52 protein-coding genes (1 of these 52 running past the window's edge) are annotated in these 56627 nt (G+C 60.3%); 29 read left to right on the top strand and 23 right to left on the bottom strand.

Annotation, left to right across the window (positions count from 1 at the left end; genetic code table 11):
- Nucleotides 1–301: the 5' end (the start) of a LysR substrate-binding domain-containing protein gene (locus tag ACI77I_RS16435; protein WP_406997977.1), read on the bottom strand. 596 nt of this gene lie to the left of the window's left edge; the window shows 301 of its 897 coding nt (coding positions 1–301); it begins with the start codon at nucleotides 299–301; the stop codon falls past the left edge of the window.
- Between the two features lie 98 nt (nucleotides 302–399).
- Here ACI77I_RS16435 and ACI77I_RS16430 point away from each other — a divergent pair, with 98 nt between their 5' ends.
- From ACI77I_RS16430 to ACI77I_RS16395, 8 genes are all read left to right on the top strand, one after another.
- Nucleotides 400–786, top strand: coding sequence for a CidA/LrgA family protein (locus tag ACI77I_RS16430; protein ID WP_242152475.1), 387 nt, complete (start codon nucleotides 400–402; stop codon nucleotides 784–786).
- Nucleotides 776–1462, top strand: a complete 687-nt coding sequence (locus tag ACI77I_RS16425; protein ID WP_094949369.1) for an LrgB family protein — start codon at nucleotides 776–778, stop codon at nucleotides 1460–1462. The genes ACI77I_RS16430 and ACI77I_RS16425 overlap by 11 nt, the downstream gene beginning before the upstream one ends.
- A 140-nt stretch (nucleotides 1463–1602) precedes the next feature.
- Nucleotides 1603–2385: a class II aldolase/adducin family protein gene (locus ACI77I_RS16420; protein WP_094949370.1), complete on the top strand. Its 783-nt coding sequence runs from the start codon at nucleotides 1603–1605 to the stop codon at nucleotides 2383–2385.
- Entirely contained in the window at nucleotides 2385–3287 is a 903-nt protein-coding gene (locus tag ACI77I_RS16415; protein ID WP_094949371.1) for an alpha/beta fold hydrolase, read from the top strand. The genes ACI77I_RS16420 and ACI77I_RS16415 overlap by 1 nt, the downstream gene beginning before the upstream one ends.
- Nucleotides 3288–3603: 316 nt before the next feature.
- Nucleotides 3604–4515 (top strand): SDR family oxidoreductase, encoded by a 912-nt coding sequence (locus ACI77I_RS16410; RefSeq protein ID WP_242152472.1) that lies wholly within the window; start codon nucleotides 3604–3606, stop codon nucleotides 4513–4515.
- Nucleotides 4516–5020: 505 nt separating this feature from the next.
- Complete coding sequence (locus ACI77I_RS16405) at nucleotides 5021–6811, top strand: DUF1302 domain-containing protein (RefSeq protein WP_094949373.1); 1791 nt, start codon at nucleotides 5021–5023, stop codon at nucleotides 6809–6811.
- Nucleotides 6812–6837: 26 nt separating this feature from the next.
- A complete protein-coding gene (locus ACI77I_RS16400) occupies nucleotides 6838–8196 on the top strand; it encodes a DUF1329 domain-containing protein (RefSeq protein WP_406997976.1) in 1359 nt (452 codons plus the stop codon).
- 258 nt (nucleotides 8197–8454) lie between these two features.
- On the top strand, nucleotides 8455–10950 hold the full coding sequence (locus ACI77I_RS16395) for a LuxR C-terminal-related transcriptional regulator (RefSeq protein WP_406997975.1): 2496 nt from the start codon (nucleotides 8455–8457) through the stop codon (nucleotides 10948–10950).
- A gap of 32 nt (nucleotides 10951–10982) precedes the next feature.
- On the opposite strand, the gene ACI77I_RS16390 is transcribed toward ACI77I_RS16395, so the two are convergent.
- The gene (locus ACI77I_RS16390) at nucleotides 10983–11873 is read right to left on the bottom strand and encodes a helix-turn-helix domain-containing protein (protein ID WP_094949376.1); all 891 of its coding nucleotides are present in this window, start codon (nucleotides 11871–11873) and stop codon (nucleotides 10983–10985) included.
- Nucleotides 11874–12010: 137 nt separating this feature from the next.
- On the opposite strand from ACI77I_RS16390, the gene ACI77I_RS16385 reads away from it, so the two are divergent.
- Nucleotides 12011–12913, top strand: a complete 903-nt coding sequence (locus ACI77I_RS16385; protein ID WP_263273977.1) for a DMT family transporter — start codon at nucleotides 12011–12013, stop codon at nucleotides 12911–12913.
- 122 nt (nucleotides 12914–13035) lie between these two features.
- On the opposite strand, the gene norR is transcribed toward ACI77I_RS16385, so the two are convergent.
- Nucleotides 13036–14583, bottom strand: coding sequence for a nitric oxide reductase transcriptional regulator NorR (gene norR / locus ACI77I_RS16380; protein ID WP_406997974.1), 1548 nt, complete (start codon nucleotides 14581–14583; stop codon nucleotides 13036–13038).
- A gap of 147 nt (nucleotides 14584–14730) precedes the next feature.
- Between norR and hmpA the strand changes: the two genes are divergently transcribed.
- The 8 genes from hmpA to queC all read left to right on the top strand — a co-directional run bounded on the left by hmpA (nucleotide 14731) and on the right by queC (nucleotide 23069).
- Complete coding sequence (hmpA, locus tag ACI77I_RS16375) at nucleotides 14731–15912, top strand: NO-inducible flavohemoprotein (RefSeq protein ID WP_094949379.1); 1182 nt, start codon at nucleotides 14731–14733, stop codon at nucleotides 15910–15912.
- Nucleotides 15913–16133: 221 nt separating this feature from the next.
- Nucleotides 16134–16640 carry a disulfide bond formation protein B gene (locus ACI77I_RS16370; RefSeq protein ID WP_094949380.1) on the top strand — a complete coding sequence of 169 codons (507 nt, stop codon included), beginning with the start codon at nucleotides 16134–16136 and terminating at the stop codon, nucleotides 16638–16640.
- Nucleotides 16641–17433: 793 nt separating this feature from the next.
- Nucleotides 17434–18375 (top strand): ubiquinol oxidase subunit II, encoded by a 942-nt coding sequence (gene cyoA / locus ACI77I_RS16365; protein ID WP_094949381.1) that lies wholly within the window; start codon nucleotides 17434–17436, stop codon nucleotides 18373–18375.
- 3 nt (nucleotides 18376–18378) lie between these two features.
- The gene (gene cyoB, locus ACI77I_RS16360) at nucleotides 18379–20397 is read left to right on the top strand and encodes a cytochrome o ubiquinol oxidase subunit I (protein ID WP_094949382.1); all 2019 of its coding nucleotides are present in this window, start codon (nucleotides 18379–18381) and stop codon (nucleotides 20395–20397) included.
- Between the two features lie 3 nt (nucleotides 20398–20400).
- On the top strand, nucleotides 20401–21027 hold the full coding sequence (locus ACI77I_RS16355) for a cytochrome o ubiquinol oxidase subunit III (protein ID WP_094949383.1): 627 nt from the start codon (nucleotides 20401–20403) through the stop codon (nucleotides 21025–21027).
- Nucleotides 21027–21368 (top strand): cytochrome o ubiquinol oxidase subunit IV, encoded by a 342-nt coding sequence (cyoD, locus tag ACI77I_RS16350; RefSeq protein WP_094949384.1) that lies wholly within the window; start codon nucleotides 21027–21029, stop codon nucleotides 21366–21368. The genes ACI77I_RS16355 and cyoD overlap by 1 nt, the downstream gene beginning before the upstream one ends.
- A gap of 11 nt (nucleotides 21369–21379) precedes the next feature.
- A complete protein-coding gene (gene cyoE, locus ACI77I_RS16345) occupies nucleotides 21380–22267 on the top strand; it encodes a heme o synthase (RefSeq protein WP_094949385.1) in 888 nt (295 codons plus the stop codon).
- Between the two features lie 103 nt (nucleotides 22268–22370).
- Nucleotides 22371–23069, top strand: a complete 699-nt coding sequence (queC, locus tag ACI77I_RS16340; protein ID WP_406997973.1) for a 7-cyano-7-deazaguanine synthase QueC — start codon at nucleotides 22371–22373, stop codon at nucleotides 23067–23069.
- 242 nt (nucleotides 23070–23311) lie between these two features.
- Here the strand turns inward: queC and ACI77I_RS16335 are convergent, their stop codons facing one another.
- Nucleotides 23312–24190 (bottom strand): queuosine precursor transporter, encoded by an 879-nt coding sequence (locus ACI77I_RS16335; RefSeq protein WP_406997972.1) that lies wholly within the window; start codon nucleotides 24188–24190, stop codon nucleotides 23312–23314.
- Nucleotides 24177–24782 carry a helix-turn-helix transcriptional regulator gene (locus tag ACI77I_RS16330; protein WP_094949388.1) on the bottom strand — a complete coding sequence of 202 codons (606 nt, stop codon included), beginning with the start codon at nucleotides 24780–24782 and terminating at the stop codon, nucleotides 24177–24179. The genes ACI77I_RS16335 and ACI77I_RS16330 overlap by 14 nt, the downstream gene beginning before the upstream one ends.
- A 256-nt stretch (nucleotides 24783–25038) precedes the next feature.
- Between ACI77I_RS16330 and glyA the strand changes: the two genes are divergently transcribed.
- On the top strand, nucleotides 25039–26394 hold the full coding sequence (gene glyA, locus ACI77I_RS16325) for a serine hydroxymethyltransferase (protein ID WP_406997971.1): 1356 nt from the start codon (nucleotides 25039–25041) through the stop codon (nucleotides 26392–26394).
- Between the two features lie 96 nt (nucleotides 26395–26490).
- Entirely contained in the window at nucleotides 26491–27573 is a 1083-nt protein-coding gene (locus ACI77I_RS16320; protein ID WP_406997970.1) for a pyridoxal phosphate-dependent aminotransferase, read from the top strand.
- A gap of 118 nt (nucleotides 27574–27691) precedes the next feature.
- Here ACI77I_RS16320 and ACI77I_RS16315 read toward each other — a convergent pair whose 3' ends face one another.
- Together ACI77I_RS16315 and ACI77I_RS16310 are read right to left on the bottom strand one after the other, a co-directional pair.
- Nucleotides 27692–28411, bottom strand: a complete 720-nt coding sequence (locus tag ACI77I_RS16315) for a hypothetical protein (protein WP_094949391.1) — start codon at nucleotides 28409–28411, stop codon at nucleotides 27692–27694.
- 69 nt (nucleotides 28412–28480) lie between these two features.
- The gene (locus ACI77I_RS16310) at nucleotides 28481–28984 is read right to left on the bottom strand and encodes a DUF6622 family protein (RefSeq protein WP_406997969.1); all 504 of its coding nucleotides are present in this window, start codon (nucleotides 28982–28984) and stop codon (nucleotides 28481–28483) included.
- Between the two features lie 201 nt (nucleotides 28985–29185).
- Here ACI77I_RS16310 and ACI77I_RS16305 point away from each other — a divergent pair, with 201 nt between their 5' ends.
- Complete coding sequence (locus ACI77I_RS16305) at nucleotides 29186–31201, top strand: c-type cytochrome (protein WP_406997968.1); 2016 nt, start codon at nucleotides 29186–29188, stop codon at nucleotides 31199–31201.
- Here ACI77I_RS16305 and ACI77I_RS16300 read toward each other — a convergent pair.
- Complete coding sequence (locus ACI77I_RS16300; protein ID WP_406997967.1) at nucleotides 31198–32445, bottom strand: aspartate aminotransferase family protein; 1248 nt, start codon at nucleotides 32443–32445, stop codon at nucleotides 31198–31200. The genes ACI77I_RS16305 and ACI77I_RS16300 overlap by 4 nt on opposite strands.
- A gap of 89 nt (nucleotides 32446–32534) precedes the next feature.
- A complete protein-coding gene (locus ACI77I_RS16295) occupies nucleotides 32535–33428 on the bottom strand; it encodes a LysR substrate-binding domain-containing protein (protein WP_094949394.1) in 894 nt (297 codons plus the stop codon).
- Nucleotides 33429–33572: 144 nt separating this feature from the next.
- On the opposite strand from ACI77I_RS16295, the gene ACI77I_RS16290 reads away from it, so the two are divergent.
- Nucleotides 33573–34589, top strand: coding sequence for an amino acid ABC transporter substrate-binding protein (locus tag ACI77I_RS16290; RefSeq protein ID WP_406997966.1), 1017 nt, complete (start codon nucleotides 33573–33575; stop codon nucleotides 34587–34589).
- Between the two features lie 108 nt (nucleotides 34590–34697).
- On the opposite strand, the gene ACI77I_RS16285 is transcribed toward ACI77I_RS16290, so the two are convergent.
- The 4 genes from ACI77I_RS16285 to ACI77I_RS16270 form a co-directional block, all read right to left on the bottom strand.
- Nucleotides 34698–35711, bottom strand: a complete 1014-nt coding sequence (locus ACI77I_RS16285) for a diguanylate cyclase domain-containing protein (protein WP_406997965.1) — start codon at nucleotides 35709–35711, stop codon at nucleotides 34698–34700.
- A gap of 282 nt (nucleotides 35712–35993) precedes the next feature.
- Nucleotides 35994–37889: an alkaline phosphatase D family protein gene (locus ACI77I_RS16280; protein ID WP_094949397.1), complete on the bottom strand. Its 1896-nt coding sequence runs from the start codon at nucleotides 37887–37889 to the stop codon at nucleotides 35994–35996.
- 110 nt (nucleotides 37890–37999) lie between these two features.
- The gene (locus ACI77I_RS16275) at nucleotides 38000–38185 is read right to left on the bottom strand and encodes a hypothetical protein (RefSeq protein WP_094949398.1); all 186 of its coding nucleotides are present in this window, start codon (nucleotides 38183–38185) and stop codon (nucleotides 38000–38002) included.
- 158 nt (nucleotides 38186–38343) lie between these two features.
- Nucleotides 38344–39132, bottom strand: coding sequence for a VacJ family lipoprotein (locus ACI77I_RS16270; protein WP_406997964.1), 789 nt, complete (start codon nucleotides 39130–39132; stop codon nucleotides 38344–38346).
- Between the two features lie 164 nt (nucleotides 39133–39296).
- On the opposite strand from ACI77I_RS16270, the gene ACI77I_RS16265 reads away from it, so the two are divergent.
- Both ACI77I_RS16265 and ACI77I_RS16260 read left to right on the top strand, forming a co-directional pair.
- Nucleotides 39297–40007: a response regulator gene (locus ACI77I_RS16265; RefSeq protein ID WP_094949400.1), complete on the top strand. Its 711-nt coding sequence runs from the start codon at nucleotides 39297–39299 to the stop codon at nucleotides 40005–40007.
- Nucleotides 40004–41323, top strand: coding sequence for a sensor histidine kinase (locus ACI77I_RS16260; protein WP_406997963.1), 1320 nt, complete (start codon nucleotides 40004–40006; stop codon nucleotides 41321–41323). The genes ACI77I_RS16265 and ACI77I_RS16260 overlap by 4 nt, the downstream gene beginning before the upstream one ends.
- 72 nt (nucleotides 41324–41395) lie before the next feature.
- Here the strand turns inward: ACI77I_RS16260 and ACI77I_RS16255 are convergent, their stop codons facing one another.
- The 3 genes from ACI77I_RS16255 to ACI77I_RS16245 all read right to left on the bottom strand — a co-directional run bounded on the left by ACI77I_RS16255 (nucleotide 41396) and on the right by ACI77I_RS16245 (nucleotide 44827).
- Entirely contained in the window at nucleotides 41396–43639 is a 2244-nt protein-coding gene (locus tag ACI77I_RS16255) for an ATP-binding protein (RefSeq protein WP_406997962.1), read from the bottom strand.
- Nucleotides 43636–44250, bottom strand: coding sequence for a biliverdin-producing heme oxygenase (locus ACI77I_RS16250; RefSeq protein WP_094949403.1), 615 nt, complete (start codon nucleotides 44248–44250; stop codon nucleotides 43636–43638). The genes ACI77I_RS16255 and ACI77I_RS16250 overlap by 4 nt, the downstream gene beginning before the upstream one ends.
- A gap of 196 nt (nucleotides 44251–44446) precedes the next feature.
- Nucleotides 44447–44827: a response regulator gene (locus ACI77I_RS16245; protein WP_094949404.1), complete on the bottom strand. Its 381-nt coding sequence runs from the start codon at nucleotides 44825–44827 to the stop codon at nucleotides 44447–44449.
- Between the two features lie 196 nt (nucleotides 44828–45023).
- Between ACI77I_RS16245 and ACI77I_RS16240 the strand changes: the two genes are divergently transcribed.
- Nucleotides 45024–45566 (top strand): demethoxyubiquinone hydroxylase family protein, encoded by a 543-nt coding sequence (locus tag ACI77I_RS16240; RefSeq protein WP_256589225.1) that lies wholly within the window; start codon nucleotides 45024–45026, stop codon nucleotides 45564–45566.
- 42 nt (nucleotides 45567–45608) lie between these two features.
- Nucleotides 45609–45983 carry a c-type cytochrome gene (locus ACI77I_RS16235; protein ID WP_406997961.1) on the top strand — a complete coding sequence of 125 codons (375 nt, stop codon included), beginning with the start codon at nucleotides 45609–45611 and terminating at the stop codon, nucleotides 45981–45983.
- On the opposite strand, the gene ACI77I_RS16230 is transcribed toward ACI77I_RS16235, so the two are convergent.
- The 3 genes from ACI77I_RS16230 to ACI77I_RS16220 all read right to left on the bottom strand — a co-directional run bounded on the left by ACI77I_RS16230 (nucleotide 45984) and on the right by ACI77I_RS16220 (nucleotide 50015).
- Nucleotides 45984–48005 carry an LTA synthase family protein gene (locus tag ACI77I_RS16230; RefSeq protein ID WP_406997960.1) on the bottom strand — a complete coding sequence of 674 codons (2022 nt, stop codon included), beginning with the start codon at nucleotides 48003–48005 and terminating at the stop codon, nucleotides 45984–45986. It abuts the gene before it with no gap.
- Nucleotides 48006–48144: 139 nt separating this feature from the next.
- Nucleotides 48145–48747, bottom strand: coding sequence for a hypothetical protein (locus tag ACI77I_RS16225; RefSeq protein WP_094949407.1), 603 nt, complete (start codon nucleotides 48745–48747; stop codon nucleotides 48145–48147).
- On the bottom strand, nucleotides 48747–50015 hold the full coding sequence (locus ACI77I_RS16220; protein WP_406997959.1) for an exo-alpha-sialidase: 1269 nt from the start codon (nucleotides 50013–50015) through the stop codon (nucleotides 48747–48749). The genes ACI77I_RS16225 and ACI77I_RS16220 overlap by 1 nt, the downstream gene beginning before the upstream one ends.
- A 257-nt stretch (nucleotides 50016–50272) precedes the next feature.
- Between ACI77I_RS16220 and ACI77I_RS16215 the strand changes: the two genes are divergently transcribed.
- The 3 genes from ACI77I_RS16215 (at nucleotide 50273) to ACI77I_RS16205 (ending at nucleotide 53080) form a co-directional block, all read left to right on the top strand.
- Complete coding sequence (locus ACI77I_RS16215) at nucleotides 50273–50935, top strand: response regulator (protein WP_406997958.1); 663 nt, start codon at nucleotides 50273–50275, stop codon at nucleotides 50933–50935.
- On the top strand, nucleotides 50932–52284 hold the full coding sequence (locus ACI77I_RS16210) for an ATP-binding protein (RefSeq protein ID WP_094949410.1): 1353 nt from the start codon (nucleotides 50932–50934) through the stop codon (nucleotides 52282–52284). The genes ACI77I_RS16215 and ACI77I_RS16210 overlap by 4 nt, the downstream gene beginning before the upstream one ends.
- 229 nt (nucleotides 52285–52513) lie before the next feature.
- Nucleotides 52514–53080 (top strand): hypothetical protein, encoded by a 567-nt coding sequence (locus ACI77I_RS16205; protein ID WP_406997957.1) that lies wholly within the window; start codon nucleotides 52514–52516, stop codon nucleotides 53078–53080.
- Here ACI77I_RS16205 and ACI77I_RS16200 read toward each other — a convergent pair.
- The 4 genes from ACI77I_RS16200 to ACI77I_RS16185 all read right to left on the bottom strand — a co-directional run bounded on the left by ACI77I_RS16200 (nucleotide 53077) and on the right by ACI77I_RS16185 (nucleotide 55543).
- A complete protein-coding gene (locus ACI77I_RS16200; RefSeq protein ID WP_406997956.1) occupies nucleotides 53077–53700 on the bottom strand; it encodes a DUF3916 domain-containing protein in 624 nt (207 codons plus the stop codon). The genes ACI77I_RS16205 and ACI77I_RS16200 overlap by 4 nt on opposite strands.
- 23 nt (nucleotides 53701–53723) lie before the next feature.
- On the bottom strand, nucleotides 53724–53948 hold the full coding sequence (locus ACI77I_RS16195) for a pyocin S6 family toxin immunity protein (RefSeq protein ID WP_083356847.1): 225 nt from the start codon (nucleotides 53946–53948) through the stop codon (nucleotides 53724–53726).
- Nucleotides 53945–55078 carry a colicin E3/pyocin S6 family cytotoxin gene (locus tag ACI77I_RS16190; protein WP_406997955.1) on the bottom strand — a complete coding sequence of 378 codons (1134 nt, stop codon included), beginning with the start codon at nucleotides 55076–55078 and terminating at the stop codon, nucleotides 53945–53947. Before ACI77I_RS16190 ends, ACI77I_RS16195 begins: the two co-directional genes overlap by 4 nt.
- Before the next feature lie 180 nt (nucleotides 55079–55258).
- Complete coding sequence (locus ACI77I_RS16185; protein ID WP_406997954.1) at nucleotides 55259–55543, bottom strand: barstar family protein; 285 nt, start codon at nucleotides 55541–55543, stop codon at nucleotides 55259–55261.
- A 493-nt stretch (nucleotides 55544–56036) separates the two neighbouring features.
- Between ACI77I_RS16185 and ACI77I_RS16180 the strand changes: the two genes are divergently transcribed.
- Nucleotides 56037–56345 (top strand): DUF3077 domain-containing protein, encoded by a 309-nt coding sequence (locus ACI77I_RS16180; RefSeq protein WP_406997953.1) that lies wholly within the window; start codon nucleotides 56037–56039, stop codon nucleotides 56343–56345.
- Nucleotides 56346–56627 lie beyond the last annotated feature (282 nt).

Genomic DNA, 56627 nt, shown 5'->3' with positions numbered 1-56627 from the left:
CCAATAGCGGCAAGCCCAGGCGCAATTCGCCGCGCGCCAGTTGCTGCATATCATCGAGCTCGCTGAGCAATTCCGCCTGCAACCGCAACATCGCCTCGGCGCGCTGTAATACCACCTCACCTGCGGCCGTCAGGCGAATGTGCGAGCCCGTGCGTTCCAGCAGCGGTGTGCCCAGGCTTTGCTCCAGCTGGGCCACCTGTTTGCTCACCGCCGATTGGCTGATGTGCAAGGTTTTACCCGCTTGGGTAAAGCCGCCCCGGCGGATCACTTCGACAAAACTGCGCAGCTGTTTGAATTCCATCGGTCTGATTCCAGTTTGGAATAGCGGTCAGTCTAACAATTCGCTGTGGGGATGGGTGGGGCGTCTTTAAACTGAGCGCCTGTGAGGACCTAAAGCTTATGAAACGTTTCAGCTTCAAACATCTCGGGCGCCTGTTGATTGAGTTGGTGGTGCTGCTGGCGATCTATTTTCTGGGCACCCAGCTCGCCGTGTGGTTGGCGTGGCCGATACCGGGTGGCGTGGTGGGGTTGGGCCTGTTGCTGGCGACCTTCGCCACTGGCCTGGTCAAACCGGCCGCCCTGCAATTGGGCGCCGGGGTGCTGATGGCGGAGATGCTGCTGTTCTTTATCCCGGCACTGATGAGCCTGCTCGACTACGGTGGTTTGGTGCGCAATGACGGCTGGCGCATCCTGCTGGTGATCGGCTTCAGCACGCTGTCGGTGATGCTGGTCACGGCCTTCACCGTGGAAATGGTTTGCCGCTGGAGCATGCGCCGTGAAGCTTGAACTGATGCCGGTGTTCTGGCTCGCCCTGACCCTGGCCGCTTACCTCTTCAGCCGCTGGATCTACGCCCGCACCGGGCGCTACCTGCTGTCGCCATTGATCCTGGTGCCGGCGCTGCTGTTGGCGGTGGCCGTGCCGATGAAGACCGCCTATGCCGAATACGCCACTGACACGCACTGGCTGATGCTGGTGCTGGGCCCGGTCACTGTGGCGTTTGCCGTGCCGATCTGGCAACAACGCCGCTTGCTGGCGCGGCACTGGTCGGCGTTGCTGCTGGGCATGGTCGCGGGCAGCGCGGCCTCCATCGGCACCTCGTTCGGGCTGGCCAAGGCGCTGGCTTTGAACACCTCGGTGACCATGTCTCTCCTACCGCGCTCAATCACCACGCCGTTTGCGATGCCGGTGTCCTCCGACCTCGGCGGCGTACCGGAACTCACCGCCGTGTTCGTGATGTTCACCGGCGTGTTCGGCGCCATGCTCGGCGGCGTGCTGCTCAAATGGTTGCCGCTGCGTACACCGTTGGCGCGCGGTGCACTGTTTGGCGTGGGCGCCCACGGTGCGGGTGTCAGTCGGGCGCATGAAGTGGGCGGCGAAGAAGGCTCGGTCGCAGGCTTGGTGATGGTGTTGACGGGGCTGCTCAACCTGTTCGCCGTGCCTTTATTGGCGGCGCTTCTCTGACGCCACGTGGACTATTCTCTTGGATGACTCGCTCGGTCATCAAGCTGGCTGCGAAGGCAACTCCTTGCGCCACGTGGTCTGACTAGACTGGCCCCTCACCCAAAAAAACAATAAGAAAGTGCACCAAGGAGGTCATTGCCGTGAGCCCAGCCCCCGTTCTATCGCTGCAGAATGTCAAAGAGCAGGTCAGCGCTGCCGAATGGCAAGCGCGCGTCGACCTGGCGGCCTGCTATCGCCTGGTGGCACTGCATGGCTGGGATGACCTGATCTTCACGCATATTTCCGCCAAGGTGCCGGGCACCGATGATTTCCTGATCAACCCTTACGGGCTGATGTTCCACGAGATCACGGCGTCGAGCTTGGTCAAGGTCGACCAGGCCGGCAACAAATTGATGGACAGCCCCTACGAGATCAACCCCGCCGGCTTTACCATCCACAGCGCCATCCACGACGTGCGCCATGACGTGGTCTGTGTGCTGCACACCCACACCGCGGCCGGTGTTGCGGTGTCTGCGCAAAAGCAGGGCGTGCTGCCCATCAGCCAGCAATCCACCTTTGTTTTGTCCAGCCTGGCGTATCACGCCTACGAAGGCGTGGCGCTGAACCCTGAAGAGAAGGCGCGCTTGCAGGCAGACCTGGGCGACAACAACTTCCTGATGCTGCACAACCATGGCCTGCTGACCTGCGCTGGCAGCATCGCCGACACCTTCCTGATGATGTTCACCTTTGAGCGTGCCTGCGAAATCCAGGTGCTGGCGCAAAACGGCGGCGCCGAACTGATTGCCATCGAGCCGCAGATTCTGGCGGGGGCTAAGGCGATGGTGGCAGTTGTCACAAAGAGCGCCCAAGGTATGGGAGGCGCGCTGGCCTGGCCGGCGCTGCTGCGTAAATTGGACCTGCAAGATCCTGGGTATAAAAGCTGATGCCACTCGCAGAAATCCCGCTCAGTGCCTGGCGCAAGCGTGGCCAGGCGTTCGTCTTTCGTGGCCGCACCGTGCGTTTCTGGGTGGCCGGGCAGGGCGAGCCGCTGCTGTTGATTCACGGCTTCCCCACTGCCAGCTGGGACTGGCACTACCTGTGGCAGCCCCTGGCCCAGCGCAACCTGGTGATTGCTTGCGACATGCTCGGGTTCGGCGACTCGGCCAAGCCGTTGGACCACGACTACTGCCTGTTGGAGCAGGCTGACCTGCAACAGGCGCTGCTCGACTACCTGCGCGTGGAGCAGCCGGTGCACGTGTTGGCCCATGACTACGGCGACAGCGTCGCCCAGGAATTACTCGCGCGCCATTACGAAGGTCGCTTTCAAATGGCCAGCTGTGTGTTCCTCAACGGTGGGCTGTTCCCGGAAACCCATCGCCCGACGCTGGTGCAAAAACTCTTGCTCAGCCCGCTTGGCTGGATGATCGGCCGCGCCTTTGGGCGTAATGCCCTGTCGAACAGCTTCAGCCAGATTTTCGGCCCAAGTACTCGGCCCAGTGAAAGCGCGCTGGATGACTTCTGGAGCCTGATCAATGGCAATGACGGCCCGCGCATCCTGCACAAACTGATTGCCTATATTCCCCAGCGCCGCCGCCTGCGTGAACGCTGGGTGGACGCGATGCAACGCGGCGATGTGCCGTTACGGGTGATCGACGGCGAAGTCGACCCGATCTCCGGGGCGCATATGGTGGAGCGCTATCACCAACTGGTGCCCCACGCCGACACGGTGCTGCTGGCGAATATCGGCCACTACCCGCAGATCGAAGCGCCGCTGCAGGTGCTCAAGCATTACCTGACGTTTCGCGAGCGCATTGGTCAGTCGGTGCCGCGAGTGGCGTACTCCTGAGCATCATCGTAAGTCGTTTGTGGCGAGCGGGCCTGCCCCGCGTTGGGTGGCGAAGCCGCCCTAAAACCTGCGACCGCGATATGTCTGACACACTGCGGTGGCCTTATTGGGGCTGCTGTGCAGCCCAGCGCGGGGCAAGCCCGCTCGCCACAATAAGCCCACTGACCACAGAAAATGGGGTGGCCTTCCAGAGTTTGACCCAAGCAATCATCCCGCTGCCTTATCGAGCACCATTCAGCCTCGGCTGACTTTATTGTGACCCGCGCCCGTGTGCCTGACACTCAACCCATTCCCATTGTCGCCAGCGGAGTTCGGTATGAGTGAGTCAGTGCAGTTCCAGGATAAGGTCGTGATCGTCACCGGTGCCGGCGGCGGGTTGGGCCGGGCGCATGCGCTGCTGTTCGCCAAGCATGGGGCCAAAGTGCTGGTCAACGACCTCGGCGGTTCGACCCAGGGTGAAGGCGCCAATGCCTCGGCCGCCGACCGGGTGGTCGCCGAGATCCGCGAGGCCGGTGGCATTGCCGAGGCCAACCATGACTCCGTCACTGACGGTGACAAAATCGTGCAGAACGCGCTGGATGTCTTCGGCCGCATCGACGTGGTGGTCAACAACGCCGGCATCCTGCGCGACAAGACCTTCCACAAAATGGACGACAGCGACTGGGACTTGGTTTATCGGGTGCATGTCGAAGGCGCCTACAAAGTCACCCGCGCCGCGTGGCCGCATTTGCGTGAGCAAGGTTATGGCCGCGTTATCTTCACCGCGTCCACCTCGGGCATCTACGGTAACTTCGGCCAATCCAACTACGGCATGGCCAAGCTTGGCCTGTATGGCCTGACCCGCACCCTGGCGCTGGAAGGGCGCAAGAACAACATTCTGGTCAACGCTATCGCCCCCACCGGTGGTACGCGCATGACCGAAGGCCTGATCCCGCCGCAAGTATTCGAGCGGCTCAAGCCGGAGCTGGTCAGCCCGTTGGTGGTGTACCTGGGCAGCGAGGCGTGCCAGGAAACCTCGGGGCTGTTTGAAGTGGGCGGCGGCTGGATCGGCAAGACCCGCTGGGAGCGCAGCCTGGGTGTGGGTTTTGACCCTGAAGCGGGTTTTTCACCGCACGATGTGGCGGCGCATTGGGCGCAGATTTGCGACTTTGAAGGCGCCGCTCACCCCAAGGACAACATCGAAGCATTGAAGGAGATGATGGCCAACTTGCAGAAGTTCAGCCTCTGATCGTTGCTTGAACACTATTGAATACTCCGGGGCGCTGAGGGCGCCCCGTTTTATTGCGGGCATAAAAAAGGCCGCTGCAAAGGCAGCGGCCGAAGTAAGACGTTGGATCAAGGAGCGATAAATCAACGTCGGTGAACAGCGGTAATAGATTGATACAGCGGGCCAATCTATGGGAATCAGACTTTTCTTACTGTTGAGCAAGCGGGCCATTTGCCCTGAAAGTGCGTTAAGAATAGTCGTATGTAACAAAATGAGTAATCCCCATTCAGGACAATGACTGTTACCAAATCAGTAACGATTGTCCCGCACAGAGCGTGGGAACGCTCTTTGGCCTATTTATCTTTCTGATAGCGCGTCATCTACCGCATCCATGGCCCTGCCCAAACCCCGGCCTGAGCGCCTGTTAATCCTTTTGAGCGACAACACGAATACCCCTTTGGTGCGCTTATCGCTCCTGACGGACAGCAGTAGGGTGGGGCCTTCTGTCACTCACCGGGGAAGACGCATGACAAAAACAACAATGCGCGCCATCTTCACGCCACAGGCGCTCGCTGCGGCGGTTGCACTGGGCTGCTGCGCCCAGGCACAGGCGGTTTCGTTCAACATTGGCGAGATCGAAGGGCAATTCGATTCTTCGCTGTCGGTCGGCGCCAGCTGGGGCATGCGCGATGCCGACAAAAAACTGGTGGGCGTTCCCAATGGCGGCACGGGGCAGGCTTCTACCGGGGATGACGGGCGACTGAACTTCAAGAAGGGCGAGACCTTTTCCAAGATCTTCAAGGGCATTCACGACCTGGAGCTCAAGTACGGCGACAGCGGCGTGTTTGTGCGCGGCAAATACTGGTACGACTTCGAACTGCAGGACGAAGACCGCGAGTTCAAACAGATCAGCAACAACCACCGCGACGAAGGCGCGCGCTCTTCCGGCTATGAGTTGCTGGATGCCTTCGTCTATCACAACTATTCCATCGGCGACCTGCCCGGTAACGTGCGCGTCGGCAAGCAGGTAGTGAGCTGGGGTGAGAGTACGTTTATCGGGAACTCGATCAACAGCATCAACCCTATCGACGTGTCGGCCTTCCGCCGCCCTGGCGCGGAGATCAAGGAAGGCCTGATTCCGGTGAACATGCTGTTCGCCTCCCAGAGCCTGACCAACCAATTGTCGGTAGAAGGCTTCTACCAACTGAACTGGGAAAACACCGTAGTGGATAACTGCGGCACCTTTTTCGGCAACGACGTAGTGGCCCACGGCTGCAACAGCAACTACACCGTCGGCAGCCCGGCGATTGCGCCGTTGCAGCCCGTGGCCGCAGCGTTCGGCCAGGGCTTTCAGGTTACGCGCGAAGGCGTGGTGGTACAGCGCGCCAAGGACCGCGAAGCCCGTGATGGCGGCCAGTTCGGCGCGGCCTTGCGCTGGCTTGGCGATGACACCGAGTACGGCCTGTACTTCATGAACTACCACAGCCGCACACCCACCGTGGGCACGCTGACCGCCAACACCAACCTGGCGACCATCGGGCGTATTGCGGCCGCCGCCAATGCGATCGCGCCCGGCAGCGGCGCGGGCCTGGCGCAAAGCACCATGCTCGGCCGTGGCCAGTACTACCTCGATTACCCCGAAGACATTCGCCTGTACGGCGCCAGCTTCTCCACCACCTTGCCCACCGGCACGGCCTGGACCGGCGAGATCAGCTACCGCCCGAACGCACCGGTGCAACTCAACACCACTGACCTGACCCTGGCCTTGGTCAACCCGATTGCCGGCAATACCGCCTCGCCGATCCGCAGTTCGTTCGGCTCGGACAACGTCGGTTATCGACGCAAGGAAATCACCCAGATCCAAAGCACCATGACCCAGTTCTTCGACCAGGTGCTGGGCGCCGAACGCCTGACCCTGGTGGGCGAGGCGGCCTATGTGCACGTCGGCGGGCTGGAAGCCAAAACCAAGCTGCGCTACGGCCGCGACTCGGTGTTCGGCGCCTACGGTTTCCAAGGCGATACCGACGGTTTCGTCACCGCCAACTCCTGGGGTTATCGCGCCCGCGCCATCCTGGACTACAACAACGCGTTTGCCGGGGTGAACCTCAAGCCCAACCTGTCCTGGTCTCATGACGTCAGCGGCTATGGCCCCAACGGGATCTTCAACGAAGGCGCCAAGGCGATCAGCGTCGGCGTGGATGCGGACTACCGCAACACCTACACCGCCAGCCTGAGCTACACCGACTTTTTCGGCGGCGACTACAACACCCTCACCGACCGCGACTTTATCGCCCTCAGCTTCGGCGTGAACTTCTGATCTGGTTTAAGGAAGGACAAGAACCTATGCGTAAGATATTTGCAGTGATGGCCCTGAGTCTGCTGGCTGCCCACGTGATGGCGGCGGTGTCGCCCGAGGAAGCCGCCAAGCTCGGCACCAGCCTCACGCCGGTCGGCGCTGAAAAAGCCGGCAACGCCGACGGCTCGATTCCGGCCTGGACCGGCGGCATCCCCAAAAACGCCGGTGCGGTGGACAGCAAGGGCTTCCTCGCCGACCCGTTTGCCAATGAAAAACCCTTGTTCGTGATCACCGCTGCGACCGTCGACAAGTACAAAGACAAGCTCTCCGACGGCCAGGTGGCGATGTTCAAACGCTACCCCGAGACCTACAAGATCCCGGTGTACCCGACCCACCGCACCGTCAACCTGCCGCCGGATATCTACGAGTCGATCAAGCGCAGCGCGCTCAACGTGCACGCGATCAACGACGGCAACGGCCTGGAAAACTTCACCGGCAACCGCTACTACGCATTCCCGATTCCGAAGAATGGCGTGGAGGTGCTGTGGAACCACATCACCCGCTACCACGGCGGCAACCTCAAGCGCATCATCACCCAGGCCACCCCGCAAACGAACGGCAGCTACACGCCGATCCGCTTCGAAGAAGAAGTGGCGGTGCCGCAGGCCATCCCGGATATCGACCCGACCAAGGCCGCCAACGTGCTGAGTTTCTTCAAACAATCGGTCACTGCGCCTGCACGTCTGGCGGGCAATGTGCTGCTGGTGCACGAGACCCTCGACCAGGTGAAGGAGCCCCGCCTGGCCTGGATCTACAACGCCGGCCAACGCCGCGTGCGCCGCGCGCCGCAAGTGTCCTATGACGGCCCGGGCACTGCCTCCGACGGCCTGCGCACCACCGACAACTTCGACATGTTCTCTGGCGCCCCCGACCGCTACGACTGGAAGCTGGTCGGCAAAAAAGAGATGTACATCCCCTACAACAGCTACAAGCTCGATTCGCCGACCCTCAAGTACGACGACATCATCAAGGCCGGGCATATCAACCAGGACCTGACCCGCTATGAGTTGCACCGGGTGTGGGAAGTGGTCGGCACCGTCAAGCCGAGCGAGCGGCACATCTACGCCAAGCGCCACATGTACATCGACGAAGACAGCTGGCAGGTCGCGCTGGTTGATCACTATGACGGCCGTGGTCAGCTGTGGCGTGTCGCCGAAGGCCACGCGCAGTTTTACTACGACCATCAGGTGCCGGCCTACACCGTGGAAACGCTCTACGACATCATCGCCGGGCGCTACATCGCGTTGGGCATGAAGAATGAGGAGAAACACAGTTTCGTGTTCGGCTTTGCGGCCAAGGCGGCGGACTACACCCCGGCGGCATTGAGGTCTGCAGGCGTGCGCTGACCTTCAGTTGAAATGCAATCCAACTGTGGGAGCTGGCTTGCCTGCGATGGCGGTACATCTGCCACGGATGGGCTGGCTGACCCACTGCCATCGCAGGCAAGCCAGCTCCCACATTGACCGGGTTCCACTTTATGGTGGGGTGGAATCCCGGCTTTTTTATGCCGACTAATCACCCCGCTGAATACTTCTTCAACAACCGCCGACCACAGGACTAGGGTAGGCGCCAGGTTGCATAACAATAAAAAGCAGGATGCAGCAATGACCGCCATGACACGCTGCCTGGACCGTCCTGGATTCATGCCACGGCTGTCCGCCCACCATCAGTTGCGCCCGCGTCTGGCCGAGCCTTTGCTCGCAGCGCAGGTCAGGGTGAAACTGCTCTGCGCGCCGGGCGGCAGTGGCAAGAGTGCGTTGCTCGCCGAGTGCGCGTTGCAGGCGCCGGTGGGGTGTCAGGTGTATTGGCTGGCGCTCAATGGCGCCGTGCTCAGCGCCGAGGCTTTCTGTGCACGGCTGGCACAAAACCTTGGTTTGTCGTTTATCGATGAAGCCAGTTTGCTGCTCGACCTCAGCCGCTGGCAAAACACCGCGTGGATATTCCTTGATGATTTCTGTCGCCAGCCCGCCCCCGAGCTGGACGCTTTGCTCGACCGCTTGCTCACCGCCGCCAGCCCGGCACTGACCTGGTGGCTGTGCGCGCGGCGGCGCCCGATGTGCAACTGGCCACGCCTGCTGCTCGATGATGAGTTGTTGGAGTGCAGTGAGTTGATGTTCAGCCATGCCGAAATCCAGCAACTGCTCGGCCCAGGGCAAACCGTCGACAACGTGATGCAGTTCAGCGGCGGCTGGTGCGCGGGTGTGCGTATCGCCTTGCTCGGTGACGGTCACCCGGACAAGACCCTGCTCGACTACCTGCAACACGAACTCTTCAGCAGCTTGCCCGCCGAACTGGCCGAGGCCTGGCGCGTGTTGGCGCATTTGCCGCGTTTCAATTCGAGCGTGTGTGAGCACCTGTTTGGCTCTGGCGACGGCGATCAGTACCTGCGCGATTTGCAGGCGCTCGGTGCGTTTATCCAACCGTGGGAGGACGCCACCGATTGGCTGCAGGTGTTCCCGCCCCTGGCTCAGTTAATCCGTGATGAGCCCTGGCCGGCCAAGCGTTCTTGGCATCGGCGCGCCTGCCAATGGTTCACCACCGAGCAGGACTGGCAGGCTGCCTTCGAGCAGGCGCTGCTGGCCGAAGCCTACGAAGTGGCGGTGAGCCTGTTGCAGCACTTCAGTTTTGAGGACCTGTTCCGTCAGCAGAACGCCGTACTGTTGTTGCGTCTGCACGAGCAGCATGGCGATGAATTGATGCTCGGCTCGGCGCAACTGGTCGGTTTGGTCACAGCGGCATTGCTGTTTGCCGGGCGCTTCGATCAAGCCGCGGTGTGTATCGATCAGCTTGCCCGGTTTGCGCCGCAGCCGACGGCGGCGCAACAGCGTTATCTGTTGGCGCGCTCGCAGGCGCAATGGGGCTGGCTGTTGCATTTGAGCGGTGATGCCGAGCGGTCCCGCGCGCATTTCCTGGAGGCGTTGCAAGCCTTGCCCGACAGCGCCTGGACGTCGCGCCTGATGTGCCTCTCGGGCCTGACCCAACAAGCCTTGTTGCGCGGTGAACTGGACGTTGGCCAAGCGCTGAACCGCGAAGCCCTGTGCCTGGCCCGCGCCCATGGTTCGTTGGTGTTGGAGGCTTTGCTGGAGCTGGATCACGCCCAACTGCTGGAGCAACGCGGCGCGCCGTATCGGGCGCAAAGCCTGCTGGAAACGGTGCAGGCGATGCTGGTGGGGCAGCGGCTCAAGGCTGGGCCATTGGTGGGGCGCATCGCGTTGCGGCGCGGGCATTTGGCGCTGCGCCAAGGTCAGGATGCGCTGGCGGCCGAGTGTTTCGAGGGTGGGTTGACGATGTGCCTGCACAGTCAGGACAAGCGCGTGCTGTACGGCTTTCTCGGCCTGGCGCTGTTGGCGGCGAACCGTGGCGATTACGCCCAGGCCTTCATTCAATTGCGCGAAGCTGAGCGCCTGATGCAGCAACGCCACGTGCCGGACACGGTGTACCGCGCGGTGTTGCTGCTGGTCAGTGGGCACTTCTGGTTGCAACAAGGTCGCGCCGACTTGACGCTGGAAGCGATGCGCCGGGTGCTGCGCCATTTTCGTGGGCCGTGTGCCAAGCAGGCGCCGCCGGCCACGCTGGAGCTGATCCCGCGCCTGGAATATTTGCTGGTGTTGGCCGAGGTGAAGCTGGGTTGTGCCGATCAACCCATCGCGCGGCTGACGGCCTTGCTTGAAACCACCCGGCAACGCGGCATGCTTTGCCTGGAAACCGAATTGCAGCTGGTGCTCGGCGAGGTGGCTTGGCAACTCGGCGACTCGGCATTGGCCCGTCGTGCGCTGCAAGCCGGCTTGGCGTTGGCCGCGCGTTGCCAGGTGCAGCAGGCGATTCGTGAGCTTCGGTTGCGCTCGCCGGGGCTATTGAGTGAGCTGGGCCTGGAGACGCAGGCGTCGCCCAGCGGCGTGGCGGAAAATCCCCTGAGCCTGCGCGAGTTGGAGGTGTTGCAGTTGATCGCCCTTGGCAACTCCAACTTGGAAATCGCCGATCGGCTGTTTATCTCGCTGCATACCGTCAAGACCCACGCGCGGCGTATCCATAGCAAGCTCGGGGTGGAGCGGCGTACGCAGGCGGTGGCGAAAGCCAAGACATTGGGGTTGATGGGGTAGCGCAGGTACACGCCACAGGAAGAGCTCGGCGGTTACAGAGTGTGTGTTCTGGCGCAGAACGCTTGGCGGTATTCGCCGGGGGTTGCGCCCAGGGCTTGGCGAAAGCGTTGGCTGAAGTGGCTGGCGCTGGAGAAACCGCACATCCAGGCGATGTCGGCCAGGGGCAGGGCGCCGCTGCGTAGCAGGCTTTGCGCGCGCGTCAGGCGTCGCGCCAGCAGGAATTGATGGGGCGGCAGGCCGAAGCTTTGGCGGAACATCCGCGCAAAATGGTATTCGGACAGCGCGCACAGGCCGGCCAGTTGCCCGAGGCTGATCGGGTCTTCCAGGTGATGGTCGATGTAGTCCACCAACAGCCGCCGCTGATGCGCGGCCAACCCGCCTTTCAAGCGCAGCCCATCGCGCGCGCCGACTTGGCTGAGCAAGGTGTGACTGAGCATTTCGTGGGCCAGGCTGCTGGTCAGCAGGCGCTCGGCGGGCTCGTGCCAGTTGAGGGCGATCAACTGGTGAAAGCGCCGGGCCTGGCTCGCATCCTCTAGAAAGGTGCTTTCGCGCAATTGCAGCTCGCGCGGTTCGCGGTCGAGCAGGGTGACGCAGCCGAGGGCGAATTGCTCCGGGCTGAAATACACGTGGGCCAGTCGGATTTCACCGTTGATCACCCACGCTGACTGGTGCTCGGCCGGCAAGATGCACAGCTTGTCGGGGCCACCCTTGGTGCCCGGCTGGTCGCGGCGAAAGGTGCCGGTGCCGCCGCCGATGTAGCAGGACAAGGTGTGGTGGGTGGGCGCCTGATAGTCCTGGGAATCGTGATGGTTGCTCCACAAGGCCGCAGACAAGCCGTCACCGAGCTCGGCGCAGGCTTCCAGGCGCGCGTTGGGCGAGCGGTTAAGGGCTTGAAAGACTTGCAGGGATTCCAGCTCTGGCATGGTTGTTCTCTCCGACGCCTTGCATCCTACTCCGCGTCGCCGTTGCTGTGATCCCGGCACCCGACAAAAGCGCAAGAATATGCAAGAGCGCGCCCGGCTGTGCGGGTGACACTGTGGCTCAATCACCGGAGCCCACCATGAACCTTTCCCTGTATTTACTCACTGTGCTGATCTGGGGCACCACCTGGATCGCGCTTAAATGGCAATTGGGCGTCGTGGCGATTCCCGTGTCGATCGTCTATCGCTTCGGCTTGGCGGCACTGGTGCTGTTTGCGCTGTTGCTGCTCAGCCGCAAGTTGCAGGTGATGAACCGGCGCGGGCACTTGATCTGCCTGGCTCAGGGCGTGTGCCTGTTTTGCGTCAACTTCATGTGCTTTCTGACAGCCAGCCAGTGGATACCCAGTGGCTTAGTGGCGGTGGTGTTTTCCACGGCGACGCTGTGGAACGCGCTCAATGCGCGGGTGTTTTTCGGCCAGCGGGTCGCGCGCAACGTGTTGATGGGTGGCGCGCTGGGGTTGCTGGGGTTGGGCTTGTTGTTCTGGCCGGAACTGGTCGGGCACACCGCCAGCCCGCAGACGTTGCTTGGCTTGGGCTTGGCGTTGTTGGGGACGATGTGTTTTTCGGCGGGCAATATGCTCTCCAGCTTGCAGCAGAAGGCCGGGCTCAGGCCGTTGACCACCAACGCCTGGGGCATGGCGTATGGTTCGGCGATGCTGGCGATTTACTGCGCGGTGCGTGGGATTGCGTTTGAGATGGACTGGAGCGCGCGGTACATCGGCGCGTTGTGGTACTTGGTGATCCCGGGGTCGGTGATTGGGTTTACCGCGTACCTGACGCTGGTGGGGCGTATGGGGCCGGAGCGGGCGGCGTATTGCACGGTGTTGTTTCCGGTGGTGGCGCTGAATGTGTCGGCGTTTGCCGAGGGGTATCAGTGGACGGCGCCGGCGTTGGCGGGGTTGGTGCTGGTGATGTTGGGGAATGTGTTGGTGTTTCGCAAGGTTAGGCCTGTGAACCCGGTTTTCAGAGCGAAACAGGTTTAAAAATGTGGGAGCTGGCTTGCCTGCGATGGCGGTATACCTGCCAGCTCATTCTGTATTGACCCACCGCTATCGCAGGCAAGCCAGCTCCCACAGTTGACCGAGGTATCTTCCTGATCTTTTGGTTATTTGAGGCCCAGGCGTTTGGCCATGCGGCCGAGGTTGGCGCGGTCGAGGCCGAGTTCGCGGGCGGCGCTGGCCCAGTTGTGTTGGTGGCGCTCCAGGCAGGCGCTGATGACTTGGCGTTGGTAGTGCTCGGTGGCCTGGCGCAGGTCGCCGGTGACGATGGGGGCCACGTCGGCCGGTGCTTCGATCATCGCCGGTGCGCTGACGTCAGGCAGGTCCAGGTCCTGGGCACTCAGGCTCAATATCTTCGGACGTTCGCGACAGTTTCCCAGGGCTTTGAGTGCGCTGCGTCCGATCAAATGTTCCAGCTCGCGCACATTGCCCGGCCAGTTGTAGGCCAGCAGCGCTGCCTGGGCATCGCTGGTCAGGCGCAGGCTGCCCAGGCCCATGCGTGAACGGTTCTGCTCGAGGAAGAAGCCCGCCAGCAGCAGCACATCACGGCCGCGTTCACGCAGCGCCGGCACTTGCAGCGGGTACACGCTCAGGCGGTGGTAGAAGTCGGCACGGTAGCGGCCGTTGCGCACCTCTTCGGCGAGGTCGCGGTTGGTGGCGGCGATCAGGCGCACGTCAACTTGATGCTCCTTGTCCGAGCCCAGGCGCTGCAACTGGCCGCTTTGCAGCACGCGCAGCAGCTTAGCCTGCACCGCCAGTGATAACTCACCGACTTCATCCAGAAACAAAGTGCCGCCATTGGCCAATTCGAACTTGCCCCGACGCTCATTCAGCGCGCCGGTAAAGGCGCCGCGCACGTGGCCGAACAGCTCGCTTTCCACCAAGGTTTCCGGGAGGGCGGCGCAGTTGAGGCTGATCAAGGGTTTGTCTGCCCGCGGCGACGCGGCGTGGATGGCCTGGGCCACCAGCTCTTTGCCGACACCGGTTTCGCCGGTGATCAGCACGGTCAGGTCACTGCCGCCCACCAGGTTGATTTCTTCGACCAGGCGCTTGTGTGCCTTGCTCTGGCCGATCATTTCCTTGTGCTGCTGGCCGCTGGCCTGGCGATAAATTTCGGCGCGCTGATGCTCATCTTCGGCGCGCAACGCCAGGCGCTCAATACGCTCGGCGACATTGACCGTGGCCGCAGCCAGGCTGGCGAAGGCTTGAAGGGCGTCCAGTTCGACGCGTTCGAAGCGTTCGGTGTCCAGCGCATCAAGGGTCAGCAGGCCCCAGGGTTTGTCGTCGATAAACAGCGGGCAGCCCATGCAGTCGTGAACTTGCAGATGCCCATGCAGGCCATCGACCAAACCGTCGTAAGGGTCGGGCAGTTCGCTGTCGCTGTCAAAGCGCGTCGGGCCGGGGCTGCTCAGCAACACGGCGAAACGCGGGTGCTCGCTGACTTTGAAACGCCGGCCGAGCGTATCCGGGCTCAAACCATCGACTGCCAAGGGCACCAGCCATTCAGCGTCCAGGCGCAACAATGCGGCGGCGTCGCATGGCAGCAGGGCGCGCATGGCTTGCAGCAGGCGCCGGTAGCGCTCGCCTTCGGGCAGCTCGCGGGACAGGTCGGCGACCAAGGGCAGCAGGGTGGTGAGCAGTGATTGCGCAGTCATAATGACTCCTTGTAGTCCTTATGACTATAAAGTGTAGGCAGTCATACTGACTACATATTATTCAAGTTATTGAAATATAACGATTTATAAGTTGGCACGAATGCTGATTAGGTAAGGGCAATCAGTAAAAAGACCCAGGAGTCTGCCATGCTTAGTGCCCAAGACCGTGCCATCATCAAATCCACTGTGCCCCTGCTGGAAAGCGGCGGCGAAGCGCTGATCACCCATTTCTACCGCATGATGCTCAGCGAGTACCCAGACGTTCGCCCGCTGTTCAACCCAGCCAATCAGGCCAATGGCGACCAGCCCCGCGCCCTGGCCAATGGCGTGCTGATGTATGCGCGGCATATCGACCAGTTAGACCAGTTGGGCGATCTGGTCGCTAAGATCATCAACAAGCACGTGTCTTTGCAGATCCTCCCGGAGCACTACCCGATCGTGGGTACCTGCTTGCTGCGGGCCATTTGCGAAGTACTCGGCAGCGAGATTGCCACGCCTGAGGTGCTGAGCGCCTGGGGCGCCGCTTACGGCCAGTTGGCCGATATCCTGATCGGCGCCGAAGCCGCCATCTATGACGAAAAAGCCCAGGCCCCAGGCGGCTGGCGCGGCGCGCGGCCGTTCCTGTTGGTGAAACGCGTGGAGGAGAGCGACGAGATCATCTCGTTCTATTTTGCCCCGGTGGACAACGGCCCAATCCTGGCGGCCGCGCCGGGCCAATACATCGGCATGAAGCTGATGCTGGATGGCGAAGAAGTGCGCCGCAACTACTCGTTGTCCGCCTTGAGTGACTCGGGCCTGTACCGCATCAGCGTCAAGCGCGAAGCGGGTGGGCGAGTGTCCAACTACCTGCATGATCGGATGCACGTCGGCGCGACCCTCGACCTGTTCCCACCATCGGGCGAGTTCACCTTGGTGACCAGCGACAAACCGCTGGTGCTGATCAGCGGCGGGGTGGGCATCACGCCAACGCTGCCGATGCTCGAAGCGGCCCTGGCCACCGAGCGCCCGGTGCACTTTATCCACTGCGCGCGTAATGGCGGCGTGCACGCGTTCCGCGATTGGGTGGACGCCCTGGCCGCCAAGCATCCGCAACTCAAGCGCTTCTACTGCTACGCCGAAGACGACGGCGTGAGCCCGGCGGCGGACAAGGTCGGGATGCTGAGCCAGGAGCAACTGGCGGCCTGGTTGCCTGAGCAACGTGACCTGGATGCCTACTTCCTCGGCCCTAAAGGCTTCATGGCGGCGGTCAAGCGCCACCTCAAAGCCCTGGGCGTGCCCGATAACCAAGCCCGCTACGAATTCTTCGGCCCGGCTGGGGCCCTGGAATAAAGTTTTAACCGGCGCACCGAGTCGGCACTATCGCGGGCAAGCCCGGCTCCCACATGGAAATGCAATCCACTGTGGGAGCCGGGCTTGCCCGCGATGGCGTCCGCACAGCTACAACATTCCCGACGATTAATCCGCCGTTAACCCCTCTCTGTTTTAACCCTCCCCTGTGTGTAAACTTGCGGCCATCAGGCACAACCATAATCTGGCAAAGGGAAACGGGGATGAGTGACGAATTGCGTTTAGGCAGGGAGCGGCGCTTTCTGGTGTTGCTGGGCATCATCTGCCTGGCGCTGATCGGCGGTGCGCTGTACATGCAAGTGGTGTTGGGCGAGGCGCCGTGCCCGCTGTGCATCCTGCAGCGTTACGCCTTGCTGTTGATCGCGGTCTTTGCCTTTATCGGTGCGGCCATGCGCCGCAAAGGCGCGGTCACCTTCTTTGAAGGGCTGGTGGTCCTCAGCGCCCTCGGTGGCGTGGCTGCGGCCGGCCATCACGTGTACACCCAGTTCTTCCCTGAGGTCAGCTGCGGCGTCGATGTGTTGCAGCCGATCGTGGATGAACTGCCACTGGCCAAGGTGTTCCCACTGGGCTTCCAGGTGGATGGCTTCTGCAGCACGCCGTACCCGCCGATCTTGGGCTTGTCCCTGGCGCAATGGGCGCTGGTGGCGTTCGTGCTGACGGCGATCCTGGTGCCGCTGTGCATCTACCGGAACCGCCAACGCCAGGCCTGAAGCGATTAACCGAAACGCCCCGATCTTCCTTGAAGGAAGGTCGGGGCGTTTTTGGTTGTAGGTATTTGTGAAGAGGCCGTGACGAGGGGCAACATCCGGTGCGCGCAGCGTGCGACATGTTGTCACACGGAGGCTGGCGCAGGACGTTTTTGACGTGCTGAGCAACGCCTTAAATTTGCGCCAGGCGGCTAAATTGTGCTGTCAGTTCATCGTTTGAGCGATGCCACGAACCTCGCCGCGTCTGAGCCATTCAGTGATGTCCCAATGCCTTGTTTTATGGGGACTTGGATACGTTTTGCATGCCCTTACAAGGTGTAAGGGATGGGGTGCTTTACGCAATAACACGGCAATTTTTGTGGTTTTTGTTGAGAATCGAACACGATAAGATCCCGAACCTTTGCAAGATTGGTGAAGGATTGTTGCTGGAATCGATAAAAATTATTTCTTTATAAGACATGGTTTATACATCGCCAGCTAACTACAATCGCCCGCACTGAATGTCTGGTGCTGTTCAATCTTTGAGCATTGGAGCGGTCGAGGGGCAGATGGATGGCTCTATGCGACCCCAGGTTCCGGCAAGCCTTTCAACTATCCGCACCAAATGGAATTGGTCTGTAACAAGGCCTTTAACCACGAAATCGAATAAGAACTCACCGCAGGTCCGTGAAACGCCAATGTATGGCGCGCCGGGCAGGCTCTTATTCAATCGAAGAGAAATGCCAACCCTTGGCAGGGTGAAGTGTTGGCGATCAAAACCCAACTGCATTGCGCAAGCTGCTTTAGAGGTCGTGAGATGAGTAAAAACAGGTACCCCCGATTACTAGGCTTTTTGCCGCTGCTTGGCATGCTGTTAATGCTGGGAGGCTGCAAGTGGACCTTGATGGACCCGAAAGGACAGATCGGTCTGGATCAACGCAACCTGATCATCACCGCCACCCTGCTGATGCTGTTGGTCGTGGTTCCCGTGATCATCATGACGTTTGCCTTCGCCTGGAAATACCGCGCGTCGAACACCAGCGCTACCTACGCGCCGAAGTGGTCGCACTCCACCAAGATCGAAATCGCCGTTTGGCTGGTGCCGATCCTCATCATCATCGCCCTGGGTTACATCACCTATAAGTCGACCCACGAGCTGGACCCTTACCGTCCGCTGGAATCCGACGTCAAGCCGATCAACATCGAAGTGGTCGCGCTGGACTGGAAGTGGCTGTTCATCTACCCGGACCTGGGTATCGCCACGGTTAACGAAATCCAGTTCCCTGAGAACACCCCGCTTAACTTCCGGATCACCTCCGATGCTGTGATGAACTCGTTCTTCATCCCTGCACTGGGCGGCCAGATCTACGCGATGGCAGGCATGCAGACTCGCCTGCACCTGATCGCGAACGAGAAAGCTGAAATGGAAGGCATCTCCGCTAACTACAGCGGTGCTGGCTTCACCGGCATGAAATTCAAAGCGATCTCGACTAGCCAGGAAGATTTCAACGCCTGGGTAGCCGCAGTCAAGGCCGCACCTAAACAGCTTGATCAAGCTGAATACGACGCCCTGACCAAACCAAGCCAGAACAACCCAGTCGCTCTGTACTCCACGTATGAGCCGAACCTGTTTCAGAAAATCGTCGACAAGTACGAAGGTATGAAGCCAGGCAAGCCGGTCAAGCACGAGAAGAAAGAAGTGGCCGTGGTTGAAGGTTCTGACACGGGCTCGCATTCAACTGCTGGGGCAGAGGAGTAAACGATGTTTGGTAAATTAAGTTGGGATGCGGTCCCGTTCCACGAGCCGATCGTGATGGTGACCATCGCCATGATCGCGCTGGGTGGTCTGGCACTGTTTGCTGCAATCACGTACTACAAGAAGTGGACCTACCTGTGGACCGAGTGGTTGACGTCTGTCGACCACAAGAAAATCGGTGTCATGTACGTCATCGTTGCCATGATCATGCTGCTGCGTGGTTTTGCCGACGCCATCATGATGCGTACCCAGTTGGCCATGGCCACCGAGGGTTCGCCTGGCTACCTGCCGCCTGAACACTATGACCAGATCTTCACCGCTCACGGTGTGATCATGATCATCTTCATGGCGATGCCATTCTTCACCGGCTTGATGAACCTTGCCTTGCCGCTGCAGATCGGTGCACGTGACGTTGCATACCCGTTCCTGAACTCCTTGAGCTTCTGGCTGCTGGTTTCCGGCGTGGTGCTGATCAACCTGTCCCTGGGCGTCGGCGAGTTCGCCAAGACCGGTTGGGTTGCTTATCCGCCGCTGTCGGGCATTCAGTACAGCCCTGGCGTGGGTGTGGACTACTACATCTGGGCGCTACAGTTATCAGGACTCGGGACGACACTGACGGGGGTCAACTTCCTAGCCACCGTCCTGAAAATGCGCGCCCCTGGCATGAAACTGATGGACATGCCGATCTTCACCTGGACCTGCACCTGGGCCAACGTCCTGATCGTGGCTTCGTTCCCGATCCTGGCCGCTACCATGGCGCTGCTGTCGCTTGACCGTTACCTGGATTTCCACATTTTCACCAATGAACTTGGTGGCAATCCAATGATGTACGTGAACCTGTTCTGGGCATGGGGTCACCCTGAGGTGTACATCCTGATCCTGCCAGCGTTCGGTATCTTCTCTGAAGTGATCTCGACCTTTACCGGCAAGCGCCTGTTCGGTCACCACTCGATGGTCTACGCCTCCGGCGCGATCTCGGTGCTGGGCTTCATGGTGTGGTTGCACCACTTCTTCACCATGGGCTCGGGGGCCAGCGTCAACGCCTTCTTCGGCCTGGCGACGATGCTGATTTCCATCCCGACGGGGGTGAAGCTATTCAACTGGCTATTCACCATCTACCACGGCCGTCTGCGTATCACCAGCCAGGTTCTGTGGACCCTGGGCTTCATGGTGACCTTCGCTATCGGCGGCATGACCGGCGTACTGCTGGCCATCCCGGGTGCTGACTTCGTACTGCACAACAGCCTGTTCGTGATCGCTCACTTCCACAACGTGATCATCGGTGGTGCTGTATTCGGTTACATCGCTGGTTTCAGCTTCTACTTCCCGAAAGCGTTCGGCTTCAAGCTGCACGAAGGCTGGGGCAAGGCTGCATTCTGGTTCTGGATCTCGGGCTTCTTCGTCGCGTTCATGCCGCTCTATGCACTGGGCTTCATGGGCATGACCCGTCGTCTGAACGCCACTACCAACCCTGAGTGGGTACCGTACCTGTACGTTGCCATGTTCGGTGCGGTAATGATCGCTGTGGGCATCGCCTGCCAGCTGATCCAGCTGTACGTGAGTGTCCGTGACCGTAAGCAGAACGCTTGCGACTCCGGCGACCCATGGAATGGCCACACTCTGGAATGGTCGACCTCGTCGCCACCGCCGTTCTACAACTTCGCTGTGATCCCTACTGCGAACACGATCGATGCGTTCACCGAAGCGAAGGAAGACGGTACTGCGTACCAGCAACCTAAGCACTACGAGCCGATCCACATGCCGAACAACACCGCCACTGGCGTGGTGATGGGCGCGCTGTTGACCGTATTCGGTTTCGCGATGATCTGGCACATCTGGTGGCTGGCAATCGTGGGCCTGGTAGGCACCATCGGTTACTTCATCATTCACGCTGCCCGTGATGATCAAGGCTACATGGTGCCGGTCGAGACGATCGAGCGCATCGAAGCCGAGCAACACGCTCGCCTGGTAGCCGAGAAGAAGATCCCGGCCAACCGTGTAGAAACCTCGTTGGAACAGGCTTAAACCATGTCGAACTTAGTGACCAATGCTGGACACGCCCATGTCGATGACCATGGGCACGATGACCATCACCACGACTCGGGGCCAACAACCGTCTTCGGTTTCTGGCTCTACCTGATGACCGACTGCATCTTGTTTGCGTCGATCTTTGCGGTGTACGCGGTACTGGTAAATAACGTAGCGGGTGGCCCATCGGGCCACGACATCTTCGAACTGCCTTACGTGCTCGGCGAAACCGCCTTGCTGTTGTTCAGCTCGATCACCTACGGTTTCGCCATGTTGGCCTTCTTCAAGGGCAACAAGAAAGGCGTACTGACCTGGCTGGGCCTGACCTTCCTGCTCGGCCTGGGCTTCATCGGCATGGAGATCAACGAGTTCCACCTGCTGATCTCCGAAGGCTACGGCCCGCACCGTTCCGGTTTCCTGTCGGCGTTCTTCACGCTGGTCGGCACCCACGGTCTGCACGTAACGGCTGGCCTGCTGTGGATGGCGGTGATGATGTATCAGGTCAATAAGCACGGCCTGACCAACACCAACAAGACTCGCCTGACTTGCCTGAGCCTGTTCTGGCACTTCCTGGACGTGGTCTGGATCTGCGTCTTCACCGTTGTTTACCTGATGGGGACTCTGTAATGGCTAATGCACACTCCCATGACCATGACAGCCATGATTCGAGCCACGGCAGTGTTAAGTCGTACGCCATCGGCTTCATCCTGTCGGTAATCCTGACGCTCATCCCGTTTGGTCTGGTGATGTACCCGACCCTGCCGAAATCGATCACGTTGATGATCGTTCTGGTATTCGCGGTGATTCAGGTTCTGGTTCACCTGGTGTACTTCCTGCACCTGGATCGTTCTAAAGAGCAGCGCGATAACGTGATTGCGTTCGTGTTCGCAGGCTTAGTAATCCTGCTGCTGGTTGGCCTGTCGATATGGATCATGTTCAGCATCCATACGTTCATGATGGCGAAGTGAGGTAAGACCCGATGTCGCTTAAGCACTTTATCCAAATCACCAAACCGGGGATCATTTTCGGTAACGTGCTTTCTGTGGCAGGCGGTTTCTTCCTGGCCTCCAAGGGACATGTCGATCTGGCCATTTTCCTGGCTGCAATGATCGGCACCTCCCTGGTGGTAGCTTCCGGTTGTGTGTTCAACAACTGCATCGACCGCGACATCGACATCAAGATGGAACGCACCAAGAATCGCGTGCTGGTCCAGGGCCTTATCTCCCTGAAACTGGCACTGCTGTTCGCGACCGTCCTGGGTGTTGCCGGCGTGGTGTTGTTGTACACGGTGGCCAACCCGCTGGCGGCGCTGTTTGCCGTGATCGGTTTTGTCATCTACGTCGGCCTCTACAGCATGTACCTCAAGCGCAAGTCGGTTCACGGCACGCTGGTGGGCAGTCTGTCGGGCGCGATGCCGCCGGTAATTGGTTATGTGGCTGTGACCAATAGCTTCGACATGGCCGCGCTGGTGCTACTGGTGATGTTCAGCCTGTGGCAGATGCCGCATTCCTATGCCATCGCGATCTTCCGCTTCAATGACTACCTGGCTGCGTCAATTCCGGTTCTGCCGGTCAAGCGTGGCATCCAGGTGGCCAAGAAACACATCCTGCTCTACATCCTGGCCTTCCTCGTGGCGACCTTGATGTTGACCTTCAGTGGCTACGCCGGCATGAGCTACCTCGCTGTCGCCGCGGCCATGGGCATGTACTGGTTGTACATGGCCTGGACCGGCTACAAGGCGGTGGATGACACCGTCTGGGCGCGCAAGCTGTTCGTGTTCTCGATCTTCACCATCACCGCGCTCAGCGTGATGATGTCCCTGGATTTCCAAGTGCCGAAAGAGCTGTTGCTGACCTACGCTCACTGAGTGGTTGAGTATTAAAAAACCCCGCCTTCGAAAGAAGCGCGGGGTTTTTTATTGAGTGGCCTTTAAACTATGCGCACATTCTACAAATGCAGGAAGCAACGTAATGAGTAAAAAAGCTGTGATCGTGTTCAGTGGTGGGCAGGACTCGACGACCTGTCTGATCCAGGCATTGCCGCTGTATGACGAAGTGCACTGCATCACCTTCGATTATGGCCAGCGCCATGTGGCGGAAATTGAAGTCGCGCAGAAGCTCGCCAAGCAGCTGGGCGCCACCGTTCACAAAGTCATGGATGTGTCCTTGCTCAACGAGCTGGCCATCAGCAGCCTGACCCGTGACAACATTCCCGTACCGACCGTGGACAGTTCAGGCGGCAGCCTGCCCAGCACCTTTGTGCCGGGCCGCAATATCCTGTTCCTGACATTGGCGTCGATCTACGCCTACCAGGTTAAAGCTGAAAGCGTGATTACCGGCGTGTGCGAAACCGACTTCTCGGGCTACCCCGACTGCCGCGACGAGTTCGTCAAAGCCTTGAACAAGGCGCTCGAGCTGGGCATGGAATACCCATTGCGCCTGGAAACCCCGTTGATGTGGCTGAACAAGGCCGAGACGTGGGCGCTGGCCAATTACCACAACCAGCTTGAGCTCATTCGTCACCAGACGCTGACCTGCTACAACGGCATCATCGGCAGTGGCTGCGGTAACTGCGACGCGTGCAACTTGCGTGCACGCGGTTTGAATGAGTATCTGCAGAACAAGGCGGATGTCATGCAGAGCCTGAAGCAGAAGTTGCAGCTGAACTAAGCGATTGGCGCCGCAATCCTCTGTGGCGAGCGGGCTTGCCCGCGAAAGCGGTGGGTCAGTCAACATCCATGTTTGCTGGGCCGACGTCATCGCGGGCAAGCCCGCTCCCACAGGTGATCTGCGCTGCTTTGGGCATTGCGTTCGCTTAACTGAACGGCATTAGGGCTTGCCGCGCGTTGGGCTGCGCAGCAGCCCTAAGACCAGACGCCGCATTCTTTCTGACAAGAGGCGGCGTATTTGAATCAGGCAGCGGCACCGGTGATCCAGCGCTTGAACAACGCACGCGCACCATAGGCCGGCAAGATGTTGAAGAACGCAAAGCCGACTTTGATCGCAATCTGCACGTAGATCATGCTCAGGATGTCACTGGTTTGCATGGCGCCATAGAAGGCGATGAAGCAAAACAGAAAGCTGTCGATGATGACCGCAAAGAACGTACTGAGGAATATGCGCAGGTACAAGTATTTGGAGTTAGTCAGCTCCTTGATCTTGCACAGCAGGTACGAGTTTATATTCTCCGACACCAGGAACGACACGGAGGAGGCGACCAGTACCGAGGACACTTGAATGATCACATCGTTATACGGCCCATCCAGCTTCCAGCCCGGCAGCCCCGGCAGGAAGGTCGAGCCATAGAGCAAGATGATGATCATCGCGTTGCTGGCAAACGCAAACAGAATGGCCCGTCTGGCCAGCCGCAGGCCGAATTGCTCGTTGAGCAAGTCCACGATCAAGAAGGTCAGCGGGTACAGAAAGGTGCCCGGCGTGACGATGATGCCCAGTGATTCCAGGTAAAGAGGCTTGGTCGCGGCAATACTGGTGAAGATGTAAAACGTGAACAACAGCAAGTTCAGGATGATGTAAATCATCCAAGAATTTTCGTTGCGGTCGTTTATGTCGTAGGCGGTGAGTGCCCCTCCTTGTGAATAAAACTTCTTGTACATGTTCTTAACTTCCATTTTGTTTAGGTCGTCCATTATTTCGCTGTTGAGTACTTCGCTCAGTTTCAGCTTCATGACCTTGCCCGTGGCGATCACCATGATCACGGCCAGGCGCTTGTCATTTTCAAAGCCCAGCAGCTTGTATTTGCTGTTTTCGATGCCTGCTTCATGCGTTGTCATTGAAGCGCTCCTCAATGATATCGCCGACCACGCACAGGCGATCTGAGTGAGCACAGGTTTCAAGGGTAATCAGCATGCGTTTGGTGGCCCGGTCGTACACCAGCTTTTCTTTGCCGTCGCTCGACGAGCCTTTTTGCACAATCAATACATCGCCCGGTTCATTGAGGCCGGGGATCGCATGTTCCAGTCGCACCGCGATCAGGTTATGCGAGGTGCCGAAGTAGTAGGTCAGCGGATACAACGTCGCCAATTCGCCAATGCGCTTATCCAGGTTCTGGATAACCAGGCTTTCCTTGAGGATCGGCACGGCCGCCGGGTTCATGTTGCCCTGCGGGGAAACACTGCTCTCGATGATTTCCTTGGCTTCAAAATCGATGGTTTCAATTTCGTCGTAAGAGACGCCGAAGAAATCCGAAATCTTGCGGAGGGTGGACTGCTGGACGTTGACGACCTTGCCTTCCAGGATGTTGTAGATGGTGGTCCTAGTCAGCCCGGCGGCACTGCATAACGACAGCTGCGTCTCGCCTCGGCTTTTGATCAAGTACTTGATGTTGCTCTTCAAGTGCTCGGTTTTTTCCCGTCTGTGTATCACGTGCTCACCACTTCCTTTTAGTCATAGCCGTCCTTGTGCGCGGCGCTTGCGGCGTCGCGGCGGCGGGAGTGTTGCATGCGTGAGCCCTAACAATAAAGTCCCGGATGCCGTGTTTGTGCGTTGCAGTCGTGTCCGGCTCGGGCAAAAAAGCACATTTAATTTGGAAAATGTTTAATTTCCTGTTTAATTTCCTGTTTAATAAAATCCCTCGGTTCAGGACGAACCGGCACGCACGCCAAGGAAGGGACCCGCACTGATGGCAGTCAATACCCCACACCTCAAAAATCAGGCCGACCTGCTGCGTCGCGGCCTGGCGGATCTGCACGCTGAAGATTTCGAGCTGGCGAGCCTCCTTGATGCTGAGGTCTTGCGCCAGCATCGCACCCTCTCTCTGGTTTCATCTTCCTGCGCGGTCACACCGCGAACCTTGGTGGCCTGCGCTTCGGCATTGGTCAACGTGAGCGCCGAAGGCATGCCCGGCAAACGCCAGCGGGCCGGCTGCGAGAACGTCGACTTGGTCGAAGCCCTGACCATTCGCCGCGCGCGGGAACTGTTCGACGCCCATTACGCCGGCGTGCAGTCGCACTCGGCCTCCAACGCGATTGCCCAGGTACTCTCGGCGTTGCTTGAGCCGGGCGATACATTGCTCGGCATGGCCCATGACCATGGCGGCGACCTCACCCTCGGCAGCCCGGCGGTGTTCACCGGGGCCTATTACAAGGCCATGCGCTATGGCACCACCGAAGACGGCCTGATCGATTACGAGCAGGTGCGTAGCCTGGCCCTCGCACATCGCCCACGCATCATTATTTGCGGTGCGTCGGCTTACTCGCGGGTGATGGATTTCGAGCGCTTTCGCGCGATTGCCGACGAGGCGGGCGCGATCTTGTTGGCGGATATTTCCCATATCGCCGGGCTGGTGATGACGGGCCGCCATCCGAGCCCGATCAACGCCGCACACGTCACCGTCACCTGCACGCACAAACAACTCGGTGGCCCTCGCGGCGGGCTCATCCTGTCGGGCCGCGACGCCAACACCAAGGTGCCCGGCTTGCGCTCAACCTTCAGCCGGGTCCTTGATCAGGCCGTGTTCCCGCGCATGCAGGGCGCGCCGGCGGTCAACCTGATCGCGGCCAAAGCCGCCGCTTTGGGCTACGCAAAATCGCCGGAATTCGACGCCTGCATGGGGCGGGTTCGTACGCTGGCCGATGAAGTGGTCGGCGCGTTCCAGGCTCACGGCTACACCGTGGTCGGCGGGCGCAGTGACAACCATGCGGTGTTGATCCGGTTGCAGAGCGCTATGACCGGTGCCATCGCCGAGTCGGCGCTGGAGCGTTGCGCCATTGTGGTGAACAAGCACCGCGTACCCGGCGAGACGCGCTCGTCATTGGTCACCAGCGGCGTGTGTATCGGCACCGGTTCCCTGGCGCAACGCAGGCTCGACCGCGAAGGCTGCCGCCAAGTCATCGAACTGGTTTGCCAGGTGCTGGACAGCGTGACGCCGCTGGGCGAGCAGGATTACCAGCTGGAGCCTGCGGTGTGTGAGCAGGTGCGCAGCGAAGTGGAAGCCTTGTGCGCGCGCTATCCCATTGCTGACTACCTGGAGGGCTGATTCCCCGGTGCTCGGTTAAATCCGCCGAGACCTTCCTCGTCATACTTCCTTGTACGCACTGTGCGAATCGATCACCCGTCTACAAGGAGTAGTCCCATGATCAGCGTAAGTCGTCGGTCCCTTCTGGCCCTCGGTGCGGCCCTGCCGGTGCTGGCGCGCCTGGATTGGGCGGTCGCCAGCCCGCCGCCGGCAAAGGCTGACACGGTGCGGCTCAACTACAACGAAAGCCCCTACGGCCCCTCAACCGCCGCCCGCGAAGCCATGCAGCGTGCAATTGCAACGTCCGGGCGTTATCCGTACAACGACATGTACGCGCTGGCCGGGTTGTTTGCCCAGCAACAGGGGCTTGCCGAGGAGCAGGTCGCAGTGTTTGCCGGCTCCATGGTCGCGCTGCGCTACGCCGTCTTGGCGTTTACCAGCGCACGCCGCGGCCTGGTCATGGCCACGCCGTCCTACGAAGTGCCGCGCCAAGCCGCCGAGTCCTGGAAGGCGCAGGTTCACGCAGTGAGCCTCGACGCCCAGCACGCCCATGACGTGCCGGCCATGCTCGCCGCCGATCCCCAGGCGGGCATGCTGTACCTGTGCAACCCCAACAACCCGACCGGCACGATCACGCCCACCGAAGCGATCCGCCAGGCACTGGCGAACAAACCCAAAGGCAGCGTGCTGGTGGTGGACGAGGCCTATATCGACTTCTCCGACACCCCAAGCGTCGTCAGTTGGGTCAAGGACCACGACGACCTGCTGGTGCTGCGCACCTTCTCGAAAATCTACGGCATGGCGGGCGCGCGCCTGGGCCTGGCGATCGGCCACCCGGCGCTGCTGGAGCGGCTGGCGGTGTTTGGCGGCGACAATGTGCCGGCTGCCGTGACCTTGCTCGGCGCCCGGGCGAGCCTGGAAGACATCAAGCTGCTGCCACAGCGCAAGGCGCTCAACGCCCAGGTGCGCGATAAGACGGTAGCGTGGCTTAAGGGCCGCGGGTTTACCTGCACGTTGTCGCAGAGCAACTGCTTCATGATCGATGTGAAGCAACCGGCGGAGCGGGTGATCGAGAAGCTCGCCGCACAGGGTGTATTGATCGGGCGAGTGTGGAAAGACTGGCCGCACTGGGTGCGGGTGACGGTGGGCAATAAGCAGGAGATGCAGCGTTTTCGTGAGGTGTTCGCGGCCGCCGTTTGAGTCGACGCAAATCCACTGTGGGCGCTGGCTTGCCTGCGATACAGGCACCTCGGTGTGTCAATCACACTGCGGTGATGCCATCGCAGGCAAGCCAGCTCCAACATTTAGTTCATCGGTATTACTGCTGCGCGATGCTGTACCCATCAAACGCCGTCTGCTGCTGCAATGCAGTGATCACACTCTTGCGGCTCAACGGCTGCTCAGCCCCCAAGTTATCCACAAAGCTTTCGACTTCCAGCTCGGCTTCATCGCCTTCACCCACAAAGCTGAAACCCAGGAACTCGAACGCCTCGCGGTCAACGCTCAGCTTGGAGCGCGGGGTGCGCAGCGGCAGGGTGACGCTGATGCCGTCCTTGCTGATCACAAACACTTCGGCTTCTTTCTTCGGCCGTGAGGCCTTGCCCTTGCCGGCGCTTGGGTTGCTGATGGCCTGGTGCGACTGGTTCAGCACTTTGAGAGCCAGGCCGTAGACCAGCTCCTGAAACTGGGGGTCGTCCTTAAAGCTGGACAGGATGCGGCTGATCGAGAATTTGCTGCTGAGGTCTTCCAAGGCGATGTTATCGGCAGCCTCGGCGTCTTTGAGTTGCTTGAGCTGGCCCATCAGGTCGTACGCGGTGTCGTCGTCAAAGGCGTCGTGGGCCTGGCGGATGGCCACACGCAGCTCGCGGATCTGGTCGCTTTCCTTGGAGGTGTGGAACGCATCCAGCACCATCTCGCTGATGATCTTGGCCGCAGGCACATGCTGTGAAAGATTGATGGCGTTTTCGTATTCAGCTTTGGATTGCAGGGCTGTTACGGATTCTTCTTGGGCTGATTGTTCGGTGTAAGAATCGGACATTGAAATTTCACTACTTCAGTAAACGGGACAAAAAAGCGTCGCGCATTTTCAGTGGCTGGCGAGATCAGGTCAAGGCAGCACAACGCCCTTATCGCGGCGCAAGGCCGTCAGCGCCCGCTGCAGCCGTACGGCGCGCCCGGAGAACAGACCAACGGTAAACCCCGACACGGCGCCCACTGCCACCAGCATCTCTGGCGTGCTCAGCAGCAGCGGATGCACCGCCTGCTGATAGCCGAAGTAATACTTCACCGCGAAAAACAGCTGCGAGATCAGCAAGGTTTTCCAGGTGCCCGGCAACACCAGGGTTTCGCCATTGGCATCGAGCCGCGCGCCTTCGGCGTTGAACAGCAACATGCCCACCAGGCTGGCGACCAAAGCACCGCCAACCCAGGCGCTGCTCGACAGTATCGAAGGCGTCAGCGAGATCAACGACCACACCACCAACACCACCGGCAGAATCATCAACGAACGACGATTCTCGCGCCCACCCAGGCAGGCCTTGATGCCGTAGTAACACACCCACAGGTAAACGGCGTACACCCAAAGGGGCGTGCCTTGGAGGATATCGAGCATGGGGTGCTTGCGTGCAGTGTGGTTAGGCGGTGGATAGTCGTTGAGACTTCACGGTTTTGTCCATCGATTTGTCCCTGACCCACATCAACACCCCGCGCCGCGAAATCCGTTAGAACTCAGAGGCCTGATGAACCCATAAAAACGATGACCTACCTGCGCCGAGGGGACCACTCCAGGCCAGGTTATTAAAGGATTAATGCCATGGCCTTTTCCCTGTCCCGCCTGGCCTTGCTGGGGGCGACGCTCTGTCTGGCGCTACCCCTGCACGCCGCCCCCACCGACGTTGAACACGGCAAATACGTTGCGCAATTGGGCGACTGCATCGCCTGCCACACCGCCAAGCAAGGCAAGGTGATGGCCGGTGGGCTGGAGCTGAGCACGCCGATGGGCACGATCTATTCGAGCAACATTACACCGGACCGCCAGACCGGTATCGGCGCCTATACCTTCGAGCAGTTCGACAAGGTGATGCGCGAAGGTGTGACGCCCACAGGCATGAATCTTTACCCGGCGATGCCGTATCCGTCCTACGCCAAGATGAGCGAGGAGGACATGCGCGCCCTGTACGCCTACCTGATGCACGGCGTAGAACCTGTGCAACAGGCCAACCTTGAGGCGGACATGGGCTTCCCGTTCAATCAACGTTGGGGCTTGGCACTGTGGAATTTTGCCTTTCTCGACAAGCAGCCGTTCCAGCCGGACCCAGGCCGTAACGAGGTGCTCAACCGTGGCGCGTATCTGGTCCAGGGCCTGGGCCACTGCGGCTCCTGCCACACGCCACGGGGCATCGCCTTCCAGGAAAAAGCCATGAGCGATGACGGCCGCAGCGGCCAGCATTACCTGGCCGGCGAAACCGTCGAACACTGGCGCGCCCTGAGCTTGCGCAACCTATGGACGGTGGAAGACACCGTGCAACTGCTCAAGACCGGGCAGAACCGCTTCGCCACGGTGGCCGGTAACATGGCCGATGTGATCCACCACAGTACCCAACACTTCAGTGACTACGACCTCACGGCCATCGCCAGCTACCTCAAATCCCTGCCGCCGGGCAAAGACGATCTGCCGATGCCATCAATCGCCCACGCACCTGCCGCGCCGCCGGCGGACCTGTTCACCAGCCGTGGCGGCCTGGGTTACCTGCAGTTTTGCAGCGACTGCCACCGCAGCGACGGCGGCGGCGTAAAAGGCTTGTTCCCACCGCTGGCCGGCAACCCGAGCATTGCCGCCAGCAACCCGACTTCGCTGCTGCACATCACCCTGACCGGCTGGGAGACCGCACAAACTGCCACCCACCCACGGGTCTACACCATGCCTGGTTTCAGCCGGTTGGCCGACCAGGAAATTGCCGAGATCCTAAGCTTCGTGCGCACTCGCTGGGGCAACGAGGGCACGCCGATCAGCGCCGCCCAGGTCAAGAAACTGCGTGACCAACTTAACCCCACCACCACCGATTCGTCGGCCTTCGATACCCCAAGACTGGCAAATTTGCTCGCCGCACCGAATGCCGACCAAGTCGTTCGCGGCATGCGCCTGCACCTGCAAACCAAGGAACTGCTGCCCAACAATGTCGGCAACTCGCTCAATTGCACCAGTTGCCATCTCAACGCCGGCACCGTGGCGGACGGTTCGCCGTTTGTGGGCGTGTCGGCGTTCTTCCCCAGCTATGCGCCGCGTGCAGGCAAGGTGGTCACGCTGGAGGAGCGCATCAACGGGTGCTTGCGTCGCTCGATGAATGGCCAACCGCTGCCGCCCCAATCGGCGGATATGCAGGCGATGGTCGCGTACTTCGACTGGATGAAAAACAACACCCGCCCCGAAGACAAAGTGGCCGGGCGCGGTGTGGGCAAGGTCGACCCGTCGATCAAACCGGACTTGGAGAACGGCAAGCAGGTGTATGCCAAGCAATGCGCGGTGTGCCACGGCGATAACGGCCAAGGCATGGCGCGTGCCGACGGCGAGTTGGTGTACCCGCCGTTATGGGGCGAGCAGTCGTTCAATATTGGCGCGGGCATGGCGCGGCCCTACACGGCGGCGGCGTTCGTCAAACGCAACATGCCGATCGGCTTCCACGAGAAATTTCCATTAGGGCAGGGCGGCTTGTCGGACCAGGAAGCGGTGGACGTGGCGGCGTATTTCTCTGGCCAACCTCGCCCGGATTTCCCGGACAAGGTCAAAGACTGGCCCAATGGCGGTAAGCCGGTTGATGCACGCTACTAAGTCAGCTGTTTGAGGCAGGCCTCGAGCATATCCAGGCCTTCCTCCAGCACCGCAGGCTCAATGGTCAGCGGTGCCAGCAGGCGGATGATGTGCCGCGACTTGCCGCTGGGCATCAGCAGCAAACCCGCGTCCCGCGCCAGGCTCAGCAGTTGGCTCAGTTGCTTGGGTGCCGGCGAGCCGTCGGCGTTGGCCAGCTCAATGCCGCGCATGGCGCCCACCCCGGTCAGGCGGCCCAGATAGGGCACGCCTTGCGCACGCCATTGTTCATAACGGCTGACGATGGCTTCTTCCTGTTGCGAACCCCAGGTTTGCAGGTGTTCATCCGTCATTGCCTCCAGCGTGGCCAATGCGGCCGCGCAAGCAATCGGGTTGCCGGAGTAGGTGCCGCCCAGGCCGCCTTTGGGCAGGTTGTCGAGCAAGGCTTTACGCCCGACGACCGCGCCCAAGGGCACGCCACCAGCGATGCTTTTGCCGAGCAGGATCAAGTCCGGTTCAATTCCCAGGCGCGAGAAGGCGAAGCGCTGGCCGGTACGCCCGAAGCCGGACTGGATTTCGTCGGCAATCAGCAGGATGTTTTTCTCATCACAGAAACGTCTTAGGGCGTGGGCGAATTCGATGTCCAAGGCCAGAAAACCGCCTTCGCCTTGCACCGGCTCGATGATGAAACAGGCTACATCCTCAACGTCGATTTCCACGCTGAACAGGCGGTCCATGGCCTTCAGCGCCTCAGCGCAGGTCACGCCGTTGTCAGCGCTGGGGTAGGGCAGGTGATACACCGGCCCGGGCAGTACACCGACTTTTTGTTTGTAGGGCGCCACCTTGCCATTGAGGTTGAGCGTGGCCAGGGTACGGCCGTGAAAGGCGCCGTCAAAGGCGATCACCGCCGTGCGGCCGGTGGCGCCGCGTACGATCTTCAAGGCGTTTTCCGCCGCTTCCGCGCCACTGTTGGTGAGCATGCCGCTCACCGGGTAATCCACTGGGATAAACGCAGTAAGACGGCCCATCAGTTCGATGTAGGGCGCGTGCGGTACGGCGTTGAATGCGTAATGGGTCAGTTTAGTTGCTTGCTGCACAATCGCCGCGACCACGCCTGGGTGGCAGTGCCCGAGGTTGAGCACGCCGATGCCGCCGACAAAATCGATGTAGCGCTTGCCCGCGGTGTCCCAAACCTCGGCGTTCTTGCCGTGGCTGAGGCTGATGGGGTGAACGATGGAAATCGACTGGCTGATGGTTTCGCGGCTCATGAATCTCGGACTCGGCAATGGCGGGCGTCTTTTTATCTAAGCCGCGCGCCTGGCCTGGCCGCAAACGAAATAAAGTCGCCGGGTCATTATTAAAAGTCGGGATGTGCTTTGAGGTAGTCCACCATCCAGTTGAGGAAGGCCTTCACTTTGGGGATCTCGCCCGCATGTTCGGCATGCGCGATAAAGTGCGCGCCGGTGCTGGGCATTGTGTAATCCCAGGGAATCATCAGGCTGCCATTGGCCAACTCGTCAGCCACCAGATACTGCGGTACCAACGCCACGCCGTAGCCCGATTGCGCCGCGCGGATGCACATGTAGAACGTGTCGAAACGCGGCCCGTGGTAGCTGTTCTGCGAATGCAGGCCTTGTTCCAGGAACCACTCGTGCCAGGCTTGCGGGCGGGACGTGCATTGCAGCAAGGTGTGGCGCGACGAAGCATCGCTGCCTTCAGCGACAAAGCCCGGCGCACAGACCGGCACCACGGCTTCGCGAAACAGCTCGATGCAAGTCGCCCCCGGCCACGAGCCCTGGCCGAAGAAAAACGCGATGTCGGCCTTGGCTTGCAACACGTCGAAGGGCTCCAGTTCGTTGCGCACATCCAGGTGGATATTCGGGTGTTTGGCCGCAAAATCCTTGAGCTTGGGCACCAGCCAGCGGTCGCCGAACGTCGGCTGGGTGGCGATGCGCAGCACTTCGGTCTCGCCGCCGTAGGTGAGGATGTAACGGCTGGAGATGTCCACCTGGGTGAGGATCTTGTGCACTTCGGCCAGGTACAGCGAGCCCGCCGGCGACAGGTACAAACGCTGGCGCACCCGTTCGAACAGGTTGTGGCACAGCATCTCTTCGAGCTGTGCCACTTGCTTGCTCACCGCACTCTGGGTCAGGTGCAGTTCTTCGGCGGCGCGGGTGAAACTCAGGTGACGGGCGGCGGCTTCGAAGCATTGCAGGGCGGTCATCGAAGGGGTCAAGCGTTTTGAGATCATGCAGTTCATTCCAAATCGGAAGGAGCCTTTGCCTAAAGGTCGTTTGTGGCAGGTGTGTAAAGCCGTCGATACTGCGCGGCAACACTATAAACCGGCGCGGGCTGTGCGGCGCCGAATAATAAAGATCGACAGGGAGTGCCTCGCATGAACAACCTCAAAACCCTCATCGCTGCTGCGGCCGTGGCCCTGGCCGGCAGTGCCCACGCGGGCGTGACCCTGGACGCGATCCAGAAAAAAGGCTTTATCCAGTGTGGTGTCAGTGATGGTTTGCCGGGCTTCGGCGTGCCGGACTCCAATGGCAAGATGACCGGCATCGACGTAGACGTGTGCCACGCCGTCGCCGCCGCGGTATTCGGCGACGCGTCAAAAGTGAAGTTCAGCCAGTTGACCGCCAAGGAGCGTTTCACCGCGCTGCAATCGGGTGAAATCGACCTGATTTCGCGCAACACCACCTGGACCAGTTCCCGCGATGCGGGCATGGGCCTGGTGTTCACCGGCGTGACCTACTACGACGGCATCGGCTTTTTGGTGAACAACAAACTGGGCGTTACCGGCGCCAAGCAGCTGGACGGCGCGACCGTCTGCATCCAGGCCGGCACCACGACTGAGCTCAACGTTTCGGATTACTTTCGCACCAACGGCATGAAGTACACGCCGATCACCTTCGACACCGCCGACGAAAGCGCCAATGGCCTCGAAGCTGGCCGTTGTGACGTGCTTACCACCGACCAGTCGGGCTTGTACGCCCAGCGCATCAAAATGGCCCACCCGGACGAGTTCGTGGTGTTGCCAGAAGTGATCTCCAAAGAACCGCTGGGGCCGTTAGTGCGCAAGGGCGATGACGAGTGGTTCAGCATCGTCAAATGGACCCTGTTCGCGATGCTCAATGCCGAGGAAATGGGCATCACCTCGTTGAACGTCGAAGAGCAGGCCAAGTCCACCCAGAACCCCGATATTGCGCGGCTGCTCGGTGCCGACGGCGATTACGGCAAGGACCTGAAGCTGCGCAAGGACTGGGTGGTGCAGATCGTCAAGCAAGTGGGCAACTACGACGAAGTGTTTGAACGCAATATCGGCCAGGGCAGCGTGCTGAAGATCAAGCGCGGGCTTAATGCGTTGTGGAGCAATGGCGGCATTCAGTACGCGCCGCCGGTGCGCTGATGGACAAGCTGTCGGGCTATAGCGATGCAGGCACTGCGGTTTGAAGATGCAGCGCGGTGATCCCATCGCAGCCTCGCTAACGCTCGACAGCTCCCACATGGAGTGGGTTTACTCCGACACCACATCCTTGCCCACCGCCTTGGACCGATACAGCGCTTGATCGGCCCGCGCCATCAAGGCGGCTGGGGCTTCACCCACACGACGCTCCACCACGCCTAGGCTTAGGGTCACTTTGAAATCGCCGACGGCGGGTATCTCGGTGATTTTTTGTCGAATCCTTTCAGCCAGTTGTTTCGCGGTCTCCACGGTAGTTTTGGGCAGGATTACCATAAATTCATCACCGCCCCAGCGCGCCAGTAAATCACCGGAGCGCACGCAGGCTTCCAAGCCTTGCACCACCTGTATCAGGGTCTTGTCGCCTACGCCGTGGCCATGTTGATCATTGATTGGCTTGAAGTCATCGATGTCCATGGCCACCAGTGCCAGCGGCAAACGAAAACGTTCGGCACGCTCGCATTCCTCCAGCAGTACTTTTTCCAGGCGATAGCGGTTGGCGATGTGTGTCAGGGCGTCCTGTTCGGCCAGGGAGCGGTTTTCGTCCAGCTGTAATTGCAATTGCTGATTGACCCGCGACAGTTCGCGGGTGCGTTCGGCTACCAGCGCTTCCAGGGATTGGTTGCGCCGTTGCAGCTGTTCGATGGAGTTTTTGCGCGTATGGATATCGCGGTGCGCGCCGATCATGCGCGCCACTGAGCCGTCGGGGTTGCGAGCAATGACGTAGCCACGGTCTTCGATCCACAGGTAAGTGCCGTCTTTTTTGCGGCAGCGGTATTCGGCTTGGTAATGGGGCGCGCGTTGGCTGATGTAGTCATCAAACACGCTCATGACGCGGGGGTAATCCTCGGCGTGGATCACGTTCTCCCAGGTGAACACGCTGTTCTCCAGGGAGTGGCGGGGGTAGCCAAGCATTTCGTACCAGCCGGGGTTGCGGTAGACGAAGCCAGTATTGGCGTTCCAGTCCCAGATGCCGTCACTGACCAGCTCCATGACGGCATGCAACATGTCGGCGTTGAGCTCGAAAAAGTCATTGCGCAGCGATTTATTGCCGGATGTATCGTCCATCTTCGCGCTTCCCTGCGTATGCTGGCTCCTGAGGCCAGTCTTCGTTGACGCCGATACTCCGTGGCTGGCGCTACTGTACATCGGGGCTTGAGCGGTTTGAATAGGGCGGGTGTGCTGCTTTAGGCGTGTGGCAATAGGCCATCGCGCTCTGCGTGAGAATGCACCCTGTGATGCTCTGCGTCACCTCGCTCCGGGCTTAAGATTTACGCCTGCATCAGGACGCGGACCGTCCGGTGCGGCATTCCCACGCAGAGCGTGGGAATGCTCGGTGCGTATGAAAACTTACTGCGGCGCCACCATCTGCGTCCGAGGCTTCCCATCCGCGTTGTGCTGGTAAATCGCCTCAGGCTGGCCCTGCGCATTGAAAAACACCTGGCCGATCCCGGCCGAATTCCACAGCCGCTCACCCGCTTGCGCATGCTGCGGAATATGCGGCACCACCTGCATGGTGCGCCGGCGAGTGAACCAGTTGAGCGGGGAGCGGGGCGAGTAGAGCCAGCGGTTGAGGCGGTCGAACCATTCCAGCAGCCGTGGGGGGAATTCGTTCTTGATGCCGCTGCTGGTGATCTGCCAGATCCTGGGGCCGGCATTGCGGTGGCGGATCAGCACTTCGTAGACGAACGAGTAATGCACGTCACCCGAGAGGATCACGTAGTTACCCGGCGTGCGCGAGTGGCGGAAGATGTTGAGGATCACCTGGGCGGCGCCGCGATGGGCCATCCAGTTTTCGGCGTCCACCAGCAGCGGGTAGCCACACCAACTGAACATCTTCTGCACGGTCTCGATCAGCTTGACGCCAAAGATCGGCGCGGGCGAAACGATGATGGCGCAAGGGTGGTCCAGCAGTTCCTGTTGCAGCTCGCTCAACGCCTCCCAGTCCAGCAGGCCGGACGGTTGCTTGAGAACAAATTCACTGCGCCAGCGCCGGGTGCGGGTATCGAGCACCACCAGGGCGGGCGTGGTGGGCAGTACGTAATGCCAGCGTTGGAATTTCAGCAGCGCTGCCTGCAGGTCATCTTGCGCAATGGCGTCCAGGTGGTTGTCTTGCGCTTGGGTGGTCAGTGCCTGGGTTTGGCTCAACAGTTCGCCAAACACATCCGGCTGGTTGCCCCAACCCTGGCACAGCAGGTAAGCGAGCAGAGCATTGCCGATGATGCGCTTGGAGAACGGGTGGCCGTAGGCGGTTTCTTCCCATTGAGCGCTGAGGTTCCAGTCATCGGTGATGTCGTGATCATCGAAGATCATCAGCGTCGAGAGGTGGGCGAACACCCGTGCGACGCCCGGCAGGCCGTCACGGAATTGATCGATGTGCACCTGCTCGCGGGCATACCGCCGCTGTTCTTCGACGTTCAGTTGCGGCGCTTGTGGCGTGATCAACTGCCAGGGCGTGGGCGACCAGGCCAGCAAGTACATCGCAATCACTTCGGCAAAGGTCACCAGGTGATTGTCGGCGGTACTGCTGGTAAAAATCGGCTTTTTTACCCCTCCAAAAAACCGTTCACGCAGGGTCTCGTTGCTGTCCAACGCCGGGAGTAGATCCGCCCGATGGTAATAGCTGGCGCGATGCCCATAGAGGCTGGCGCTGTCGTCCACCACCGCGCCTTCCAGGTATTCGTCGTACAGGCCCAAGCGCGCAATCAATGCATGAATGGCGCGCAGCATCGGCCCGGCGACATCGTCGGCGTAAATTTGGTCGCCACTCATCATCAGCAGGGCCGGGCGTTGAGCCGGCGTGTGTGCCTCGGCCAGCACGCGGTCGACGCATAGCAAACCTTCGTCGGCTGGGTGGTGTGGTTTACGGCACGAGCCATGCACCAACTGGTGGATGCGGCTGTGCAGTACGAAATTGGGGTGCTGCGCTTCGGCATACAGCAAGTGCGGCGCCCACTCGGCGATGCCGATGTTATCGATCAGCAGGTCGTAGCCGATAACCACGTCCAACGGCAGGGCCTCGTCCAGTTGCACGTCGATCAGGTGAATAAAGGCATGGCGCCCCACCGGTACGATTTGGCACTGGCCTTGGTCCAAGCGAATGTCCTGGGTGTGTTCGGCAACGTGCAGCCTCAGGGTCGGCGACAGTTCACGACTTGCCACCAGCCACAACACCAGGCGCTGGGGCGCCAGTCGCCGCAGCAGCGGCCCAGCAAGGACGGCGGGCAGGGTGCCTGCTTGAAGCATAGGGATGACGACTCTGTGCAAGTTAGGCACGTAGATTAACCCAGTGGATGTCAGTGTTTTGTTAAGTGACTGCGCGCAAGTGGAGGGTTGTCGCCCTCCTTTTTTATTACCTAGAGAAGATTGCCTTGGCCCAGGCTATCCAGGTTGCCGGAGCGCCTGTCCTTTTGCGGTTCGCTTGCGCTGCTGAAGTCTATGGTCGATCCCGGAGCGGGCGTTGGCGCAGGCGTGATCGGTTTGATGTTGGCGACCTGGGTAAAGCTGAGGCTGGTCGCGGCAATGTTGAAAAAAAGATCCATGGTGGTGTCCTCTGTCAGGCTAAGAGTGGTGTTGAGTTATCGCACTGTAAGCGCGCACTGAACTTACAAAGCCTCGGCCGACCGAGCTATATACGTCTTGGGTCAAAACGTGACAAGGCTAGGGGCCACTTCACCGCTGCAAACGGGGCCAAACTGCTTTAAAAATCACCCCCGGCGCCCGCCCCACAGGTGTTCTCCCGTGGCGTAGTTGCGCCTTCCTTGCCTTCCACTACGAAGGCCGCACGGTGTTCCGCCACCCCATTACGTAACGCGCTGTAGTAATCCGGCAGCTTCTGTAGGCTGTCGGTGAGCGGCAACTGTGACGCCCGCGTATCCACCGTGCCACCCACCAGGCTGACCGTGCCCAGTGTCTGCACGGTATCGCTGTCGCCCAGCGGTGAGACCAGAAAACTCAGGACCTTGCCGGCGGCATCGCGGCTGTTACCGGTGCCCAGCAACGGCAACTCGACGATCGGCCCGTTGCCTACACCCCATACGCCGAAGGTCTGGCCGAAATCGGCGGTATGGCGTGGGATACCAAGGTGGTCCGACACATCGATCAACCCCACCACACCCACCGTGGTGTTCACCGCGAACCGGCCAAGGGTATTAACCGAGCGATGCGGATTGCCTTGCAACAGATCGTTGATAAACACCTTTGGTTCGTTGAAGTTGCTTGCGAAGTTATGCACACCCTGTTGGAAAAAATCCGGCAGGTAACGGTAACCTCGCGCTACAGGCGCCAAGGCGTAGTTATCCACAGCACGGTTAAACGCGAACACACGACGGTTGACTGGCTCGGCGGGGTCATACACCGGGTAGGCCACCTGCGCGCAGCGGGTGGTGGGCGCCACATTGGCCGGGCTGGCACAGCCGGTCAGGTAAGACACGGTCATCAACAACACCGCCTGGCAGGCCAAATGCTGGGGGTAGGTCAGCGAGCGCATGGGCACAGTCTCCACAAAAAGGAGGCCGATGCTGGCAGGCCGAGCTTGCGCAAAGATGTCTGGTTTATTGCGCGGTTGACGCTTTGTTGCACGGTTGAAATATATGACGAACCGCGCCGAATGGTTTTAGATGGCACCTCGACCCAGCCAAGTGATGCCCGCCGGTGAGTAACCTTTTGATCGTGGACGATGACCTTGAAGTCCTCGCGCTGCTGAAGAAATTTTTCCTGCAACACGGCTACGCAGTCGAGACGGCGGCCAGTGGCGCCGACCTATGGGCGGCCATGGAGCGCGAGCCTGCCGACTTGATCGTCCTCGACCTGATGCTGCCTGGGGATAACGGCTTGCTGCTGTGCCAGCGTTTGCGCCAGCAGTACGCGACACCGGTGATCATGCTGACCGCCATGGGCGAGCTCAGTGACCGTGTGGTGGGCCTGGAAATGGGCGCCGACGACTACCTGAGCAAACCCTTCGACGCTCGCGAGCTGCTGGCGCGAGTGCGCGCCGTGTTGCGCCGGGCCGGTGAAAACCGGCCACCTATGGGCGAGGTGTCACGGCCGCTGATCCGTTTTGCCGGCTGGCAATTGGACCTGACCCGGCGTGAATTGCGCTCGCCCGACCAGGTGATGATCCCGCTGTCATCTGGCGAGTTCGACCTGCTGTTGGTGTTTGCCGAGCACCCGCAACGCGTGCTGACCCGTGAGCAATTGCTGAACCTGGCGCGCGGCCACAGCCACGATGCGTTCGACCGCAGCATCGACGTGCAGGTCAGCCGCCTGCGCCGCAAGCTGGAGTTCGATACCAAGCGCCCGGCGATGATTCGCACGGTGCGCAACGGCGGTTACCAATTCACCGCCATGGTCACCCGTTCATGAGGCGCCTGCCCCGCGACACGGTGGCGCGTTGGATCGCCCTGACTATCCTGATTGCGATGCTCACGGCGCTCGCGTTTAACGCACTGTTTGTGCAATTGGCCGGCGTATGGGCGCGGCCGCCATTGACTGAAATCGGGCTGCTGGAAAAAGTCGCCGTGTTGGTGCGTGTGGTCGAAGCCTCCGAGCCCGCGCAGCGCCCGCAACTGGTCCAGGCGGTCGGCGATGCGCAGTTCAGCGTGGCGTGGGCCACCCAGCGTGAGACTTTTGGCTTGCCCGAACTGCAAGACCCGGATTTCCATTCGGGGGATGAGGCGTTCAAGCATCTGCTGCCCGGGCCGCCGCGACCGATGGAAGCGTATGAGCCGTCCGATTGGCCGGGCGACACAGGCCATTACGCCCTGTTGGTGCAACTGGTCGACCATTCCTGGCTGATGTTCAACGCGCCATCGCGCAGTTGGGGCCTTGGGGACGGCGAGCGCAGCGTGATCGTGTTGCTGCTGGTATTGGTCTCTACCGCGTTGGTGACTCTGGTAGCGACGCGCCGCCTGGCGCGCCCGCTGCAGCAGTTCGCCCTAGGCGCACGGCGCTTCGGTTCTGACTTTCGCGCGCCGCCTATCGAGCCGGTCGGCCCCCACGAAATTCGCCAGGCAATCCTCGCCTTCAATAGCATGCAGGCGCAGCTACGGCACTTCATCCAGGACCGCACGCAAATGCTCGCGGCGATTTCCCACGACCTGCGCGCGCCCCTTACGCGGTTGCGCCTGCGCGGCGAGTTCATCGAAGACGCCGACCAGCAGCGCCGACTGTTTCGTGATGTGGATGAAATGCAGGCGATGATCAACACCGCCTTGGAATTCTTCCGCGATGATGCACGCTTGGAGCAGGCCACCCAGCTGGACTTGGCGGAACTGCTGCAAACCCTGATTGACGACTATCGCGACCAAGGCACCGACATCCGCTTTTGTGGCCCGCCACGGCTGGTGTATTTCGGTCGCCCGCTGGGCCTCAAACGCGTGATGACCAACTTGATGGACAACGCCATCCACTATGGCAAGACGCCGGAAATCGAGCTGCTGTACATCGCCGGAGAGGTGGTGATCCACGTGCTCGATCGCGGGCCGGGCATTCCTGCCGAGCATCGTGAGCAGGTGTTTCTGCCGTTCTATCGCCTGGAAGGCTCACGCAACAAAAGCACCGGCGGTGTAGGGCTTGGGCTCTCCACCGCGCGGGCAATTGTGTTGGAGCACGGCGGCACGCTGACCCTGGCAGACCGCCAGGGTGGCGGCTTGGTGGCGGTGCTGGTGTTGCCGGTTTAACAGGCGGGTTTTATGTGGCGAGCGGGCTTCCTGTGGCGAGCCCGCTCGCCACAGGAAGCCCACTGTTGACAGTCAGGTCGGCGACAACTCGATGGCCTTTGGCACCGTAAAGATGAATTCGCTGCCCTGGCCCACCTCACTTTGCGCTTCGATCCGCCCGCCGTGGGCCTGCACGATACCCTGCGTGATGTACAGCCCCAGCCCGCTGCCGGTGGGGTTGTTCTCCGTTTGCGTCCAGTAGCGATCAAACACATGCGGCAACTGCTCCGGCGTAATGCCTTCGCCGGAATCGCGCACTGAAAACATGATTTCCTCGCCGTTGCTCAAGGCGCTTACGCTGATGGTTCCCTGGCGCGGGGTGAACTTGATGGCATTGCCGATCAAGTTCGACAACACCTGGAACAGACGCTCCGGGTCCCCATTGATCTGCAGGCCCGACTCTGTGTTGAACGACAGCTCGATGCCTTTCTCCATCGCCAATGGCGCGAGCAGCGCATAGGCCTCTTCGAACATCTGGTTGACGTCCAGCACCACCGGTTTGACCACATAGCGCCCGGCCTCGATTTTCGAGGTGTCGAGCAAGTCTTCCAGCAGCACGTTCATCCGCCCGGCGGCCTGCTGCATGGTGTCGATGGCCGAGGAAATCCGCCGCGAGGTGTGTGGGCCTTCGGAGCTGAAGGCCTTTTGCATCATCCCGCAAAGCATCGAGATAACCGTCATCGGGTTACGCAGGTCGTGGGACACCACGGCGACCAGATCATCGCGAGCGCGCACGGCTTGTTGTTCGCGCAACACTTGGCGGGCCAGGTCATTTTCCAGGGCGGAACGGCGCAGGTCGTTGGCCGCAAACAGGTCGCCATGGCTCCACTTGGTGGAGATGCCGGCCATTTCCACTTTCCAGATTTCAAACGAGGTGCGTGGGCGAAGACGTAAGCCGGCGTCGGATTTTTCCAAGTTCAGCGGTTTATTCGGGTCGCCGCTCCAGTTGATGTTCTCTTTCACTTCCGGGCGAAACCACAGCACGCCGTTATCCACAGGCTTTGGCAGGCTCATGGCCAACACGCCACTGGCCACGGGCTGAAACTCGGCAGCTGGCGGGTATACCGAGGTCAGGTTGTGGCTGGAGAACACCGGTTCGCCGCTGGTTTGCAGCCACGTGTGCAGCGCACGAATCTGCTCAGGCTGCGGGCAATTGCCGTAGCAGTGCAGCTGTTTGTCTTCGATGATCGCCACGCCGCCCGACAGGGTCAGGTCCATCAGCACGTGCGGCTGCTGGGCCAGGCCATCGAACACATTTTGTTCAGACGCTTTCATCGCCTGATCAAGCAGGGCCAGGGCTTCAACCTTTTCTTCGCGTTGGCGGCTCAGGTCCAGGGCTTCCATGGCACTGATCTGCAACGACAGTACCTGGCCGATGGTTTGGCAGGCTATGCGCAGGTCATTGGGCACCAACAGCGGCTCGCGGTTACCGCAACTGATCAAGCCCCAGAGCTTGTCACCCGCCATCAACGAGATGCTCATGGACGACAGCACGCCCATGTTCTGCATGTACTGGCAGTGAATCGGCGACACGCTGCGCAGGGTGGCAAAGCTCAAGTCCAGCGGCTGGCCGGTGTCCGGGCGCAGCTTGGGCAGCAACGGCACCGGCTCGTAGGCTGCATTCGGGATGATGCGCAGCCAATTGGTGCGGTACAGCTCGCGGGCCTGCTCGGGGATATCGGAGGCTGGGAAGAACAGCCCGTTGAACTGCTCCATGGACGGCGAGGACGCTTCGGCAATCACCTGCCCGTGGCCTTCTTCTTCGAAACGATAGATCAGCACCCGGTCATAACCGGTCATGGCCTGGATTTCATTCACGCTGATTTCGTACAGCGCTTGTAGGTTTTTCGCCGACTGCAGGCGTTGCAACATCTTGCCCAGGTCGCTGGTGCGGCCATTCAGGGTGCGCGGTTTGAAGTCTTCCAGGTGCGGTTCGAATTCCAGCACCAGCACGTCTTGATGGCGATGCAACAGCCCTTCGAATCGCACACCGTTGAAGGTGACGTGCAGCGCCGTCGCGTCGAAAAAAGTGTCGTGTTCAGCCATGGCTTGCACGGCTTGGGCATGTTGCGCGCCAATCAAGGTGTGCAGCGGCTGGCCCAACAGCGCCTCAGGCGCGTGGTTGAACACAGTGCCCACATTGGCGCTGACCTGCATGATGTTCAGGTCAGGTGCCGATAACGTCAGCAACACGCCGTGGGGCTGAATCGCGCCTGGAGTGCGAATGGGTTCGTCGGAACAGTTGGCATGCAGTTCCTCAAAATCTTCGGGTTTCATAGCAGTACCTCCTGGCTGGCAAGCCATTGCTCAAAGCCGCTGAATGTCGAACAGGCAGCAATCACCGCGTGCTGTTTGGCCTGCGTGTCCAGTGGCTGGCGGCTCAGGTAATCGAGAAAGTCTTTCCAGCGCCGGCCGGTCTCGGTGCCGTACACATTGAGAAACGCGCCGCCGTTGTCCGCGTCGACGGCCAGGCGTTGAGCCATTTTCCGGCGCAACACTTGGCCGCCCAGGGTCGCGCCTTCCAGCACATACAGGGCACCGAGGCAGGCGGCGGGGGTATCGAAAGTGGGGAGTTCGCAGCAACGGGGCAGGGCGCTGATAGCGTCGTCCGTCAGGCCAAGGGCGTAGAGGTCGCGCAGCAGCGTTGGCGTTTTCACACGCAACGACGTATCGAATCCATTAGGGATCAAGCCGCTGTCATACAGCACCGCTTCCATCGGCCTATAAAATCCGTAGTACGCCTGGAGCAAGCGCTGGTACCAGTCGGCATCCAGGCACTCGGAGAAAAACGGCAGGCGTTTTTCCAACGCTACATGCAGCAGGCCAGTGCCTGAGCGCAACGTTTCCAGCAATGATGGCGCACCAACGTCAAGGGCCTGTGAATGCATTCAATGAGCTCGAACTGGGGGCCTTTCGGCCATGAATGACGCGGGTGAAACCGGCGACAATTCTACACAACTCATTGCCGTCAACTGCACGCACAAGGCGAAAAGGCTGACCGGCGCATCAGAAAAGTCGCTCCTTGCGTGATTAATGACCACAGGGCAACTCATCAAGTTCGCGTTAAGTGATATTGCGGTGCTATCAATGCAGGGACGAGCCCTTTTGGATCAGCGCGGTTTGCACGCACTCAACCAAGTGCTCGGCGCTCCACGGCTTGGGCAAAAAACGCACAGACCCGCCCAGTTGCTCCGCCAGCTTAGTATTGCCGGAGGTCAGCACCACCGGCACCGACGGCCAGCGATGCGCCACCACCTTGCTCAGGTCGTAGCCGTTGAGCAAACCCGGCATCTGGATATCGCTGACAATCAGGTCCACCGGGTCATCGCAGCGTTCCAGGTAAATCATGCCTTCATCCGCCGAAGGAAACGAGGTGACGTGCGCCCCGAAGTCCTCCAGTACATCCACCATTAACGAGCGAATGATCTCGTCGTCTTCCAGCACTAAAATCGATGGCTGAGCCATGATCCTTACTCCACCATCAGGGTTCAGTAAGGTGGAGTGGGGCGGGTGGGGATAGGTTCGATTAGATGTGCCTGAGGCGATGGGTGGTTGTTTGAACCGTCTAGGTTGCGCATCTGCAGGGAGTATTGCACGATACCGACGCTTCCCACCAAGGACCGGCCCACTTCCCACGAGCCGCCGCACAAGGCCGTCAATCATGAACACGCCTTCCGCCCTGCTGATCGACCAAAACCTTGGCAACCGCATGATCAAAGTCGACCACGCCGGCGAGCATGGCGCGATTTGTATCTACAGTGGCCAACTGTTCATGGCGCGGTTTTTTGCTCCCAGCATGGTGGCTGAGCTGACGGAGTTTCTTTCCCATGAGCGCCGCCACCGCGCGGTGTTCCAGGCCGAGCTGCAGCGCCGTGGTTATCGCCGTTGCCGCAGTTATTGGCTATGCGGGCTGGGTGGGCTGGTGCTGGGGTTGATCACCGGGCTGTGCGGGCGTAAGGCTATCGTCGCTACCACGGTCGCGGTCGAAAGCGTGGTGCTCAAACACCTGGCGCATCAACTTCATACCTTGCACGACATCGACCCCTTAGCCGTGGCGGCGATTGCTTCCATCGTCGAGGAGGAACAACACCACCATGACCACTCGGCCGCACAGATTGATGTGCGTGACCCGTGGTTCAGGGCGCTCACGCCGGTGGTCACGGCGTGGACGGAAACGGTGATCTGGATGGGCATGCGCTCCTGACAAACAGGCATAATCGCCGTAACACCCGCTGTGGAGCCCACCATGAACTACGCGTTACTGACCCTCACCCTGATCCTCAACACCGCCCCGGCCTTTGCGGCCGGCGATGCCGAGGCGGGCGGCAAGCTGTTCAGCAAGACCTGCGGCGGCTGCCACAGCATCGGCGAAGGTGCGCGCGGCGGCTTTGGCCCAGAGCTTAACGGCATCATCGGCCGACCCGCCGGCACCACCACGGATTACCAGTACTCCGACGCGATGAAAAACTCCGGCGTGGTCTGGTCCCGCGACAAGCTCGCCGCCTACATCGAGGCGCCGAAGAAGGTGGTCAGCGGCACGCGCATGATCTTCTGGGGCATCAGCGACCCGCAGAAGATTGAAAACATCCTGGCCTACCTGGAAACTTTCCAGCCCAAGTGATCACTCGCGCACATTCTTGAACAGCATCAACCGCGCGCTTTCATGCAGCCCGCGCGTCAGCCCCTGTAAGCGTTGAAACTCTTCGGGATGCTGCTCGGCCACGTCGTCCCGAGGCGTTTGCGAGGCAAGGTCGTGCAGGGTTGGTAAGCTGCCGTCGTGTTGCATTTGCAGCAGGAAATCCTTGGTCACGCCGCCGATAATCGGGAAGGTGCCCTCGTGCAACACCAGCGGCACCACGCGTTCGCCTTCTGGCGCCGGTTGCTGGATGTCGCGGCCCATCGCGCCATTGCGAAACGGTATGCCGGCCATGCCGGCAACAGTGGGCAGCAAGTCCGCCAGGCCCACGGCCTCTTCAATCACCCGCGGTTGCAGGCCCGGCGCGTGGATCAGCATCGGCACGTTGTTGCTTTCCAGGCCCAATTGCTCGAAGGCCGGTGCCATGTGCGGGATCTGGCTGATGCGGGTGTTGTGGTCGCCGAAGAACACAAAAATGCTGTTGTCGTACCAGCCGCCGGCCTTGGCGATGTCCATCAGGCGGCCGATGTTGAAGTCCAGCAAACGCACTGCGTTGTATTGCTCGACGCTGCGCGAGCCGGCGGCCTGGGCTTGCTCCAGCGTCACGTCATGCACCTGGAAGCCGTCGTTCTGCTTGGGGATGGTGAACGGGCGGTGGTTGCCGGAGGTTTGCACGTAGGCGAAGAAGGGCTGGTCCTTGGGCACGGCGCGCAGCAACTGGTCGCCTTCCTTGAACAGGTCCAGGTCGGAGATGCCCCACACGTCCACCCGTGGCGAGCGCCAGTAGCTTTCGTCAAACAGCTGCACGCCATCGATGCTCTGACGAATCAGCGCATTGATATTCGCCCAGCCGGCGTTGCCGTTGATCATGTAGAACTTCTGGTAGCCCTCGAACGCGTTGATCAGCGTGTGTTGCCGCGTGATCAGCGGGTTGCGCGTGGCGGTCTCCTGGCGCGTGACATCGGGCACCCCGGTGATGCTTGCCCACACGGTTTTGGCAGTGCCGGTGACGGGCACGTAGAAGTGTTTGAAGAACCAGCTTTGCGTCGCCAGTTTGTCCAGGTTCGGCGTGGGGTTCAGCGGGTTGCCGTAGGCACCCACGGCGCTGGTGCCGAGGGACTCGAGCATCACGAAGATCACATTGGGCGGGCGCTCGCCTTGCAAGCGATAGGGCTGCACGCCTTGCTCGCGGGTGAAATTCAGTTGCTTGGGATCGGGCTGAGCAACGCCTAAATACTGCGCAACCTGCGGGTAATGGTCGCGCACTTTGGCTTCATCGAATTGCGATTGGCCAACCTTGAGCGTGTCGTACAAAAACAGCACCGGGTTCAGGCCCACGGCGGCGACCTGGCTGTTGCCGGAAAAGAACGCATCGCTCCAGCGCAGCGGCACCGGGTTTTCCAGGTTGAGGTTGGCCACGCGGCCGAGCAGGGCCAGCAGCACGGCGACAACGCCGACCACGGCCACAGACGCCACCGCCCACTTGCCGATGGTTTTGGCTTCGCGATCCAGGGTCAAGCGCTCCAGGCACACCAACGCCCACACCCACAGCGCCACGGCGGCCAGCCAACAGGCGGTTATCCACAGCACCGGGTAGGTTTCCCACACCATCTGTTGCGAAATCTGTGCGTCTTGCAGGTAGCGCAACACCGTCGCATTGATGCGCACGCCAAGGTAGGCGTAATGGCCGAAGTCGATGATGTACACCAGGCCGACTACGGCCAGGGCTATGACCAGATAGCCGCGCGCCAGCCAGCGCAAGGCGGGCAGGGTGGTGAGGTTCCAGCGCGGGAACCAGGCCAGCAGCGCCAGCGGCAGCAGGATCAACACCGCCAGGCGCAGGTCGAAACGCAGGCCGATGCCCAGGGTTTCCAGCAGCGCCGGGGTGTTAAGAGCAAGGCCGGAAAAGCTTATTAAAAACACCAGCCGCAAAGCGGCCAGCAACACAAACACCAACCCGATCGCGCCCACGCCGTAGCGCAGGCGGCGTGATTGCAACACACCCATCATTGACTCTTCCCAATTTCAAAAACTACATAGGGCAAATGTGGGAGCGGGCTTGCCCGCGATGACGGAGTGTCAGCCACCTTACCCGGTACCTGATACACCGCTATCGCGGGCAAGCCCGCTCCCACAGTTTTGAACTTCATTGCTTTCTCGACAGTGCTCGGCTCGGGTATTTCCAGGCTGCTTTTACCAGCAGCCAGGATCCTGCGACTATGCAGTAGCCCGTCAAGAGCGGATCGACCAAGTAATCCCAATAGTTCTCCGACGCCTTGAGCCGCAACGCGAACGCCAGGGTGCCCAGCGCCAGCATCCACACCGCCAGCGCATTGCGCAGCCACAGCATCAACAGCGCCGCCGCGCCCACCAGCACAATCATCGGCCGAGGGTTGAAGCCCCAGCGGTACGGGTCGTAATACGTCAGGCCCAGCGTGGCGGGGTACAACAGCAGGCTCAGCACGCCAAACAGCACCAGCAGTTGCAGCTGATGTTGACGAGTAACCGGCTGCACCACGCCCAACCGGCACAGCCCCACCCACGCCAGCAACACCAAGGTGCTGATGGCCAGGTCATCGGTAAAGCTGCGCACATACGCCGCCAAGGGCAGTTCATTCACCGGGATAAAGCTCAGCACCACCAACACCGGCAGCAGCCACGGCCGCCACGGTGCGGTAAAGCGCAGGGCACACAACGCCACAAACCCCAGCAGCACAAAACTCAAATGGGCTTGCCACACAGAAACCATTACAAATGCTCCGCCAGCCAGGCTTCGTTGAAGCTGACATGTTTGATAAAGGTGTTATTCCACGAGTACACCAAGTGGTACATGCCGTCCGGGCTGCGGCTGAAGTACGGGTACTCGTACTCAAAATCGCAGCCACTGGGTTTGCACACGCGGTAATCCAGGTTGCTCAGAAAGCGCTGCTCCAGCGGCAGGCGCTGGGCACCACTGGAGGAGCGGAAGCCTTCGCCGATGATTTCTTTGTAGGCCTCATGGGCGAACGGCTGGCCGAGCGGGTCGGGCGACTGGTCCAGCTCTATCACCGTGCGCCATTGGCTGAACTGGGCATCGGTGCCGTAAAGGCTGAGCTTGAAGCGGCCGTCTTGCAGGTCGTTGAGGGCGACCAACAAACCGTCGTCCCGGGTGGCCACCGCCGCCAGCGATGAGTTGGGGTTGGCCGGCTCCAGCGGGTACGGCTCGCTCCAGGTTTGGCCGGCGTCAATGGTGCGGCTGGCGAGCACGCGGTGATAGGTGTCACCGGCATAGCGCAACATCGCCACGGCGCGCAGGCCATCCTGCGCCACGATGGTCGGTTGCAGAGAGTTCTTGCCACGGCTGATGCGGAATTTGTCGATCACCGCACCGTCGGCGCTCAAGTACAGGTACTCGGCAAACTTGCCCATGAACTCGTGATACACCGGCAGGCCGATAGAACCGTCGGCGTGAAACACCGGCGCGGCACGCACCAAGGTGCTGATATTAAAGAACGGCGAGGTCACCAATTGCCGCGGCGCCGACCAGTTCGCACCGAGGTCTTCCGAGACCATCACGTTGATCGCACTGGTGGCCCAGCCGCCGACCGACACCGACACGTAAAACATCCACAGGCGTTTATCCGGCCCCAGCGCAATCACCGGGTTACCCAGTTTGCGAATGTAGCGCTGAGTGCCGTCGCGGGTACTTTCGCGCGTGGCCAGCACCTGTTCGGCGCCCCATTCACCGCTGCGCGCATCAAACCGCGCGGTGCGCACTTGCACATCGGCGGCGCCTTCGCGCGAACCTGCAAACCACACGGCCATCAAGTCGCCGCCGGGCAGGGCGGTGACGGAGGAGGAGTGCACAAAGTCGGTGAGTTGCGAGGACACGAAGCGGCTGGTGTATTGCGGCGCCGCCGCGACCTTTGAATTGTTCGGGCTCGCTTGGGCAAAGGGCGCCAGCACATGGGGCGGATGGCTAAGCCAGGCGGCGATGAAGACCCCTAGCAGGCTGCAGATCAGTAAAACGGGGCGCATAGAGAACCTGTCGGAAAAAAGGATAACTGCGCATGTTCATCCGGCAGGTGCTCCTGCGGCCGGTGAGCATGGATAACGACAGGTTGTCCCGTACCTGGTCCCATAAACGCAGGAATATTTCTCTGCATACGTGGGAAGGTTCACAGTGCAAAACCAACCTTAGCGCAACCTTAGTTGGCAACGTGGCGTAACATCTTTCCCGCAAGGGCCCGCACCAGAACCGGCATGATTCCGCCGTTTCCTACAGAGAATCTGCTATGCGCCTACTCCTAGTCGAAGATGATCGTGCCCTCGGCCAGGGCATTCGCGTGGCATTGGGCGCCGAAGGCTACACCCTGGATTGGCTGCAAGATGGCCTCAGCGCCCTACACGCCCTGCGCACGGAAAGCTTTGATTTGTTGCTGCTCGACCTCGGCCTGCCACGCCTCGACGGCCTCGACCTGCTGCAACAACTGCGCGCCGAGCAACACGACTTGCCGGTGCTGATCCTCACCGCCCGCGACGGCACCACCGAGCGCATCGCCGGGCTGGACGCAGGCGCCGACGACTACCTGATCAAACCCTTCGACGTCGAAGAACTCAAAGCCCGCGTGCGCGCCCTGTTGCGCCGCAGCCAGGGCCGCGCGCAACCGATGCTGGAACACGCCGGCGTCAGCCTCGACCCCGCCACCCAGCAAGTGCGCTACCAGGACGCAGACATCATCCTCACCCCGATGGAATACCAACTGCTGCACCAACTGATGGTGCGCCCTGGCAAAGTCGTGACCCGCGAGCGCCTGGCCCGCGCTTTATATGGTTGGCAGGACCGGGTTGAGAGCAACACGTTGGAAGTGTTGATCCATAACCTGCGCAAAAAGTTATCCACAGAGCTGATCCGCACCGTGCGCGGTGTTGGCTATGTGCTGGTGCTCAAACCGTGAACTCGGTTCGCGCGCGCATCCTTATTCCCGTGCTGATGCTGATCCTGCTGGGCGACGCCCTGATCTGCTGGCTGATGCTGCGCGACAGCCACCACGAAATCGAAGAAGTCTACGACGCCCAACTGGCCCAAAGCGCCCGCCTGCTGCAAGGCGTGCTGCGCCAACGCGACCTCGGTGAGGCCGACTTTGACCGCCTCTACCAAGCCTTCGACCACGCCATGAGCCGCATCGGCGAAGACGGCGCCGCCCACCCTTATGAAACGCCGCTGACCTTCCAGGTATGGCGCACCGACGGCCAACTCCTGGTGCGCTCCGCCCAAGCGCCGATCCTCGATGCACCGCCCACCCACCTCGGCGCCCACGACCTGACCCACGACGGCAACGACTGGTGCGCCTTCCTCCTCGTTGACCCACAGCAGGGTCTGCTGATTTGGGTGGGCGAGCGCGACGACATGCGCCAAGACCTGATCGAACGCATCGTGCGCCACACCCTCTGGCCCACCTTGATCGGCGTGCCGCTGCTGACCGTACTGATCTGGCTGGCCATCGGCTGGGGCTTCAAACCCCTGCGCGCCATGGTGCTGGCGATTCGTGGGCGTAACACCGACGCCTTGCAACCGTTGAGCCTCAAGCCCCTGCCCTCCGACCTGGAACCCATGCAAACCGCGCTGAACCGGCTGTTGGTGCACATGGATGACCTGCTGGAACGCGAGCGCCGGTTTATCGCCGATGCTGCCCATGAACTGCGCACGCCGTTGGCCATCTTGCGCATCCATGCACAAAACGCCCAAAGCGCCGCCACCGAGGAGCAACGGCGCGAAGCGTTGGACTTTCTGGTGAAGGGTGTGGACCGCGCGACACGGGTTGGCAGCCAATTGCTGACCATGGCGCGCATCGAACCGCACCTGAGCAACCTCGTGTGCAAGCCCGTGCAACTGATGGAATTAGTGCGCGAAGAACTCGCTGAGCTGGCGCCACTGGCGATGGACAAGGGCGTGGAGCTAGTGCTGGAAGGCAACGAAGATTGCTGGGTGGAAACCGAACCGGTGGCCCTGGCCATCGCGCTGCAGAACCTGGTAACCAATGCGCTGAATTTTTCCCCGGCAGGCAGCGAAGTGAAAGTGCTGATTGGCGCTAACTGCTTGAGCGTGGAAGACCAAGGCCCGGGGATTGATGAAGCCGAACTGAGCCGCTTGTTCGAACGGTTCTACAGCCGCGATAACGCCAATGGCGCGGGCTTGGGCTTGGCGATTGTGGACATGATCGTGGGCAAGATCGGCTGTCGGTTGATGTTGCACAACCTGGAGCAGGGCGGGTTGTGTGCGCGGTTGGTATTCAACCAAACCTGAAGCGGCCCCGGCTCAACGGTGGGGAATATGGGAAATGTGGGGCGCGTAGGAAATATAGGAAATGCAGGGCATGTAGGAACGGTGGGAGTTGTCGAGCCCCAGCGAGGCGACGATGGGATCACCTCGGTACGCCTGCCCAACCCAAGCGCCCGCATTGCTGCTCTGCTGCAGATCATTCGTTTAAACTCCGCTCCAGTCATCACGTTCACCCTCTATAAGGACATCCCCCATGAAGCGAATCGCGCTGCTCACCCTCGCTCTGGCCCTGTGCGCCTGCCAATCCAACCAGCGTGACTCATCGCCCTCCCTGCTCAAAGACGGCATCCAGCTGCGCCAAAAAACCGTGGCCGTGGACGCAGACCACGCCAAAGTAGTGATGAAAGCCTATGGCGGCACTGCGCCGGTGGAATTCTCGATACGCCGTGAGGGCGACGCCGACCCACGCATGGAAATCCTCGGCACGGTGATGGACACCGGCGAAGGCCGGGTTTTCAACTGGATCGCCAAATTAAACCAGACGGTCGCCAGTGCCGGGCTCAAGCGCTTTCCTCAGTTGGAGATACAGGCTGATCCGGGCAAGCAGTTGACCGTATCCAGCACCGCGAGAGAGTCTCGACCGGGTATCTACTCAATATGCGGGCCGGTGCTCAGCAGCTTCGTGCCGGAGCGGGCGAAGGTGTATTTGGTGGAGTTTCAGTTCAAGGGGGAGGTGTGTGTGCAGCAGGTGTTTGATGTCACGGACCCGGCGAATCGGGTGTTGGTTGAGGGGGCGGGGAGTGGGGTGAAGTCGAGCTAAGAGGCCGAGCCGAACAAATGCGGGTGCTGCGCCTGGAAGGACCTGAAAGTCTGGTACTTCCAGCGCTCACCGCCTGGGTCTTCGTCGGTCGTGCTGACCTCGCCAAAGTACCAATGCTCTGACTCGAAAATATCGCCGTCTTCATTCTCGTGCGTGAAGTGAAAGCCGACTTCGTGAAGCCCTGATGGGATTGTCAGGTTCCATTCGCTGGAGAGGCTTCGGCCAGTGATTCGGGTTTGGCGGAAGTGGTCATAGTCGAAAGGTTGAGTGTGGCCCAGGTAACGCGCTTTATCGGTGTAGACACAGACTCGGCTTGAGAACATGTCCGGAACCACGACGCAGGCGACAACCCAGTATTCAGGGGCGTCGTCTGGTCGTGCTTCAAGCAGATGGCCTGAGACATTGATCAACTGTTGAGCGCAGTGCGCCTGAATTTCCGGTGTGGTTTGTTTGCCCTCAACAAGATTTTCGATGACGGGGATTCTTTCGGTCACGTAGTCAGGTTGTGGCGGTAACGCTTCGTAGAAACAGCCTTCGAAGCTGTTGGCCCAACGGGTCAGGGCCCTGAGGTGCCTGGGGATGTTGCGGAGTTTTTTGTTTGTCAGTGAAAGTCTACGCATGAAGTTGAATTCTCTTAGGTTGGTTACTCGTGCGAGGAAAGGAACAGGTCAAGGTGGTTGGGCAGCTTTAAAGCGCACGCCTCTTCTATTTTGAGTGTTTGTTCTTCCGTCAATGGGTAATCAAATACGCAATCCTCAGGCTGGCTCCATCCCATAATCTTCATTAGCTCTTGAGTGGATAGAGATAGCTCTTGCTCAAAGGACGCAAAATCCTCGTTGGGCAAGACGCCCATAATTACGTGGTTCATGGCTCTACCCTCCTACTAGGGTCGGCTGGTTTTCGTTGTTTACCGGTTATATGGTCGAACTCGCCGAGATGCACTCCATGTTTGGTGTACTTTTCCACAGCTCCATGTTGAGAGTCCCATTCATAGATTGTCCCATCGGGGTCTTTCCATCTAGGACGTTTACCTCCTCCTTTCATGGACGTTTTCGAGCGTGCCCATCTTGCCTTTGGAAACGCAGCTAAGAGTTTAGGCTTGGTTTGGTAGGCGTGATCCCCAGCCCGAACGCTAACCACCACATACAGCGGCCGAACCCCCGATTCCACCGGGAACACCAGAATAAAATCCCGATACTCCGGCGGATAAATCGGGTTCACCAGAATCTGCGCCGCCTTCTCCGTCGGCGGGTAAATCCAAATTACCGGCGCTTGCGGTGCAGCCTCCAACGCCGGAATACCCAGCGTGTCGCCCCGATCAACCGCAGGCGTCCAGATCAGCTCCACGCCCTCACCCAAATCCGCCACAAACTGATCGCCACGGCTTTGGAACTGCACCACATCAATCATCTGCCAATCGGCATGGTTGCCCGTGTAAAACCCATACCCCTTGAGCGTGCCATCCTCACGCTGCTCCACATGCAAACGCATCTGCGACCGCGCCCGTTGCAGCGAACGCAGTTGCTCCTCGCTGTAAAGCGCGCTATCGCCCAGCGCCGACGGCCAAGCCAGCGCCACTAACCCCGCCAACAGCCCACCCGCCACAGTGCCAGCGGCGCCGACTGCGGACTCCACCACCGCTGAGCGCAACGCCAATTGCCCCAAACCAACGGGCAGCGCACTGCCGCTGATCTTGCTCAAGGCAACCGCGCCTCGGCTGTCCACCTCGCGCCCACCCAACAGGCTGAAATGGCCGTAATCCTTGATCAGCTCCAACGGTACGTAACCGGTGGGGTTGTTGTAGCGAATAATGCCGTCGGGCAGTTGGCAGGGTTTAGTGAACACGCAGCCGGGAAGCTTTGCGGGCGAAGGCGCCGGGGCGGGTGCTGAGTCGAATAAATCTATCGGCGGCGAATAGGGCTCCCGCTTCGGCTGCGGAGTCAGGATTCGCCGTTTGAGTTGGTCCTCTTCGGTGATGGGGTACGCGCGTTCTGGCATGACGGGCTCACTTCCTTGTGCGGGGGAGTGAGCGTACGGGGGGGAATCAGAGGTTGATGTCGGCTTTGTGCGATGGTGGGTGTGGGAAAAGTCAGCTGGTTTCTAGCGACCCCAAAGTGGGTAGTTGAGGTTGCTTATATCAGGGCCTCCAAGCAGGTGATCGACTGAGCTATGGCTACATCAATAGCGTACCTCTGGCGCAAGTTCTGGGAACTCGGCAGCTAGTTGCGACAAGCATTGCTGCAGCATTTTGGCATCGTGAGGCATGCGTTCTGAAAAAGCCTTCCATCCGTAGAATTCAAGCTCTTTGGGCATCTCCACCAAGGCGCTGATAGCGTCCCAGAAGGCATCCCAGTTTTCACCGTACCATCCGGGGAAGTTGAGTGAGTTGCTTAACACTGAGTGGAGGTCATCGGAATTTTTGATGCTGCTCAGGTCTATTTTGATGACGGATGATCTGATCACATATTCACCGTTCACCAGCTTGCAGGGGCTTGAATAAATTCGTCCCCTTTACTTGCTTGCCGGCTTGTTGAGAAGGGTTGGCGCCTTGAGTTCCTGAGTTTCAGGTTCGGCAGGGAGCGGAAATCTGTACATACAAAAGCATACTTTCAGGTCTCCCGCTTTCAGATTACCGTCCTGATCGTCGTCTTTATGAGGCGACCGGGCCTGGAAACCCGTGGGTATAGGCGCACAGGTGCCACCATTTATCACGACCGCTGGCGCCACTTTTGTGCCAGCATATGCGTGTTATGGCGGCTGTGCGTGGGAGACTTTCGAGTCTGCCGGGTTTGCCTATTCCCCCGGTTTCCAGCCTGCGCACAGCTGCCACCCATTCGCCTGGAAACGAATGGGGCAGCTCTCTTCGAAGAATGGGAGCTATACCAATGAGTGTTTCTGAAAGGCTTGATCCTCGTATTACCGCAATCCACACCACCGCCCAACTCGGAGGTGCTCAATGATCAACCCACCCCTCAACAAAACCCTCGGCGTCATCACCTTCTCCACCTGCGGCGAACAGCCCAACCTCCACCGCCTATTCCGCGTCAACTCCGGCGTACCCATTCGCGACGCCCTGGAGCATGCCTCCGAGCTGCTTCACTGCTCCAAAATGCTCGCGTTGGATACAGCCATGGACAAGAGCGCAGACCGTTACGCCTGGGCGGCGCATTATTTGGGGGAGATGGCGAAGGCGGTGGTGGATGATTTGGCCAATGGGATGTTGCCGAATGGGGTGATGGAGGAGGGGGAGGCTGTTGGTGTGTAAGCGGCTGGTTTGAGGGTATGGCGGCTGGCGTCTTCGCAGGCAAGCCAGCTCCCACATTTGGATCGTGGTGCACCCGCTGAACCGTGTTAGCAGTAAAAAAGACCTTGGGACGCCAAGGTCTTTTTTTGCCGAGCGGTTAGTCAAAGCGTCGTTTGTTCTTCAGCTCCTGCGTACCCCACACTCCTGATGGTGTAAAAGCTCGCCCGGCATCACTCGGTCAGCGATTGTGTTGGCTCATCAAATCGGGCGCTAAGCAACGCTTTGGAAAGAGGCGCCGGAACA

Origin of the sequence: Pseudomonas sp. D47 (genome assembly GCF_045447305.1) — a bacterium.
Lineage (GTDB): Bacteria > Pseudomonadota > Gammaproteobacteria > Pseudomonadales > Pseudomonadaceae > Aquipseudomonas.
This window is presented reverse-complemented; position numbering and strand designations above follow the sequence as displayed.

Coding starts and splice junctions, on each gene's coding strand:
- ACI77I_RS16305 (WP_406997968.1), top strand. CDS start 29,186: ATGGCCTTTTCCCTGTCCCGCCTGGCCTTGCTGGGGGCGACGCTCTGT.
- ACI77I_RS16295 (WP_094949394.1), bottom strand. CDS start 33,428: ATGATCTCAAAACGCTTGACCCCTTCGATGACCGCCCTGCAATGCTTC.
- ACI77I_RS16225 (WP_094949407.1), bottom strand. CDS start 48,747: ATGGTTTCTGTGTGGCAAGCCCATTTGAGTTTTGTGCTGCTGGGGTTT.
- ACI77I_RS16190 (WP_406997955.1), bottom strand. CDS start 55,078: ATGCCAGAACGCGCGTACCCCATCACCGAAGAGGACCAACTCAAACGG.
- ACI77I_RS16410 (WP_242152472.1), top strand. CDS start 3,604: ATGAGTGAGTCAGTGCAGTTCCAGGATAAGGTCGTGATCGTCACCGGT.
- ACI77I_RS16280 (WP_094949397.1), bottom strand. CDS start 37,889: ATGCTTCAAGCAGGCACCCTGCCCGCCGTCCTTGCTGGGCCGCTGCTG.
- ACI77I_RS16385 (WP_263273977.1), top strand. CDS start 12,011: ATGAACCTTTCCCTGTATTTACTCACTGTGCTGATCTGGGGCACCACC.
- ACI77I_RS16315 (WP_094949391.1), bottom strand. CDS start 28,411: ATGTCCGATTCTTACACCGAACAATCAGCCCAAGAAGAATCCGTAACA.
- ACI77I_RS16240 (WP_256589225.1), top strand. CDS start 45,024: ATGAACACGCCTTCCGCCCTGCTGATCGACCAAAACCTTGGCAACCGC.
- ACI77I_RS16250 (WP_094949403.1), bottom strand. CDS start 44,250: ATGCATTCACAGGCCCTTGACGTTGGTGCGCCATCATTGCTGGAAACG.
- hmpA (WP_094949379.1), top strand. CDS start 14,731: ATGCTTAGTGCCCAAGACCGTGCCATCATCAAATCCACTGTGCCCCTG.
- ACI77I_RS16200 (WP_406997956.1), bottom strand. CDS start 53,700: ATGCGTAGACTTTCACTGACAAACAAAAAACTCCGCAACATCCCCAGG.
- cyoD (WP_094949384.1), top strand. CDS start 21,027: ATGGCTAATGCACACTCCCATGACCATGACAGCCATGATTCGAGCCAC.
- ACI77I_RS16255 (WP_406997962.1), bottom strand. CDS start 43,639: ATGAAACCCGAAGATTTTGAGGAACTGCATGCCAACTGTTCCGACGAA.
- ACI77I_RS16390 (WP_094949376.1), bottom strand. CDS start 11,873: ATGCCAGAGCTGGAATCCCTGCAAGTCTTTCAAGCCCTTAACCGCTCG.
- ACI77I_RS16290 (WP_406997966.1), top strand. CDS start 33,573: ATGAACAACCTCAAAACCCTCATCGCTGCTGCGGCCGTGGCCCTGGCC.
- ACI77I_RS16235 (WP_406997961.1), top strand. CDS start 45,609: ATGAACTACGCGTTACTGACCCTCACCCTGATCCTCAACACCGCCCCG.
- ACI77I_RS16415 (WP_094949371.1), top strand. CDS start 2,385: ATGCCACTCGCAGAAATCCCGCTCAGTGCCTGGCGCAAGCGTGGCCAG.
- ACI77I_RS16395 (WP_406997975.1), top strand. CDS start 8,455: ATGACCGCCATGACACGCTGCCTGGACCGTCCTGGATTCATGCCACGG.
- ACI77I_RS16220 (WP_406997959.1), bottom strand. CDS start 50,015: ATGCGCCCCGTTTTACTGATCTGCAGCCTGCTAGGGGTCTTCATCGCC.
- ACI77I_RS16180 (WP_406997953.1), top strand. CDS start 56,037: ATGATCAACCCACCCCTCAACAAAACCCTCGGCGTCATCACCTTCTCC.
- glyA (WP_406997971.1), top strand. CDS start 25,039: ATGGCAGTCAATACCCCACACCTCAAAAATCAGGCCGACCTGCTGCGT.
- ACI77I_RS16370 (WP_094949380.1), top strand. CDS start 16,134: ATGAGTGACGAATTGCGTTTAGGCAGGGAGCGGCGCTTTCTGGTGTTG.
- ACI77I_RS16270 (WP_406997964.1), bottom strand. CDS start 39,132: ATGCGCTCGCTGACCTACCCCCAGCATTTGGCCTGCCAGGCGGTGTTG.
- ACI77I_RS16400 (WP_406997976.1), top strand. CDS start 6,838: ATGCGTAAGATATTTGCAGTGATGGCCCTGAGTCTGCTGGCTGCCCAC.
- ACI77I_RS16430 (WP_242152475.1), top strand. CDS start 400: ATGAAACGTTTCAGCTTCAAACATCTCGGGCGCCTGTTGATTGAGTTG.
- norR (WP_406997974.1), bottom strand. CDS start 14,583: ATGACTGCGCAATCACTGCTCACCACCCTGCTGCCCTTGGTCGCCGAC.
- ACI77I_RS16275 (WP_094949398.1), bottom strand. CDS start 38,185: ATGGATCTTTTTTTCAACATTGCCGCGACCAGCCTCAGCTTTACCCAG.
- cyoA (WP_094949381.1), top strand. CDS start 17,434: ATGAGTAAAAACAGGTACCCCCGATTACTAGGCTTTTTGCCGCTGCTT.
- ACI77I_RS16405 (WP_094949373.1), top strand. CDS start 5,021: ATGACAAAAACAACAATGCGCGCCATCTTCACGCCACAGGCGCTCGCT.
- cyoE (WP_094949385.1), top strand. CDS start 21,380: ATGTCGCTTAAGCACTTTATCCAAATCACCAAACCGGGGATCATTTTC.
- ACI77I_RS16260 (WP_406997963.1), top strand. CDS start 40,004: ATGAGGCGCCTGCCCCGCGACACGGTGGCGCGTTGGATCGCCCTGACT.
- cyoB (WP_094949382.1), top strand. CDS start 18,379: ATGTTTGGTAAATTAAGTTGGGATGCGGTCCCGTTCCACGAGCCGATC.
- queC (WP_406997973.1), top strand. CDS start 22,371: ATGAGTAAAAAAGCTGTGATCGTGTTCAGTGGTGGGCAGGACTCGACG.
- ACI77I_RS16195 (WP_083356847.1), bottom strand. CDS start 53,948: ATGAACCACGTAATTATGGGCGTCTTGCCCAACGAGGATTTTGCGTCC.
- ACI77I_RS16285 (WP_406997965.1), bottom strand. CDS start 35,711: ATGGACGATACATCCGGCAATAAATCGCTGCGCAATGACTTTTTCGAG.
- ACI77I_RS16245 (WP_094949404.1), bottom strand. CDS start 44,827: ATGGCTCAGCCATCGATTTTAGTGCTGGAAGACGACGAGATCATTCGC.
- ACI77I_RS16310 (WP_406997969.1), bottom strand. CDS start 28,984: ATGCTCGATATCCTCCAAGGCACGCCCCTTTGGGTGTACGCCGTTTAC.
- ACI77I_RS16355 (WP_094949383.1), top strand. CDS start 20,401: ATGTCGAACTTAGTGACCAATGCTGGACACGCCCATGTCGATGACCAT.
- ACI77I_RS16215 (WP_406997958.1), top strand. CDS start 50,273: ATGCGCCTACTCCTAGTCGAAGATGATCGTGCCCTCGGCCAGGGCATT.
- ACI77I_RS16320 (WP_406997970.1), top strand. CDS start 26,491: ATGATCAGCGTAAGTCGTCGGTCCCTTCTGGCCCTCGGTGCGGCCCTG.
- ACI77I_RS16335 (WP_406997972.1), bottom strand. CDS start 24,190: ATGACAACGCATGAAGCAGGCATCGAAAACAGCAAATACAAGCTGCTG.
- ACI77I_RS16300 (WP_406997967.1), bottom strand. CDS start 32,445: ATGAGCCGCGAAACCATCAGCCAGTCGATTTCCATCGTTCACCCCATC.
- ACI77I_RS16230 (WP_406997960.1), bottom strand. CDS start 48,005: ATGGGTGTGTTGCAATCACGCCGCCTGCGCTACGGCGTGGGCGCGATC.
- ACI77I_RS16205 (WP_406997957.1), top strand. CDS start 52,514: ATGAAGCGAATCGCGCTGCTCACCCTCGCTCTGGCCCTGTGCGCCTGC.